56 protein-coding genes and 1 other RNA gene (1 of these 57 running past the window's edge) are annotated in these 57,671 nt (G+C 63.8%); 11 read left to right on the top strand and 46 right to left on the bottom strand.

Annotated elements, in window-relative coordinates; genetic code table 11:
* The 29 genes from pnp to ORS3428_RS29445 all read right to left on the bottom strand — a co-directional run.
* A protein-coding gene (gene pnp, locus ORS3428_RS29585; protein ID WP_071101804.1) for a polyribonucleotide nucleotidyltransferase crosses the window boundary here: on the bottom strand, positions 1-903 show its 5' end (the start). The gene continues 1,248 nt to the left of window position 1, outside the view; 903 of the gene's 2,151 nt are visible here — the first part of the coding sequence; it begins with the start codon at positions 901-903; the stop codon falls past the left edge of the window.
* A gap of 363 nt (positions 904-1,266) precedes the next feature.
* Positions 1,267-1,536, bottom strand: a complete 270-nt coding sequence (gene rpsO / locus ORS3428_RS29580) for a 30S ribosomal protein S15 (protein WP_040973454.1) — start codon at positions 1,534-1,536, stop codon at positions 1,267-1,269.
* A 192-nt stretch (positions 1,537-1,728) separates the two neighbouring features.
* Positions 1,729-2,823, bottom strand: coding sequence for a magnesium/cobalt transporter CorA (corA, locus tag ORS3428_RS29575; protein WP_071101803.1), 1,095 nt, complete (start codon positions 2,821-2,823; stop codon positions 1,729-1,731).
* Positions 2,824-2,962: 139 nt separating this feature from the next.
* Positions 2,963-3,919: a tRNA pseudouridine(55) synthase TruB gene (gene truB, locus ORS3428_RS29570; protein WP_071101802.1), complete on the bottom strand. Its 957-nt coding sequence runs from the start codon at positions 3,917-3,919 to the stop codon at positions 2,963-2,965.
* Complete coding sequence (rbfA, locus tag ORS3428_RS29565) at positions 3,920-4,357, bottom strand: 30S ribosome-binding factor RbfA (RefSeq protein ID WP_071101951.1); 438 nt, start codon at positions 4,355-4,357, stop codon at positions 3,920-3,922.
* 122 nt (positions 4,358-4,479) lie between these two features.
* Positions 4,480-7,044 (bottom strand): translation initiation factor IF-2, encoded by a 2,565-nt coding sequence (gene infB, locus ORS3428_RS29560; protein ID WP_071101801.1) that lies wholly within the window; start codon positions 7,042-7,044, stop codon positions 4,480-4,482.
* Positions 7,041-7,691, bottom strand: a complete 651-nt coding sequence (locus ORS3428_RS29555; protein WP_108723213.1) for an RNA-binding protein — start codon at positions 7,689-7,691, stop codon at positions 7,041-7,043. The genes infB and ORS3428_RS29555 overlap by 4 nt, the downstream gene beginning before the upstream one ends.
* A 32-nt stretch (positions 7,692-7,723) precedes the next feature.
* Positions 7,724-9,304, bottom strand: a complete 1,581-nt coding sequence (gene nusA, locus ORS3428_RS29550) for a transcription termination factor NusA (protein WP_071101799.1) — start codon at positions 9,302-9,304, stop codon at positions 7,724-7,726.
* 46 nt (positions 9,305-9,350) lie between these two features.
* The gene (gene rimP, locus ORS3428_RS29545) at positions 9,351-9,977 is read right to left on the bottom strand and encodes a ribosome maturation factor RimP (protein ID WP_071101798.1); all 627 of its coding nucleotides are present in this window, start codon (positions 9,975-9,977) and stop codon (positions 9,351-9,353) included.
* 212 nt (positions 9,978-10,189) lie between these two features.
* The gene (locus tag ORS3428_RS29540; RefSeq protein WP_443136888.1) at positions 10,190-10,669 is read right to left on the bottom strand and encodes a GNAT family N-acetyltransferase; all 480 of its coding nucleotides are present in this window, start codon (positions 10,667-10,669) and stop codon (positions 10,190-10,192) included.
* A 33-nt stretch (positions 10,670-10,702) separates the two neighbouring features.
* Positions 10,703-11,002 carry a type II toxin-antitoxin system TacA family antitoxin gene (locus tag ORS3428_RS29535; RefSeq protein WP_071101796.1) on the bottom strand — a complete coding sequence of 100 codons (300 nt, stop codon included), beginning with the start codon at positions 11,000-11,002 and terminating at the stop codon, positions 10,703-10,705.
* 111 nt (positions 11,003-11,113) lie between these two features.
* Positions 11,114-11,815: a tRNA (guanine(46)-N(7))-methyltransferase TrmB gene (trmB, locus tag ORS3428_RS29530; protein ID WP_071101795.1), complete on the bottom strand. Its 702-nt coding sequence runs from the start codon at positions 11,813-11,815 to the stop codon at positions 11,114-11,116.
* A 20-nt stretch (positions 11,816-11,835) separates the two neighbouring features.
* Entirely contained in the window at positions 11,836-13,113 is a 1,278-nt protein-coding gene (gene metK, locus ORS3428_RS29525; RefSeq protein WP_071101794.1) for a methionine adenosyltransferase, read from the bottom strand.
* A gap of 166 nt (positions 13,114-13,279) precedes the next feature.
* Positions 13,280-13,702 (bottom strand): helix-turn-helix domain-containing protein, encoded by a 423-nt coding sequence (locus ORS3428_RS29520; RefSeq protein WP_071101793.1) that lies wholly within the window; start codon positions 13,700-13,702, stop codon positions 13,280-13,282.
* 140 nt (positions 13,703-13,842) lie between these two features.
* Positions 13,843-15,432 carry an apolipoprotein N-acyltransferase gene (lnt, locus tag ORS3428_RS29515; RefSeq protein WP_071101792.1) on the bottom strand — a complete coding sequence of 530 codons (1,590 nt, stop codon included), beginning with the start codon at positions 15,430-15,432 and terminating at the stop codon, positions 13,843-13,845.
* 194 nt (positions 15,433-15,626) lie between these two features.
* Entirely contained in the window at positions 15,627-16,097 is a 471-nt protein-coding gene (locus ORS3428_RS29510) for a VOC family protein (RefSeq protein ID WP_071101791.1), read from the bottom strand.
* Between the two features lie 10 nt (positions 16,098-16,107).
* Positions 16,108-17,184 carry a hemolysin family protein gene (locus tag ORS3428_RS29505; protein WP_071101950.1) on the bottom strand — a complete coding sequence of 359 codons (1,077 nt, stop codon included), beginning with the start codon at positions 17,182-17,184 and terminating at the stop codon, positions 16,108-16,110.
* Positions 17,185-17,211: 27 nt separating this feature from the next.
* Positions 17,212-17,709, bottom strand: a complete 498-nt coding sequence (gene ybeY, locus ORS3428_RS29500) for an rRNA maturation RNase YbeY (protein WP_071101790.1) — start codon at positions 17,707-17,709, stop codon at positions 17,212-17,214.
* 107 nt (positions 17,710-17,816) lie between these two features.
* The gene (locus ORS3428_RS29495) at positions 17,817-18,809 is read right to left on the bottom strand and encodes a PhoH family protein (RefSeq protein WP_244508149.1); all 993 of its coding nucleotides are present in this window, start codon (positions 18,807-18,809) and stop codon (positions 17,817-17,819) included.
* Positions 18,810-18,892: 83 nt separating this feature from the next.
* The gene (miaB, locus tag ORS3428_RS29490; protein ID WP_071101788.1) at positions 18,893-20,302 is read right to left on the bottom strand and encodes a tRNA (N6-isopentenyl adenosine(37)-C2)-methylthiotransferase MiaB; all 1,410 of its coding nucleotides are present in this window, start codon (positions 20,300-20,302) and stop codon (positions 18,893-18,895) included.
* A gap of 73 nt (positions 20,303-20,375) precedes the next feature.
* Entirely contained in the window at positions 20,376-21,188 is an 813-nt protein-coding gene (locus ORS3428_RS29485; RefSeq protein ID WP_071101787.1) for a lysophospholipid acyltransferase family protein, read from the bottom strand.
* A gap of 30 nt (positions 21,189-21,218) precedes the next feature.
* Positions 21,219-21,713 carry a ribosomal protein S18-alanine N-acetyltransferase gene (gene rimI / locus ORS3428_RS29480; protein ID WP_071101786.1) on the bottom strand — a complete coding sequence of 165 codons (495 nt, stop codon included), beginning with the start codon at positions 21,711-21,713 and terminating at the stop codon, positions 21,219-21,221.
* Positions 21,713-22,426: a tRNA (adenosine(37)-N6)-threonylcarbamoyltransferase complex dimerization subunit type 1 TsaB gene (gene tsaB / locus ORS3428_RS29475; RefSeq protein ID WP_071101785.1), complete on the bottom strand. Its 714-nt coding sequence runs from the start codon at positions 22,424-22,426 to the stop codon at positions 21,713-21,715. The genes rimI and tsaB overlap by 1 nt, the downstream gene beginning before the upstream one ends.
* A 132-nt stretch (positions 22,427-22,558) precedes the next feature.
* Positions 22,559-23,665 (bottom strand): DUF1513 domain-containing protein, encoded by a 1,107-nt coding sequence (locus ORS3428_RS29470; RefSeq protein ID WP_071101784.1) that lies wholly within the window; start codon positions 23,663-23,665, stop codon positions 22,559-22,561.
* Between the two features lie 4 nt (positions 23,666-23,669).
* Positions 23,670-24,752, bottom strand: coding sequence for an imelysin family protein (locus ORS3428_RS29465; protein WP_071101783.1), 1,083 nt, complete (start codon positions 24,750-24,752; stop codon positions 23,670-23,672).
* Positions 24,752-26,359, bottom strand: a complete 1,608-nt coding sequence (locus ORS3428_RS29460; RefSeq protein ID WP_071101782.1) for a di-heme oxidoreductase family protein — start codon at positions 26,357-26,359, stop codon at positions 24,752-24,754. Before ORS3428_RS29460 ends, ORS3428_RS29465 begins: the two co-directional genes overlap by 1 nt.
* A 12-nt stretch (positions 26,360-26,371) precedes the next feature.
* Positions 26,372-26,857: a bacterioferritin gene (gene bfr, locus ORS3428_RS29455; protein WP_071101781.1), complete on the bottom strand. Its 486-nt coding sequence runs from the start codon at positions 26,855-26,857 to the stop codon at positions 26,372-26,374.
* A complete protein-coding gene (locus tag ORS3428_RS32000; protein WP_083355353.1) occupies positions 26,823-27,134 on the bottom strand; it encodes a (2Fe-2S)-binding protein in 312 nt (103 codons plus the stop codon). Before ORS3428_RS32000 ends, bfr begins: the two co-directional genes overlap by 35 nt.
* A 118-nt stretch (positions 27,135-27,252) precedes the next feature.
* Entirely contained in the window at positions 27,253-28,569 is a 1,317-nt protein-coding gene (locus ORS3428_RS29445; protein WP_083355357.1) for an imelysin family protein, read from the bottom strand.
* A 431-nt stretch (positions 28,570-29,000) separates the two neighbouring features.
* Between ORS3428_RS29445 and ORS3428_RS29440 the strand changes: the two genes are divergently transcribed.
* Positions 29,001-30,254, top strand: a complete 1,254-nt coding sequence (locus ORS3428_RS29440) for an NAD(P)/FAD-dependent oxidoreductase (protein ID WP_071101779.1) — start codon at positions 29,001-29,003, stop codon at positions 30,252-30,254.
* A gap of 320 nt (positions 30,255-30,574) precedes the next feature.
* On the opposite strand, the gene ORS3428_RS29435 is transcribed toward ORS3428_RS29440, so the two are convergent.
* The 12 genes from ORS3428_RS29435 to ffs form a co-directional block, all read right to left on the bottom strand.
* Entirely contained in the window at positions 30,575-31,852 is a 1,278-nt protein-coding gene (locus tag ORS3428_RS29435; RefSeq protein ID WP_071101948.1) for a 4-aminobutyrate--2-oxoglutarate transaminase, read from the bottom strand.
* Between the two features lie 172 nt (positions 31,853-32,024).
* Positions 32,025-32,771: an ABC transporter ATP-binding protein gene (locus ORS3428_RS29430; protein WP_071101947.1), complete on the bottom strand. Its 747-nt coding sequence runs from the start codon at positions 32,769-32,771 to the stop codon at positions 32,025-32,027.
* Positions 32,768-33,628, bottom strand: a complete 861-nt coding sequence (locus ORS3428_RS29425) for an ABC transporter ATP-binding protein (RefSeq protein WP_071101778.1) — start codon at positions 33,626-33,628, stop codon at positions 32,768-32,770. The genes ORS3428_RS29430 and ORS3428_RS29425 overlap by 4 nt, the downstream gene beginning before the upstream one ends.
* A gap of 24 nt (positions 33,629-33,652) precedes the next feature.
* Positions 33,653-34,573: a nickel transporter permease gene (gene nikC / locus ORS3428_RS29420; protein ID WP_071101777.1), complete on the bottom strand. Its 921-nt coding sequence runs from the start codon at positions 34,571-34,573 to the stop codon at positions 33,653-33,655.
* Positions 34,570-35,637: an ABC transporter permease gene (locus ORS3428_RS29415; protein WP_071101776.1), complete on the bottom strand. Its 1,068-nt coding sequence runs from the start codon at positions 35,635-35,637 to the stop codon at positions 34,570-34,572. Before ORS3428_RS29415 ends, nikC begins: the two co-directional genes overlap by 4 nt.
* 18 nt (positions 35,638-35,655) lie before the next feature.
* Positions 35,656-37,293: an ABC transporter substrate-binding protein gene (locus tag ORS3428_RS29410; RefSeq protein ID WP_071101946.1), complete on the bottom strand. Its 1,638-nt coding sequence runs from the start codon at positions 37,291-37,293 to the stop codon at positions 35,656-35,658.
* 266 nt (positions 37,294-37,559) lie between these two features.
* On the bottom strand, positions 37,560-38,834 hold the full coding sequence (locus ORS3428_RS29405) for a lytic murein transglycosylase (RefSeq protein ID WP_071101775.1): 1,275 nt from the start codon (positions 38,832-38,834) through the stop codon (positions 37,560-37,562).
* A gap of 185 nt (positions 38,835-39,019) precedes the next feature.
* On the bottom strand, positions 39,020-39,625 hold the full coding sequence (recR, locus tag ORS3428_RS29400; RefSeq protein WP_071101774.1) for a recombination mediator RecR: 606 nt from the start codon (positions 39,623-39,625) through the stop codon (positions 39,020-39,022).
* A gap of 102 nt (positions 39,626-39,727) precedes the next feature.
* Positions 39,728-40,705: a cell wall hydrolase gene (locus ORS3428_RS29395; protein WP_071101773.1), complete on the bottom strand. Its 978-nt coding sequence runs from the start codon at positions 40,703-40,705 to the stop codon at positions 39,728-39,730.
* Positions 40,706-40,922: 217 nt separating this feature from the next.
* Positions 40,923-41,246, bottom strand: coding sequence for a YbaB/EbfC family nucleoid-associated protein (locus ORS3428_RS29390; protein WP_071101772.1), 324 nt, complete (start codon positions 41,244-41,246; stop codon positions 40,923-40,925).
* Positions 41,247-41,314: 68 nt separating this feature from the next.
* Complete coding sequence (locus tag ORS3428_RS29385; protein ID WP_071101771.1) at positions 41,315-43,126, bottom strand: DNA polymerase III subunit gamma/tau; 1,812 nt, start codon at positions 43,124-43,126, stop codon at positions 41,315-41,317.
* Between the two features lie 106 nt (positions 43,127-43,232).
* Positions 43,233-43,329, bottom strand: an RNA gene (gene ffs, locus ORS3428_RS29380) — signal recognition particle sRNA small type.
* Positions 43,330-43,509: 180 nt separating this feature from the next.
* Here ffs and ORS3428_RS29375 point away from each other — a divergent pair.
* The 3 genes from ORS3428_RS29375 to ORS3428_RS29365 are packed head-to-tail and all read left to right on the top strand — an operon-like array spanning position 43,510 to position 45,236.
* Entirely contained in the window at positions 43,510-43,929 is a 420-nt protein-coding gene (locus ORS3428_RS29375; protein WP_071101770.1) for an HIT domain-containing protein, read from the top strand.
* A gap of 52 nt (positions 43,930-43,981) precedes the next feature.
* The gene (nudC, locus tag ORS3428_RS29370; protein ID WP_071101769.1) at positions 43,982-44,923 is read left to right on the top strand and encodes an NAD(+) diphosphatase; all 942 of its coding nucleotides are present in this window, start codon (positions 43,982-43,984) and stop codon (positions 44,921-44,923) included.
* A 10-nt stretch (positions 44,924-44,933) separates the two neighbouring features.
* Complete coding sequence (locus tag ORS3428_RS29365) at positions 44,934-45,236, top strand: Dabb family protein (RefSeq protein ID WP_071101768.1); 303 nt, start codon at positions 44,934-44,936, stop codon at positions 45,234-45,236.
* Positions 45,237-45,331: 95 nt separating this feature from the next.
* Here ORS3428_RS29365 and ORS3428_RS29360 read toward each other — a convergent pair whose 3' ends face one another.
* The gene (locus ORS3428_RS29360; protein WP_071101767.1) at positions 45,332-46,195 is read right to left on the bottom strand and encodes a prephenate dehydratase; all 864 of its coding nucleotides are present in this window, start codon (positions 46,193-46,195) and stop codon (positions 45,332-45,334) included.
* A gap of 26 nt (positions 46,196-46,221) precedes the next feature.
* The gene (locus tag ORS3428_RS29355; protein WP_071101766.1) at positions 46,222-46,950 is read right to left on the bottom strand and encodes a 3-deoxy-manno-octulosonate cytidylyltransferase; all 729 of its coding nucleotides are present in this window, start codon (positions 46,948-46,950) and stop codon (positions 46,222-46,224) included.
* Between the two features lie 191 nt (positions 46,951-47,141).
* On the opposite strand from ORS3428_RS29355, the gene ORS3428_RS29350 reads away from it, so the two are divergent.
* Positions 47,142-47,780, top strand: a complete 639-nt coding sequence (locus tag ORS3428_RS29350) for a c-type cytochrome (protein ID WP_071101765.1) — start codon at positions 47,142-47,144, stop codon at positions 47,778-47,780.
* Between the two features lie 53 nt (positions 47,781-47,833).
* On the opposite strand, the gene ORS3428_RS34160 is transcribed toward ORS3428_RS29350, so the two are convergent.
* Entirely contained in the window at positions 47,834-48,283 is a 450-nt protein-coding gene (locus ORS3428_RS34160; protein WP_244508139.1) for a hypothetical protein, read from the bottom strand.
* On the opposite strand from ORS3428_RS34160, the gene ORS3428_RS29345 reads away from it, so the two are divergent.
* The 6 genes from ORS3428_RS29345 (at position 48,248) to ORS3428_RS29320 (ending at position 56,636) form a co-directional block, all read left to right on the top strand.
* On the top strand, positions 48,248-49,837 hold the full coding sequence (locus ORS3428_RS29345; RefSeq protein WP_244508138.1) for an extracellular solute-binding protein: 1,590 nt from the start codon (positions 48,248-48,250) through the stop codon (positions 49,835-49,837). The genes ORS3428_RS34160 and ORS3428_RS29345 overlap by 36 nt on opposite strands.
* The gene (locus ORS3428_RS29340) at positions 49,837-51,714 is read left to right on the top strand and encodes an extracellular solute-binding protein (protein WP_071101763.1); all 1,878 of its coding nucleotides are present in this window, start codon (positions 49,837-49,839) and stop codon (positions 51,712-51,714) included. The genes ORS3428_RS29345 and ORS3428_RS29340 overlap by 1 nt, the downstream gene beginning before the upstream one ends.
* A gap of 30 nt (positions 51,715-51,744) precedes the next feature.
* On the top strand, positions 51,745-52,839 hold the full coding sequence (locus ORS3428_RS29335; RefSeq protein ID WP_071101762.1) for a microcin C ABC transporter permease YejB: 1,095 nt from the start codon (positions 51,745-51,747) through the stop codon (positions 52,837-52,839).
* Positions 52,839-53,975 (top strand): ABC transporter permease, encoded by a 1,137-nt coding sequence (locus ORS3428_RS29330; protein WP_071101761.1) that lies wholly within the window; start codon positions 52,839-52,841, stop codon positions 53,973-53,975. The genes ORS3428_RS29335 and ORS3428_RS29330 overlap by 1 nt, the downstream gene beginning before the upstream one ends.
* Positions 53,972-55,600, top strand: a complete 1,629-nt coding sequence (locus ORS3428_RS29325; RefSeq protein WP_071101760.1) for an ABC transporter ATP-binding protein — start codon at positions 53,972-53,974, stop codon at positions 55,598-55,600. Before ORS3428_RS29330 ends, ORS3428_RS29325 begins: the two co-directional genes overlap by 4 nt.
* Before the next feature lie 94 nt (positions 55,601-55,694).
* Positions 55,695-56,636, top strand: coding sequence for a 2-hydroxyacid dehydrogenase (locus tag ORS3428_RS29320; RefSeq protein ID WP_071101759.1), 942 nt, complete (start codon positions 55,695-55,697; stop codon positions 56,634-56,636).
* Here ORS3428_RS29320 and ORS3428_RS29315 read toward each other — a convergent pair.
* Together ORS3428_RS29315 and ORS3428_RS29310 are read right to left on the bottom strand one after the other, a co-directional pair.
* Positions 56,630-57,010 (bottom strand): hypothetical protein, encoded by a 381-nt coding sequence (locus ORS3428_RS29315; protein WP_071101758.1) that lies wholly within the window; start codon positions 57,008-57,010, stop codon positions 56,630-56,632. The two genes, ORS3428_RS29320 and ORS3428_RS29315, sit on opposite strands and share 7 nt — an antisense overlap.
* A gap of 304 nt (positions 57,011-57,314) precedes the next feature.
* A partial coding sequence (locus ORS3428_RS29310) for a class I SAM-dependent DNA methyltransferase (RefSeq protein ID WP_443136887.1) occupies positions 57,315-57,671 on the bottom strand: 357 nt, incomplete at its 5' end.

The following is a 57,671-nucleotide window of genomic DNA, read 5'->3' as shown; positions in this document are numbered from 1 at the left end:
CTCCTTGAAGACGGTTGCGATCTGCTCGGAGGAATATTTCGGCTCTTCGCCCTCGGCAGGGGTGAACGCGGCCTTGACCTTCGCCTTGACGGCGTCGACCGCGGCATAGCGGGCCTGCTTTTCGGTGATCTTGTAGGCGTCGCGAAGCTCGTCGCCGACGACCTTCAGCATCTCGCCTTCGAGCTCGGAATAGTCCGGCGCGGTGAAGTCGCGCGGATCCTTGGCGGCGACCTCGGCCAGCTTGATGATGGCGTCGATCACCGGCTGGAAGCTCTTGTGGCCGAACATGACGGCGCCGAGCATCAGGTCCTCGCTGAGCTCCTTGGCCTCGGATTCAACCATCAGAACGGCGTCGGCAGTGCCGGCGACGACGAGATCGAGCTTGGATTCTTCCATCTCGTCGATATGCGGGTTGAGCACATATTCGCCGTTGATGTAGCCGACGCGGGCGCCGCCGATCGGGCCCATGAAGGGCACGCCCGAGAGCGTGAGTGCGGCCGAAGTGGCGACGATCGACAGGATATCCGGATCGTTTTCAAGGTCGTGCTGGACGACGGTGACGACGATCTGGGTGTCGTTCTTGTAGCCTTCGGCGAACAGCGGGCGGATCGGGCGGTCGATCAGGCGCGAAACCAGCGTTTCCTTCTCGCTCGGACGGCCCTCGCGCTTGAAATAGCCGCCCGGGATCTTGCCGGCGGCATAGGTCTTTTCCTGGTAGTTGACGGTGAGCGGGAAGAAATCGAGGCCGGGCTTCGGCTCCTTCATCGAAACGACGGTGGCGAGAACCACGGTCTCGCCATAGGTGGCAAGCACAGCGCCGTCAGCCTGGCGGGCGATCTTGCCGGTTTCCAGGATGAGCGGACGGCCGCCCCATTCGATTTCCACTTTGTGTTGATTGAACATATCTTGTCCTTCATATGCGGAAAGGGCCGCGCCGTCTCAGCGGTCGSGGATCACCCTTTCCTGGGCTTCCTTCGGGCARCCACGGGCAAGACAACGGGAAGCTCGGCAGGTCCGGCTTACAAGCCGATCGAGCATCCTGCAATCCTGCCCCATGACCGTCCACGGGCGGTTCCRAATGGCCCTCTGCACTTTCGGAACCGGATCTGGCCGACCGGTCGGCTGGCCTTGCGCATGACGCCGAAAACTTCCCGTTTCCGGAATGCRCCACGCGCGAATTTCCTGTTCAGCACCGCGGCACCGGACCATCCGATGCGCCAATGCGCAACCGGCGGACCCTCCGGAGAGAGCCCGCCGGTCAATTCGTCAGCGACGCAGACCGAGCTTGTCGATCAGCGTCTGGTAGCGCGCGTCGTCCTTGCGCTTGAGGTAATCAAGCAGGCTGCGGCGCTGGGAGACGAGAGCAAGCAGGCCACGACGGGAATGGTTGTCCTTCTTGTGGTCCTTGAAGTGCTCCGTCAGGTTCTTGATGCGCTCGGAAAGGATGGCAACCTGGACTTCCGGGGAGCCGGTATCGCCCTTGGCGGTCGCGAATTCAGCCATCAGTTCCTTCTTGCGCTCGGCAGTAATCGACATCGTGTTTTTCCTTATCTGTTCGAGGAAACGGGACGCCCACGGCCGGGATGTCGTCCAGCGGGGGCCGGTGCAAAGCGACGCGACAGGGCGCGAAGCTGCGGCGCATATAGTGCAATTCCCGACAAAACACCAGCCCAAATGTCAAGCCGGCTTGTCGCAGGTCCTGCCGGCAAAACAAAGGTTTGCGGGTGGCTACAACCACTTCTTCCACTTGAAGAAAGCAATCAGCGCGACGGCGACAACTGCCATGAACAACAGGGCCGTCGGATAGCCGTAATAGGCTTTCAGCTCGGGCATGTTCCAGGGCGAGCTTTGCGGATCGAAGTTCATGCCCCAGACGCCGACAAGGAAAGTGAGCGGCATGAAGATCACCGAGACGATCGTCAGATAGGAGATGACGTCGTTGGTGCGCGCCTGGGTGAGGGACAGATGCATCTCGATCAGGCCGGTCAGCATGTCGCGCTGGTTCTCGACCAGCTCGATCAGCCGCAGCGAATGATCGAGCGTGTYGTTGAAGAAGATCTTGGTCTCGGCCTTCACGAAGGGCACATCGTTGCGGATGAGCGTCGCCAGCGCATCGCGCATCGGCCACAGCACGCCCTTCAGCACATTGGCGTCGCGCCGCAGCTCATGCAGCTGCCGCATCTGATGCTTGTGCGGCGTGTTGAGCATCTGGTCCTCGATGCCGTCGACCAATTCGCTCGCCGTTTCGATCGGCGGGAAATAGCTATCGACGATGGCATCGATCAGCGCATAGGCGAGATAGTCGGCGCCGCGCGAGCGCAGGCGGTTGGGCATGGCTGCCGCGATGCGCTTGCGCACGGGGTCGAACGGGTCGCCCTCGCGCTCCTGGAAGGTGACGACGAAGTTCTTGCCGAAGAACACCGCGATCTGCTCGTAGCGATGGGCGGTGACATCGTCGATCATGCGCATGACGACGAAGGCGTGATCCTCGAAGAAGTCCACCTTCGGCCGTTGGCCGGTGTTGACGACATCCTCCAGCGCCAGCGGATGCAGGTTGAAAATGCGCCCGATCTCCTCGATCAGCTGGATGTTGGCAAGCCCGGTACAATCCAGCCAGACGACCGGCCACCGGTCGCAATGCGTATTGAGCTCGTCGATGCTCGCATTGTCGATGGTCTTGAATTTCTCCGGCGAGATCAGCGTCAGCCTGAGCTCGCTGCGCCGCGCCGCCGGATCGGCGATCAGCGTGCCGGGCGAAGCGCCGACCGGCGGCCGGCGGATTTTCTGCGGCGCGCGTTTCGTGGCAGTGTCAGCGTTTGCCATGGGCTCCTCGGGCGCAAAACCTTAGAGCGGTTCGGTAGTTGCTGAACCGCTCCAACCATCTGTTTTCACGCAATTCGGGGATGGAAAACCGCTACTCGCTTTCCTCGAATTGCTCCGAGCGAAAACTAGCTGAGCACCGCTATCCGGCAAAGACCCGCTTGGGCTTGAACATGCCCTGCTCGATGGCGCCGATGGCGACGAGCCTGCCGCGCGCGGTGGCGCAGGCCTCCTCCGCCTCGACCGGCGCGTCGCGGCCGCGAATGATGACCGGATTGCCGAGGCGGATCTTCGTCGCAGCGTCGTCGCTGACGGCGACCTGCGGCAGGCACTCGAGCGCGACAGCGGTATCGACCAGCAGCGCATCGATGGCGTCGAAATCGATCGGGGCCTCGGCCCCAGCCGAATTCTCGCCGGCRCCGCCGAAGCGGGCTGCTTCAAGTTCGGCGACGGTGACAAAATCGTCCGACGTGAACGGCTCGACCTCTACTCGGCGCAGCTCGGCGACATGACCGAAGCAGCCCAGATCRCGGCCCATATCGCGCGCCAGCGAGCGCACATAGGTGCCCTTGCCGCATTCGACCTCGAAGACGCTGCGGTCGCCACTGTGCTCGACGAGATCGAGACGTCCGATCTCGATCTCGCGGGCGGGAATGTCGACCGTCTCGCCGTCGCGGGCGAGGTCGTAGGCGCGCTCGCCGGCGATCTTGATGGCCGAGAATTGCGGCGGCRTCTGCATGATGATGCCGGTGTATTTCGGCAGCAGCGCCCTCACCTCGGCTTCGGCCGGGCGGCGGTCCGAGCTGTTCGTCACCGGGCCCTCGAGGTCGTCGGTCGAGCGCTCCTCGCCCCAGGCAACGGCGAAGCGGTAGACCTTGGCGCCGTCCTGCACGTAAGGCACGGTCTTGGTGGCCTCGCCCAGCGCGATGGGCAGCATRCCGGAGGCCAGCGGATCGAGCGTCCCGGCGTGGCCGGCCTTCTCCGCCTGGAACAGCCATTTGATCTTCGAGACAGCCTCGGTCGAGCCCATGCCGACCGGCTTGTCCAGCACCACCCAGCCGGAAACCGGCCGCCCCTTCTTCTTGCCGCGACGCGCCACTTATTCCTCGTCCTTGCCGTCTTTGTTCTCGTCGCCGGTATTCTGATCATCGGGGCCGAGATCGCGCGCGACTTCGGGCGATTTCAGCAATTCGTTGATCCTGGCGAAATTGTCGAAGGAAGTATCGAGCCGGAAGCGGATTTCCGGCATGTACTTCATCTGCCTGAGCGCACCGGTGATCCGGCCGCGAATGAATTTCGTATGCTTGTTCAGCGCCCCGACCACAGCGTCGGCATCGCCCGCGCCGAGCGGCGACACGAAGGCAGTGGCGATCTTGAGGTCGGGCGACATGCGCACCTCGGAAATGGAGACGACCGAGTTCTCGATCACCGGATCGATGATCTCGCCGCGCTGCAAGGTCTCGGACAGCGCATGACGCACCTGCTCGCCGACGCGCAGCATGCGCTGGGAAGGTCCTGATGTTGTCGAACGGGACATTTTCTTCAGTCCTGAAATCGTGAAGCGCGGGATGGGACCGCGCCACATGTCTCAAATACGCGTAAGGTCTGGGCRGCAGCCTTTCAGCCGCCGCCCGGCCATTTCGGAAAGTATATCCGAACTTAGAGCGTCCTGCTCACCATCTCGACGCGGAAGCACTCGATGGTGTCGCCGACGCGCATGTCCTCGTAGTTCTGGAAGGCCATGCCGCATTCCTGGCCGGYAGGCACTTCCGAAACCTCGTCCTTGAAGCGCTTCAACGTCTTCAGCGTGCCTTCGTGGACGACGACATTGTCGCGGATCAGGCGGACACCCGCGCCACGCTCGACCTTGCCTTCGGTGACGCGGCAGCCGGCGATCTTGCCGACCTTGCTGATGTCGAAGATCTCGAGGATCTCGGCATTGCCGATGAAGGTCTCGCGCCGTTCCGGCGAAAGCAGGCCGGAGAGCGCCGCCTTCACGTCATCGACGAGGTTGTAAATGATCGAGTAGTAGCGGATCTCGATGCCAGCGGCGGCCGCAGCCGTGCGCGCCTGCGCATTGGCGCGGACGTTGAAGCCGATGATCGCCGCACCCGAGGTCTCGGCGAGCGAGACGTCGGTTTCGGTGATGYCGCCGGCGCCCGAATGCACGATCCGCACCCTGACCTCGTCGTTGCCGAGCTTTTCGAGCGCGGCATTGATCGCCTCGATCGAGCCCTGCACGTCGCCCTTGATGACCAGCGGGAATTCCTTCAGCCCGCTCGTCTGCATCTGCGACATCATCTGCTCGAGCGAGCCGCGCTGGCCGGCATGCTTGGCCACCGCCTTCTCGCGCGCCAGGCGCTGACGGTACTCGGTGATCTCACGCGCACGCGCCTCGTTGTTGACGACGGCGAAGCGGTCGCCCGCCTGCGGCGTGCCCTGGAGGCCGAGCACCTCGACCGGCATTGCCGGCGGCGCTTCAGGCACATGCTCGCCGCGATCGTTGACGAGCGCGCGGACACGGCCCCATTCGTTGCCGGCAACGAGGATGTCGCCGGGCATCAGCGTGCCAGTCTGCACCAGAACGGTGGCCACCGGACCGCGGCCCCTGTCGAGCTTGGCCTCGATGACCGCGCCTTCGGCGGTGCGGTCGGGATTGGCCTTGAGGTCAAGGATTTCGGCCTGCAGCAGGATCGCCTCGAGCAGCTTGTCGATGTTGGTGCCCTTGGTCGCCGACACTTCGACGTCGAGAACCTCGCCGCCCATCGATTCGACGAACACTTCATGGCGCAGAAGCTCCGCGCGCACCTTCTGCGGGTCGGCGTCGCGCTTGTCGATCTTGTTGATCGCCACAATGATCGGCACGTTGGCCGCCTTGGCGTGATTGATCGATTCGATCGTCTGCGGCATCACGCTGTCGTCGGCCGCCACCACCAGCACGGCGATGTCGGTGACCTGGGCGCCGCGGGCGCGCATGGCCGTGAAGGCCGCGTGGCCGGGCGTGTCGATGAAGGTGATCTTCTGACCGTTCTTCTCGACCTGGTAGGCGCCGATGTGCTGGGTGATGCCGCCGGCTTCGCCGGAGACGACGTTGGCGTTGCGGATGGCGTCCAGCAGCGAGGTCTTGCCGTGGTCGACATGGCCCATGATGGTCACCACAGGCGGACGCGAAACCAGGTCCTCCGGACGGTCGGCGATGTTGAACAGGCCTTCCTCGATGTCGGACTCGGCGACGCGGCGGACCGTGTGGCCGAATTCGGAAGCGACCAGCTCGGCCGTATCGGCGTCGATGACGTCGCCCGGCTTCATCATCTGGCCCTGCTTCATGAAGAACTTGACCACGTCCACGGCGCGCTCGGACATGCGCTGCGCCAGTTCCTGGATGGTGATGGTTTCGGGCAGGATCACTTCGCGCATCACTTTCTCGCGCGGCTCGTTGTGCAGCGCGCGCTTGAACTTCTCCTGGCGGCGCCGCATCGACGACAGCGACCGGCCACGCGAATCTTCGTCCGACAGCGCCGAGTTCAGCGTCAGCTTGCCGCGGCGACGGTCGTCCTCGCCCCTGGCGGGCTTTGCCGGACGCGCCACTTCTGGCGTGGCAAGGCGACGAGCCGGCGCACCGGCACCGCCACTGCCTATACGGCGCGGCTTGACCTCCTCCTCGTCGTCGGCCGTAGCGACCTCCGCGGCCTGCGGCGCGCGGCGGCGAGCCTCTTCCTCGGCACGGCGGCGGGACTCGGCCTCGGCCTGCAGGCGGGCCTCTTCCTCGGCCTGACGGCGCGCGGATTCCTCACGCTCGCGCTTGCGGCGTTCTTCTTCCTCGGCGCGGCGCTTGGCCTCTTCCTGGGCGCGCAGGCGATCCTCGATCTCGCGAGCCTTCGAGCCCTCGAGCGCCCTGCGGCGCGCCTCCATCTCGCCACGCGACAATTCGTTGAGCACCATGCCGGAGCGTTCCGGCTGCGGGGGCGGCGCCTTCGGCGCTTCCTGCACGGCGGGCGCGGCCGGAGCGGCCGGCTTCGGCGTGAAGACCGACGGCGCCGGCTCCGGCTTGTCGCCGGGCAGCGAGAACTTGCGCTTCTTGGTCTCGACCACGACCGACTTGGTGCGGCCGTGCRAGAAATTCTGGCGCACGGTGCCCTGCTCGAGGCCGGGGCGCTTCAGCGTCAAGGTCTTCTTCGGCGTAACGCTCAGCGTCTTGTCGTCGCCCGATTTCGTATCGCTCATTCCATATCCTCTGCGGCATCATCTTCGTCAGCAACGGCCGCAAGCATTGCCAAGTCGTCCGGGCTACCGCCCCGATACTGGTCGAGCGCGACGATGCGCTTCTCAACCGCCTTTCCCGCGTCCTGCGCGAGGACGGCAGCATGTATCACATTTGTACCCCCCAATGCCAAGCTCAACTCGGCTTCGGGGAAAAGTTTGTAGGCAGCGATGGCGGGGCCGCCGAGATGGACGGTCGCCCGCCGCGCCTGACTGATCTTGCGGACGCCATCGTCCGAGGCTTCGACAGCGTGCAGCACGACGAGCGCCAGCCCTTGGCGCACCGCGGCCTCCACCTTGGCGGCGCCCAGAACGACCGCTCCGGCCTTGCGAGCGAGACCCAACATGCCCAGGGCGGATCTGGAAAGCAGCCCGTCGACCATGTCGCCGAGATCGGCGGGAACGGTGACCTGCGCCTTGAAGGCGCGAGCAAACAGATTCTTCGCCGCTGCCTTGTCGATATGTAGGCGATCAGCGGTCACCCAGCAACCGCGGCCGGGCAGATTTCTCTTGATGTCCGGAACGACGGCCGAATCCGGGCCGACGACGAAGCGGATCAGCTCATCCGCTTCGGCCTGCCTGCGCGTGACGATGCRGGTGCGATCGTTCATCTCGTCCACGGGCTTTGCGATGCGCGTTCACCTCACGCACCGACGGCTTCGCCGGCAGCCAGCTCTTCCTCGGAGATCCAGCCGGCCCTCTTGCGGGCGGCCAGCACCATCTGCTCAGCATCGGCGCGAGAGACGCCGTGATCGGCAAGCACGCCGGGATACACCTTGGTCTCGCCGTCCTTGCGCTCCTTCCAGCCGATCAGGTCGTCGGCCGCGTAGCCGGCGAAGTCCTCGATCGTCATCACGCCGTCCTCGCCGAGCGTCACCATCATGGCCGTGGTGATGCCGGGGATTTCGCGCAGCTCGTCCTTGACGCCGAGCGCCTTGCGCTTGGCATCGTGCTCGGCCTCGATCTTTTCGAGGTATTCGCGGGCGCGCGACTGGATTTCCGAGGCGGTGTCCTCGTCAAAACCGTCGATCGAGGAGATCTCGCCGGAGTCGACATAGGCGACTTCCTCGACGCTGGTGAAGCCTTCGGAAGCGAGCACCTGGCCGACCATCTCGTCGACATCGAGGGCTTCCATGAAGAGGGCCGAACGCTCGACGAACTCCTTCTGGCGACGCTCGCTCTCTTCCTGCTCGGTCAGGATGTCGATGTCCCAGCCGGTGAGCTGCGAGGCAAGGCGCACATTCTGGCCGCGGCGGCCGATGGCCAGCGACAGCTGGTCGTCCGGCACCACCACCTCGATGCGCTCGGCATCCTCGTCGAGCACGACCTTGGCGACTTCGGCCGGCTGCAGCGCGTTGACGATGAAGGAAGCGGCCGAGGGCGACCACGGAATGATGTCGATCTTCTCGCCCTGCAGCTCGCCGACCACCGCCTGGACGCGGCTGCCGCGCATGCCGACGCAGGCGCCGACCGGATCGATGGAACTATCGCGCGAAATGACGGCGATCTTGGCGCGCGAACCYGGATCGCGGGCCACCGACTTGATCTCGATGATGCCGTCGTAGATTTCCGGCACTTCCATGGTGAACAGCTTGGCCATGAACTGCGGATGCGTGCGCGACAGGAAGATCTGCGGGCCGCGCTGCTCGCGGCGCACGTCATAGACATAGGCGCGGACGCGGTCGCCGTATTTGTAGTTCTCGCGCGGGATCAGCTCGTCGCGGCGGATGATCGCCTCGCCGCGACCAAGGTCGACGATGACGTTGCCGTATTCGACGCGCTTGACGGTGCCGTTGACGATCTCGCCGATGCGATCCTTGTACTCGTCATACTGGCGATCGCGCTCGGCCTCGCGCACCTTCTGGACGATGACCTGCTTGGCCGACTGGGCGGCGATGCGGCCGAAATCCATGGGCGGCAGCTGCTCGGCGATGAAGTCGCCGATCTGGGCATCGGGGTTGCGCTCGCGCGCGGTGGAAAGAGCGATCTGCGTCGCGTAATCCTCGACGTTCTCGACCACCTCCATCAGGCGCTGCAGCTTCATCTCGCCCGTGTTGGGGTTGATGTCGGCGCGAATGTTGGTTTCCTGACCGTAACGCGAACGCGCCGCCTTCTGGATCGCATCGGCCATGGCGGCGATGACGATCTGCTTGTCGATCGACTTTTCGCGCGCGACCGCGTCGGCGATCTGCAGCAGTTCGAGCCTGTTGGCGCTTACAACCATTGTCTTTCTCCCGACTTCGCTCCGGGCACGCGGCCCGAAAGCGCAATCAACTTTCCTGTTCTGTTTCGTTTCCTTCGCCGGCAGCTTCCGCTTCGCCCCGGCRCTTCTTTGCTTCCTTGCGGGCCCTGTTGTCCTTCGACAGGGCCTCGCGGATGAGATCGTCGGTCAGCACGAGCCGCGCCTCGGCAATCGCATCATAAGGCACGCGCACGGCCGGCTCTTCGCCATAGGCCGCCTTGTCGCGCTCCAGCAATATGCCATCGGCGTCCGCCTCGGCGATCTTGCCCTTGAAGCGCTTGCGGTCGCCGATGAGAACCGAAGTCTCGAGCTTGACCAGATGACCGGTCCAGGTGGCGAAATCCGATTTGCGCACCAGGGGCCGGTCGATCCCCGGCGACGACACTTCGAGATGATACGCCTTTTCGATCGGATCTTCGACATCGAGCGCAGGCGACACCGCGCGGCTGACCTCTTCGCAATCCTCGACGGTCATGGTGCCGTCCTCGCGCTCGGCCATGATCTGCAGCGTCAGCCCGTTCTGGCCGGTCAGTTGCACCCGCACAAGACGGAAGCCGATGGCCCTGAGCACAGGCTGCACGATCAGCGCAATGCGTGCATCGATGCCGCTTTCGCGGATGATACGGTCGTCGGCTTCGCTTGCCGCTGCGGTCATCGGATCCCTGTCGCTTTGTCGCTCCGGCCGGCGGGTAATAAAAAAGAGCGGGACCGCGAGGACCCACTCTTCGTCATACCGACCAAGAATTTGACCCTGATATAGACGATCCGGGCCGGTGTTTCAAGCCTGCAGGCAAAGGGCTTTGGYGGTGTGACCCGGGTGCGGGATTCCCGACCGTTGCGACTTCGCCGAGCGCTAGTCCCTCGACCTTACTTCCGGGCTTCTACGAGCGACGCGGCAATTGCCGCGATCGAACGGAACAAGACAAGTGGATCGTCCTTTGTCGGGAGAAATCCGCGCCGCAGCCAGAATTGCGCCGCGTCTTCATCGATTGCATTGACCATGAGCGCGCGCCCGCCAATCAGTTCAGCGGCCTGAACGCAGCGCTGAAGGGCATGTTTCACCAAGCCCGTACCGATGCCGCGCTCAGCCCACCCAGTATCGATCGCAAGCTGGCCGAGGAGGAGACAGGGCACCGGATCGGGCGGCTGCCCTGTGCGGATCGATCGAGGCAAGATCGACGGCACCACAGCCGTAGGCGCCAGACCGTAGTATCCGACCACGCGATTTGCTTCATGAACAACGAGAACGGCGGTAAAGCCCTTCTCCTGATTGGAGAGCGCACGCGTTTTCAGCCAGTGATCAAGCGCYGCTTTCCCACAGGAAAATTCGGAAACGGCATGCGCCACCGTAAGTGGCTCGGGAGCCGATAATACCACGGCTTAGCGCTTCGTTGGGTAACCAGCTTCCCAAGGCGCGGGCCGCTTTGCCAATTCCACCATCTCGGGAACCGGAGCGGCCGGGGCCGCCAGAATCTCCATAAACGCAGCAAATCCTTCCGGGCTCAGGCGGACAAGACGGCTCTCCATCAACACGTCCTCGGCCGCGCGCACGGCCGCATCGCGCACGAAGTCCGTGCGAGATCGACCACGGAGCGTGGCGGCACGATCAATCATCGCCACGTCCGCTTCCGGCAAGCGCATCGATATCGGGTATTCCTTACGTTCGGCGGTAGCGGCCACGATTGTCTCCTTACCAGCAGGTAGCGGGGTTGTAGCGCTAAATACAATACAACGCGGCGCGACATGCTTCAAGGTATGCGGGGCTTTAGCTAGCCCCGCAACGTCGTCAAGCTACTTCCGGATAAAGGTCAGATAGGCGGGCCGCCGTCCTTCGCGGATGGCTTTTGCCTCGTAGCGGGTGCCGGGCCAGCCTTCATAGGGCCGGTGCCAGTCGGTTGCCCCGCTCGCCTTCCAGGCGAAGGCGCTGTGAGCGAGGCAGGCTAGCAGCGTCCAGTTCACATAGCTGTCGATATCGGAGGCAAAGCGGAACCTGCCGCCCGCCTTCAGCACCCGCGCAAACCGGTCCAGATTGGCTGGGCTGACGAATCGCCGCTTCCAGTGCTTTTTCTTCGGCCAGGGATCGGGATAAAGCAGGTCGATGCCGTCAAGCGAGGCCGGCGGCAGCCAGTCGAGCAGGCGCGTGGYGTCGTCGTCATAGACCCTGAGATTGGCGAGCGGGCGCTTGTCGAGCGCCGTCATCATCTTGGCCATGCCGTTGACGAAGGGCTCGACCCCGATGAAGCCGCTCGCCGGCTCCTGCGTTGCGCGATGCAAGAGATGCTCGCCGCCGCCGAAGCCGATCTCCAATTGGATGGCCGAGACATCCGCCTCGAATAGGCTGCGCAGATCAGCCGGCGGCTCGGTCGCCAGGTCGAGCTTGTATTTCCTCAACCCGCTTTCCAGCGCCGCCGCCTGCTGCGGGCGGATGGCCTTGCCGCGCCGGCGGCCGAAAAAACCTTCGGTCGCGCGCGTTGGCCTGTCGTTCGGCTCCATGGATAGGCTTGGCGACGCCGTCAGGCGGCAATCGCATCGGCGACCGCGTCCCTGAGCGCCTTGGCGAGGTCGGTCTTCTCCCAGGAGAAGGAACCGTCGCGGCCGGCCTTGCGGCCAAAATGGCCATAGGACGAGGTCTTGGCATAGATCGGCCTGTTGAGGTCGAGATGGCGGCGGATGCCGGAAGGCGACAGGTCCATCACCTGGCGCAGCGCCTCTTCGAGCCTGCCCTCGTCGACCTTGCCGGTGCCATGCAGGTCGACATAGACCGACAGCGGCTGGGCGACGCCGATGGCGTAGGAGAGCTGGATGGTGCAGCGGTCAGCGAGCTTGGCCGCCACCACGTTCTTGGCGAGATAGCGCGCCGCATAGGCAGCCGAACGGTCGACCTTGGTGGTGTCCTTGCCGGAGAAGGCGCCGCCGCCATGGGGCGCCGCGCCGCCATAGGTGTCGACGATGATCTTGCGGCCGGTGAGGCCGGCATCGCCGTCGGGCCCGCCGATCACGAACTTGCCGGTGGGGTTGATGTACCAGTTGCAGTCGTCGGCGATCTTGAGATCGCCAAGCGCCTCGCGGATGTAAGGCTCGACGACCTTGCGGACCTTCTTGGAATCCCAGCTCGAGTCGAGATGCTGGGTGGAAAGCACGATCTGCGTCACTTCCGCCGCCTTGYCGTCGGCATAACGCACGGTGACCTGGCTCTTGGCGTCCGGGCCGAGCTTGCCGGCTTCGCCGTTGTTCTGATGGCGCGCTGCGGCCAAAAGTTCGAGGATCTTGTGGCTGTAGTAGATCGGCGCCGGCATCAGGTCCGGCGTCTCGCGGCAGGCATAGCCGAACATGATGCCCTGGTCGCCCGCACCTTCCTCGCCCTGGCGGTCGGCGGCATTGTCCACGCCCTGGCCGATATCGGGCGACTGGCCGTGCAACAGCACCTCGATCTTGGCCGTCTTCCAGTGGAAGCCAGCCTGCTCGTAGCCGATCTCGCGGATCGCCTTGYGGGCGACCGACTTGAACTTGGTGGGATTAACGATCGGGTGGCCCGCCGCATCCATGAGGATGTTGCCGGCCTTGTCCTTCTTCAGCAGCGTCTCGGGGACCCTGACCTCGCCGGCGATGACGACGCGGTTGGTGGTGGCAAGCGTCTCGCAGGCAACACGCACCTTCCACGGGTCCATGCCCGTCTTCTTGGCTTCGCGATAGACGAGATCGACGATCTCGTCGGAGATACGGTCACAAACTTTGTCGGGATGGYCCTCGGAGACGGATTCCRAAGTGAAGAGATAATTCTGCCGCGTCACGGGTGTCCCCTCTTGAAAAGATCGGCCGTCTGCCGATTTTGGCGCGCCACGTGTTAGCGGTGCCGGGCGCTGCTCGTCAAGCGGCGCGACGGATCTGGCATGAATGTCGGAACAAGCGGCTTGTGCCACCGGCGGCGGGGACACCGCCGGGGGCATGGGCCTGTGACTACTCGGCATCGTCCGGAGACAGCGATTTCACGAGGTCAATGATCCTGCGCCGCACCTTGACGTCGGGAATCTTGACGAAGGCGCGATTGAGCTGAAGCCCCTCGGGGCTGCCGCAAAATTCGATGGCGAACGCCATCGAGGCATCTTCGGCGAATCCGCGATTGCTGGCCCCGGCCTCCTGACCTGGGRCATCTTCGAAGAAGAAGGCGACGGGAACGCTCAGGATCGAGGCGATCGCCTGCAGGCGGCTGGCGCCGACCCTGTTCGTCCCCTTTTCGTACTTCTGGATCTGTTGAAACGTGATGCCGAGATTTTCACCCAGCTTTTCCTGGCTCATTCCAAGCATATTTCGGCGCAGCCGGATACGACTGCCGACATGAATGTCGATCGGATTCGGCTTCTTCTTGTTCTCTTCTGTCATTTTTTCCTCGCCGAATTTTTCCGGCTTTTTCTATTTTTTCTTGCCCAAACGAAGCCGGAGCCACCTGCCCCAACAGTCCCCTCCAGCCGACTTCGAGAAAATTTTAGGCGTTACAGTATGAGTTTCTAATGTGCCGACTGTCAATTCGCCCGTAGCCGCTGCCTTACATTCAATGTTAAGGCCATCAGGGCGAACAGCAACATGATCAGCAATCCGTTAATGCGCCGCTGATGGGCGGACAGCAGAGCGTGCCCGGAAACCGGCACATGCGCATCTATGGCGCCGCGCGCGTCGACCGCCAAAGCATCGACAATGCGCCCGCGTGAATCGACAACGGCGGAGATACCGTTGTTGGCCGCACGCAACACAGGCAATCCGTTCTCCACTGCGCGAATCTGCGCTTGCCTGAAATGCTGGTACGGACCTGGCGTGTCGCCAAACCACGCATCGYTCGTAACATTGACAATAAGCTCGGATGACGCAACGTCAACCGCCACAAGGTCAGGAAAGATGACCTCGTAGCAGATGAAAGGCACCGCACTGAGGCCGTTCGGCACCGCGATCRGGTGCCGATCGTTGCCGGCGGCGAAGTTCATCGGCCCGGCGACCAGTTGGCCTATGCCGAAGCGCTCGAACAGACCGGCAAAAGGCAGATACTCGCCGAACGGCACCAGATGCACCTTGTCGACGGCATCGACGATCTCGCCCTTGTCGTTGATCGCCACGACGGAATTGTAATAGCGGCTGCCGGCATTGGCCGCGCCGCCCTCCTCGCGCAYGACGCCGGCGATCAACATCTGGCCGTCGCTCAGCATGTCGCCCAGCGCCGTGAGCGCGTCCGGACGCTCCGTGAACAGGAACGGCACGGAGGTTTCCGGCCACAGGATCAGCTGCGGCTTGGCATGGCCCTCGTCCGGCGCCTTTCCCGATATTCCCATCAGCGTGGCGAAGATGCGGTCGCGGACCGAGGCATCCCATTTCTCGCTGAGATCGACGGCAGGCTGGACGATGCGAACGTCGATCGAGCGGGTGGCGGGCTCAGCCGGCCTTGCGAGCCTGAAATAGCCGAAGCCGACATGGGCGGCGGCAAGGATAACAAACAGGGCAAGGCCAAGCCTCAGATGCCGGCGGGCGGCAATAAGCGCGGGGAGCGAAAAGACAAAGACGGCGAGCGCGTTCATGCCGATCATGCCGGTCACCGACACGCTCTGCATCAGGATCGGCACCGGCATCGCGGCATAGCCGACGGCATTCCACGGAAAGCCAGTGAAGAGAAAGTCACGCAGCCATTCGGCGAGGCCGAAGCCGAAGGCGAGTGCCGCGATGCGGCCGATATCGCTGGTCCAGAAAAGCCGCGCCACAACCGTCGCGAAGCCGTAGAAGAAGGCGAGCGCGAAGGGGATGCCGACCACGGCGAACGGCAAGGCCCAGGCGAAGCTGTCGGCCTCGACCAGAAGCGCCTGCCCGATCCACCACAGGCCGGCAAGGAAATAACCGAAGCCGAACCACCAGCCGATGGAAAAGGCCGGCCGCAGGCGGCGTAGCCAGCCGTCCGAGGCTTYCCCCGTGGCGCCGTCGAGCAGCCWGACAAGCACCGGAAAGGAGACGAAGCAGACGGCAAAAAAATCGTAGGGCGCCTGGGCAAGCACCGCGAGCGCTCCAGCGACAAACGCCACCAGCGCCCGCCGCCATCCCCACAGCAGAATAATCCGGCCGRCAAAGCGCTTCATATAGCTTCCCAAGTCGCGCGAATCAGGCAGCCAGAGATTTAACAGGCTGCGCCGCGTGTTCCAAATGACGGTGATTTGAGGGACGCCTTTCTAAAGCGAGTCGCGCTGAAACGTATTCAGACGACGCGCTTTAAGTCTTTGTTTTGATGCATGTCGCTCTCCCAAAACCGCTGCGCACTTTTGGGCGACATGCATCAGCGGTGCCACCCTTCGATGCTGAGGCCGCTCAGCCGCTCGGCCTCCTCGCGCGGCACTACACGCAAGGTCTGGGTGAAGGTCCATATATGGCCTTCGGGATCGCGTGCCCGGTATTGCCGTTCGCCGTAGAAATGATCGGCAGGTTCCTCGATGATTTCAGCCCCTGCGGCGCGCGCCTTTTCGCAATGCGCGTCGATGTCGTCCTTCAGGCGGATATAGATCGACTGGGTGTTCTTCCCGCCGACCGAGGCCGGACTGGCAATGTGCCCGGCCCATTCGGAATCGACGATGATGTAGCCTTCGCCGAACCGCATTTCGRCATGGACGAGACGGCCGTCCGCATCGCTCACCACCATGCTCGGCTCGAAGCCGAAGGCCGCCTGCAGCCAGGCCAAAGCCGCTCGCGGATCGCGATAGAAGACGCCGGACCCGATGACGGCGTGCTTGAACGGATCGTCGACCGGCATGCGAGACGTATCAGGCCTGCTCGGTGCGCGCAGCGCGGCGGCGCTGCCGTTCGCCCTTCGGGCTCTGCACGATGCGCACGCGCTTGACGCGGCGCGGGTCGGCATCGAGGACGTGGAATTCGAAGCCAGGAATGGCCTGGACGACTTCGCCGCGAGCCGGGACGCGGCCAAGCGTGTTGAAGATCATGCCGCCGATTGTGTCGACATATTCGCCATGCTCGCCGGCGGCGAAATCCTCGCCGATCATCTTGGYGACCTCGTCGATCTCGGCCTTGCCGTCGACCACGAACACGCCGTCGCCGGCCTGGGTGATCATCGGCTCGTCGTCATCGTGCTCATCCTCGATGTCGCCGACCACCATCTCGACGATGTCCTCCAGCGAGGCGAGGCCGTCGGTGCCGCCATATTCGTCGATGACGAGCGCCATCTGGGTGCGCGTCGTCTGCATGCGCCCCATCAGGTCCGAAGCAAGCATGGAAGGCGGCACGAACAGCACCGGGCGGATCAGGTCGAGATCGCCGATCGTGCGCGCGAGATCGACCTGGGCGAGATCGAGAGCGGGCGGCGTCTGCGCCTTCCTGCTCGTGCGTCCCCGCTTGACGCGGGCGACCTTGGTAATGTGGGCAAGAACGTCGCGGATGTGGACCATGYCGCGCGGGTCGTCGAGCGTCTCGGAATAAACCGGCATACGGGAATGGCCGGATTGCTCGAAGAGGCCCAGCAGATCGCCGAGCTTGGTGGTGATCTCGACCGCTTCTATGTCGGCACGCGGCACCATGACGTCCTCGACACGCACCTCGCGCAGCCGCAGGATGTTGTTGAGCATGGCGCRTTCGCCGGGCGAGAAGGATTCGACGTCGCTGGTCGTCTCGGCCAGCGCGTCGGCGATCTCCTCGCGCAGGTTGGTGCCGTTGCGGTGCCTAAACAGGCCGAGCACGCGATCGAAGAGCGAAGGACCGGCATGCGAGGGCTCGGTGCCCGTGCTGCCGGTCGGAATACTCGGACTGGAGCCCTCTTCCGTTTTTTCGGAAGGCTTGGCCACACCGCCGGCGTCCGGACGGGCGGCAGGTTCTGGTTTGTCGTTCATCGCCATCAGGTCAATTGGTCTTTTTTGTTACGCGTAGGGATCGGGAATGGCAAGCCTCGCAAGCGCGGCGCGCTCGATCGCCTCCATCTCCTCGGCCTCGGCGTCGGTCTCGTGATCATGGCCCAGAAGATGCAGCAGGCCATGAATGACGAGATGGGTGATATGGTTCTCCAGCGGCTTGTCTTCCAGAGCGGCCTCGCGCGCGACCGTCTCGGAGGCCAGCACGATGTCGCCGAGCATCGGCGGCAGCTTGCCGCCCTTCGGGACGGAAAAAGCCGGGAAAGACAAGACGTTGGTCGGCTTGTCCTTGCCGCGCCATTCGGCATTGAGGGCGCGGATATGGGCATCGTCGGAAAAAACGATGCTGAGTTCCGAGGCGCCCTTCGACCCGGTCTCGGCAAAGGCGACCGCGACCGCCCGATCGACGAGACGTGTCAGCTCGGCTTCCGCCGGCCAATCGCCGGCCTCGACGAAAATATCGACGTCGATCGGCGTCTCGTCGCTGGATCGCGGATTTTCAGCCATGGGGTCTATCTTTTTGTTTGAGCACGATTTTCCCGAACCGGAGGTCAGCGAAGCAGAAGCCGCCGCACGCTTTTCGCTAGCGCGGTCCTTCGGTTCGGGATCATGCTCTAGCTCTCGGCGCCGAGACCCCTGGCGAGCTTCCCGTCGCGGTCATAGGCCTTGACGATCTCGGCGACCAGCGGATGCCGCACCACGTYGCCTTCGTTGAAGCGGACCGTGACGATGCCCGGCACGCCGTCGAGGATGCGCAGCGCTTCGACCAGGCCCGACTTGGTGTTGGGCGGCAGGTCGATCTGGCTCGGATCGCCGGTCACGATCATGCGCGAATTCTCGCCGAGACGGGTGAGGAAYATCTTCATCTGCATCGGCGTGGTGTTCTGCGCCTCATCGAGGATCACCGCCGCATGCGCCAGCGTGCGGCCGCGCATGAAGGCGAGCGGCGCGATCTCGATCACCTCGGCGGCGATCGCCCGCTCGACCTTGTCGGCCGGCATCATGTCGTAGAGCGCGTCGTAGAGGGGCCGCAGATACGGATCGACCTTCTCCTTCATGTCGCCGGGCAGGAAGCCCAGGCGCTCACCGGCCTCAACGGCCGGACGCGACAGCACGATGCGCTCGACCATGCCGCGCTCCAAGAGCATCGCCGCGTGCGCCACCGCCAGATAGGTCTTGCCGGTGCCGGCCGGGCCGATGCCGAAGACCATTTCGGAGCGCTCCAGCGCGCGCATATAGGCGTCCTGGTTGAGCGAGCGGGCATAAATGGTGCGCTTGCGCGTCGCGATCTGCGCGGCCGAGACCTTGCCCTTTCGCTCCATCGTCGGCAGCGTCAGCTGGTCGTCGGCGGCGATCGCCATGCGCACGGCGCCGTCGACGTCGGACTGGCCGATCTCGGCGCCCTTCTGGAGAATGCCGTAGAGAGTGTCGAGCGCACGACGCGCCTGCTCGGCCGCCGAGGCCGAGCCTTTGATCGCGAGTTGGTTGCCGCGCGAGCGGATGTCGACGCCGAGCTTCTGCTCGAGCCGGGCCAGGTTCTCGTCGAACTGGCCGTAAAGGGCGCTGGCAAGCTTGTTGTTGTCGAAGGTCAGTACGATGTGCGCCATGTCGGAGGCCCCGGAAGCCTGGTTCTGGGGCGGGTTCTTCAGTTCAGCAGCGCTCAACCGTCTCTCCTCATCTGCCGAGATCGTCAGGCCAGTTCGGCGAACAGGCTGTTGGGGCCTGTATTCGTGATTCGTACCTCGATAATGTCACCGATTCCACCGGCCTTGTCGTCAACAATAACCGGCTGCAGCCAAGGCGAACGGCCAACGATCTGGCCGGCATGGCGGCCGGGCTTCTCGATCAGTGTGCTGACCGTGCAGCCGACCAGGCTGGTGATGAAATCCTTCTGCTGCTCGTTGATCAGCGCCTGCAATCGCTGCAGCCGCTCGTCCTTCACCGCCTCGGATACATGGCCGTCCATGTCGGCGCCCGGCGTGCCGGGGCGAGGCGAGTATTTGAACGAGAAGGCCGAGGCGTAGTTCACGTCGCGCACCAGCTTCAGCGTCGCCTCGAAATCCTCTTCCGTCTCGCCGGGGAAGGCGACGATAAAATCGCCGGACATGGCGATATCGCTCCGCGCGGCGCGCATGCGATCGATGAGGTTCAGATAGTCGCGTGCCGTGTGCCTGYGGTTCATTGCCTTCAGTACCCGGTCGGAGCCAGACTGCACAGGCAAATGCAGATAGGGCATCAGTGCCGGCAGGTCACGGTGCGCGGCAATCAATTCGTCATCCATGTCGCGCGGATGGCTGGTCGTGTAGCGCAGCCGCGCCAGTCCGGGGATCTCCGCCAGGCGGAAGAGCAGGCGGCCGAGACCCCATTCCTTACCGCTCTCGCCCTCGCCGTGCCAGGCGTTGACGTTCTGGCCGAGCAGCGTCACCTCGCGAACGCCGGCGTCCGCCAGGCGTTCGGCCTCGGCGACGATCTGCGCCACCGGCCGCGAGACTTCCGAACCGCGCGTATAGGGCACGACGCAGAAGGTGCAGAACTTGTCGCAGCCTTCCTGCACCGTGAGGAAAGCGGTGACGCCGCGCTTTGCGACTTCGGCGCGCTTCGGCTGCGGCAGGTGCTCGAACTTGTCCTCGATGGCATAGTCGGTCTCGACGATCTTCTCGCCGCCGCGGACCTTCGCCAGCACGTCGGGCAGACGATGATAGGTCTGGGGGCCGATTACGAGATCGACGGCAGGCGCGCGGCGGATGATCTCGGCGCCCTCGGCCTGTGCCACGCAACCGGCGACGCCGATCAGCAGCTCGCGCCCGCTTTGCGCGCGCTCGGCCTTCATGTCGCGGATGCGGCCGAGCTCGGAATAGACCTTTTCGGCAGCCTTCTCACGGATATGGCAGGTGTTGAGCAGCACCAGATCGGCGTCTTCGACCGCGTCGGTAGCGACATAGCCGTCGGCGGCCAGCGCATCGGTCATGCGCTGGGAATCGTAAACATTCATCTGGCAGCCGTAAGTCTTGACGAAGACCTTCTTCGCCGCTGCCGCAGGCACCGGCTCGCGCTCGGGCGCCGCGCCGACGTCGTGACTTTCAATCGTGTTCAATTCCATCGGGCGGCTTCTAACGCCTTTCCGTGACAAAAAACAGACGATTCTGGCGGCCTGCAGCGCCGCGCGTGCGGTTTCAGGCTATGCGCTGACGACTGGGACGCGGATCGGCGAGCGTGGCCTGCATCATCTCGCGGACCTTGGCTTCCATCAATCTTGCCGTCTCCTTGCGGCTCGAGCCTTTGGAAAACGGCACCGGATCGCCGAAATGCACCTCGGCGTCGACCGCGCCTTCGGCAAGCAGGACCTTCAGATGCGGCATCAGATCCTGGTCGCCGATCCAGGCGGYGATCGGCCGATGGCGGCGGCCCATCGGCACGCCATGCACCCGCGTGTAGGCGATCGCCACCGGCTGGATGAACACCTGTTCTGCCGCCCCTTCCGCTATCGCCATGGTGGCCGCGCCAAAAAGCGTGCTCTTGAACGGCAGCACCAGGTTGCCGTCGCCTGTCGAGCCCTCGGCAAACAGCACCATCGCGTCGCCCTTGGCCATGCGCCTGGCGATCTCGCTCGCCTGGTCGCCGGAGGTGCGCTTGCGCTCACGCTCGATGAAGACGGTGCGCTGCAGCTTTGACAGCATGCCGATCAGCGGCCAGCCTTCCATGTCGGCCCTGGCAATGAACTTCACATCGACCACCGAGCCGAGCACCATGATGTCGGTCCAGGAAATGTGGTTGGCCGCGACCAGCAATGGGCGCTCCCTGACGAGCGCGCCCTTGACGTGCACGCGCATGCCGAGCGCCTTCAGGACCATGCTGTGCCAGATCCTGAGGACGACCGTCTCCGGCCAAAGCCCGGTCTTCATCGAGAGTATCTGCAGCGGCACCAGCACAACCGAGCCTAGGACGACAAGGCCGAGCGCCAGGAAAACCCTCAGTTTTTTGATCATCAGCGCGCAGGCCCTGTCCCGGCCGACTGGCTAGCGAAGATCGCGACGCATGACAAGCGCGCCGGTCGGGCCGTGCTCGGTCGATCTGTAATAGTTCGGGCGCTGGCCGACCTGGCGGAAGCCGAGCCTGCGGTAGAGCGCGATCGCCGGCGCGTTGGTCTCGTCGACCTCGAGGAAGAGTGCCTCGGCGCGCTGCGCATGCAATTCGCGCAGCACCGCGTCCATCAATTGCCAGCCGAGACCTTGGCGGCGATGCGCGCGGGCAACCGCAACCGTGAGGATCTCGCCCTCGCCGGCCGCCAGCCGCGCCAGCACGAATCCGACAGGTGGTTTTGCTCCCTGCCCGGTCTCGCGCGCCGCGTAGCCGAATACGGTGTCCTGTTCGAGAAGCGTCGCGAACTCGCCATCGGTCCAGGGGCGGACGAAATCCTCGCGATGCAGCATCGACACGGCGGCGCTGTCGGCGACGGTCAGCGGCTCCAGCGCATAGTCCCTGCGGCGCGGCCGAAAGAAAGGTATGCGCATCAGGATTCTTTTCTCCCTGCGTCCCCCACCGGGCGATCGTGTTCTTGTCTTGGYAAAATGAACCCGGCCTGCGGCTTGGCGTCGGCGGCGCGCAGATAAAGCGGCTTCGGCCTTTCGCCCGGCCCCTTGACGGCGGCCAGCCTTGCATAGGTGGCGATATCGGCTGTCGCGGCGATCGGGCCGACATCGAAGCTATCTCCGGCCGCCGCGGCAATCTGCGGCGCGGCGGTGCCCGCAAGAACCGCGGACGCCTTGACCGCCATTTCGGTCGCCTCGGAAGGCGTGACGACCGCCGGTCCGTAAGTCAATCCTAACGCTTCGTCGAAAAAGGCCGCATGGAGCTCGTCGCGGCCGGCATCCAGCGCGGCAAGCACGGAGCGGCCGGGAAAGGCATTTGCGGCCTCCGCCGCCAGCGCCTCCAGGGTCGTCACGCCTATGCCCGGAATCTTCAGGGCCAGCGCCAGGCCGCGTGCTGTCGAGACGCCGACGCGCAGGCCGGTGAAGGAACCAGGCCCGATCGAGACGGCGACGGCATCGAGATCGCGATATTCGATCCCGCCCGCCTTCAAGGCTGCCTCGATGACGGCCATCAGGTGCTCGGCATGGCCCTTGCCGAGGTCGAGCACCTGGCGGCCAAGCTCGATGCCTGCGCCCGCGTCATAGACGCAGGCGGCACAGAGATTGGCGGCGCAGTCGATGGCGAGCAGCTTCATACGGGCAGCTTCATGCAGTCGGTTAACGAACGCATTTTCTGTGCCCGGCATGGCTGGCCACCGCAAGGGCCACATCGCATAAATGTTATGCGGCTTTGCTTTGCCGCAAGGCCAATGGCAAAGCCCTGGCGATCATGCCGAAGCCGCGATGCGCAGCATGTGGTTGTCCCAGACATAGTCAGGCTCGGAACGCGCGGTGCCGGCACCGCCGACAATCTCGCCGGCGCCGGTCGTCGCCATGAAGCCGCCGGCATCCGGCGCCAGGCCGCAAACTTCGACAAGCGACCGGCTCGCGACAACGCGCCGGCTGGCAGTGTCGATGACCGCCAGCGAGTTTCCCTCGGGCGAAGTTACGGCGACCGTGCCGGCTGCGGGATTGGCGGCGACCGAGCCGATATAGTTGCGGAAACCGGAGAGCACGTCCTGCGGCATCTCCAGCAGCTCAAGGTCCTTGCCGCGCGCGGCGCGACCGACCAGCGCCGGGCGGTCGGTTGCCGGCCCGCGATACTGACAGCCGAACCAGACCGTGCCTGCCTGGTCACGGTCCATGTGGCGGATCGACAGCTGGTGCAGCGCCGGTGCCAATTCGTGCTTTTCGATCAGATCGCCGGTGATGCGGTCGACCAGCGTATAGGACGGCCTCATCGTCGCGATGTTCAATTCGGCGCGGCCGAAATCGGGATGCGTCTCGATGCCGCCATTGGCAATGGCGAGCGTCCTGCCGTCGCCGAGCAGCAGCAGTTCGTGCGGACCCATGCCGTAGGTCGAGAACTCGCCGATGCGGTTGAAACTGGCGCGGGCGTCATAGACGCCGACGACGCCCGCGGCTTTGTCGAAATCGTTCTCGGTGGCATAGAGCAGCGCGCCGTCCGGCGAAAAAACGCCATGGCCGAAGAAATGCCGTCCGGCGGCGCTGGCGATGGTCAATGGCGGCATGCGGCCGCCATGGTCGAAGACAACCGCGAACGTGCCGGGTTGCCGGGCAAAGACGACCGAGCGCTTCGACACCGGATCGAAGGTGACGTCATGACCTCGGTCGGGCAGATCGACAGTGTGCAGGATCTTACCGGCCTCGGAGAGCACGGCGGCGCCGAAGCTGCCGTCCCGCTTGACGAAGGCGGTGGCAAAGACAGCGTCCGCGGCAAGCGCGTCGGCCCAGGCGCGCGGCGCGATCGCGGCGGCGAAGCTCGCGCCGGCGGCCCTCAGGAAATCGCGGCGATCGATGAGCGCGGTCCTCACGGCATCAATCCCCGTCCAGCGACGAAAAGCCGGCGGTGAGGCCGAACTCGGTGGTCATCCTGGTGCCGACCAGATTCGAAAGACTCGAGGTTAACAGCGCAAAGTGATCGAGCTTTTCGCGCAGCGCCGGATCGCCGAGCGCCTTGTCGATCGGGCCTTTGACGGACTTCGCCGTCGCCACGCCGTTGGAGAGTTGGATGTGAATGGAGTCGGCCATCCACCGGGCATCGCGAGGCAGYGCATCGCCAAGCTTCGAGGCCTGGAACAGCTGGTCGATGCCCGACAGGTTCCCGGCCAGCGACGTCGTCGTATTCTGCGAGCGCCAGTAGATCGCCTGGTTCGGCTTGTCCGCGTCCGGCTTCGCGCCGAGGAAGCCCTTGAGCCGCACATCGCGGACCATTTCCAGCTCGTTGATGAGAGCGCCAACCAGTTCCGTCACCGCTTCGGTGCCGTTGCGATAGAGCGGGTTCTTCGGCCCYGGATTGGCCCAGAGCRCCGCAAAGCTGCCCGGCTTGTCGCTCCAGGCGTCGCGGACMTCGCCGGCGATCGTCTGAATGTTGCCGGCCACCGCCGCGCCATAGGCGCAGCGATAGGATTCGTCCTTGCCGGCAAGCGTTTCGGCGTGTTCGCCGAACAGCACATATTCGAGCGCGCCCAGCCCCTGCATGGCGACGCTCTTGCCTGCCAGCTGCGCAGGATCGGCGGCAGACGGGTCCTTCGCCGCGAGCGTCGCCTGCACCTGCCTCAAACCGATGCTCTTGCGGTCCGGCCAGTAGAGCATGCGCTCCAGCCGATTGTTCTCCTTAATCGGACCGAAGGCGATGACCTCGGCCACCGACCAGGCCTCGACCGTGGCGGAAAAGCCCRCACGCGCCGCATCCAGATTCTGCTGGGATGGGGCATCGCAAAGCTGGCGCATCGCCTTGGTCAGGCTCGCGGCGCGATCGCTAAGGCTGGCATAGGCCGGGCGGACGAAATCGTCGATCGCGTGTTCGATGACATAGGAGGCTTTGACCACGGCCGATGCAGGCGAAACGGCGGCCAGAAACAATGGGAGAGCAAGCGCRGCTGCCATTCGGTTAAACATCAGAGCGACTCCAGGAATTTGATGAGCGCATCACGATCGGCCGCGGCGGCGTCGGCAAAGCGGTCGCGCGCCTTCTGGCCCTCGCCGCCATGCCAGAGGATTGCTTCGGCAAGCGTTCGCGCGCGCCCATCATGCAGATAAAACATGTTGCCGTTGACGGTGCCGGTGAGGCCTATGCCCCAGAGCGGCGGCGTGCGCCATTCGCTGCCGCTGGCCTCGCCCACACGCTGCCCGTCGGCAAGTCCCTCGCCCATGTCGTGCAGCAGGAAATCGGAATAGGGCCAGATCAGTTGGAAGGCCCGCGCCTTGTTGGGGGTGCCGCGCATGGTGACGAATTTCGGCGAGTGACAGGAAATGCAGCCCATCTCGTAGAACTGTTTCTTGCCGGCAAGCACTTGCGGCGTGTCGAGATCGCGCCGAGCCGGAACCGCCAGGTTCTGCGAATAGAAGGTGACCAGGTCCATGACCGGGGGCGGCGCTTCCGCGGTGCCGAGGCGCTCCTGCACGCCGTTCGGCAGGGCAAGGCAATCCTTCTGCGCCTCGGTGCAGTCCCCCCAATGCTTCGGCGCTTCCGGCGTCGAGATGCCGATGTCGCCTGCAAAGGCATCGGCGGCCTGCTGGCGGATCGATGCGGCCTGCGCCTTCCAGCCGAAACGACCGAGCCTCAGTTCGCCGGTCAGCGGATCACTAACAAGATTGGGCCTGCCGGAAATGCCGTCGCCATCGCGATCGTCCGGATCGGCATGGGCGAGGATATCGGCAGGGGCAATCTGCTCGATCAGGCCAAGGCCGATCATCGGCGGCGTCAGGCGCGGCGAGAGCGTGGTGCGCGGATCGAGCGGGCCGTAGGCGAGATCCTCGACCGAATAGCTCGGCTTGCCCAGCGAAACGACGGTACCGTCGCCGAGCGTCACGGTCACTTGCGAATAGTCGACGCGCATCCGGCCTTCGCCCCTGAGGCCCGGAACCGCAAGATCCTGCAATTGCGAGCCATAGACCGGATCGGGGAAATTCAGCGCTTTATGCTCCGCGAGCGCGGCCTCTTCCTCCGCGTTGCTTGCGTCGCGCGCCAGCCGCAGGAACATGGAGGTCGAGCCGGCGCCGCCTTCCGGCGGCCTGCCGCGACCGTCCTTCAGGTGGCAGTTCTGGCAGGCGCGTTCGTTGAACAGCGGTCCGAGCCCGTCGGACGCCTGCGTCGAAGACGGCGACGACACCCAGTTCTTGCGGAAAAGCGCATTGCCGAGCTTGAAGGTCGCCTCTTCCTCGAAAGTGATGTTGGCGGAGGATTGCGAGAAGGCATCGCGGTTGATGTCCTTCCTGGACGTGCCGGCGCCGCCCTGCATCAGCTCAAACTTCTCTGGCCTGGAAAAATCCGTGGTCGGCCGGGTGACGGCAAGGACCCGCACCTGGTCCTTCGGCGACAGATCGGTGCGATTGCCGGCGAGGCCCRCAAGATGCGACTCGCCGGCCATAGCCGAAGTTGAAAGCGTGATTGCCAGCAAAAGCGAAGCCCCGCGACAATTCCGGTATCGCAGGCTCTTCGGAAGCGGCAGGCCACCATCGCTGGCCCGCCGCGCGCGGCGCAAGACGTCTACGGGGCGCCGCATTCCCGCATGTCCTTACTCCGCCTCGTTGGCCGAGTCGGCGTTGAGCTGGCCGTATTTTTCCTCGCCGATCGAGGCGAGCAGGTCGAGCTGCGTCTCGAGGAAGTCGATGTGGCCTTCCTCGTCGGCCAGCAGGTCCTCGAACAGTTTCATCGACACGTAGTCGCCCGCCTCATGGCAGATCTCGCGCGAGCGCTTGTAGGATGTGCGCGCGTCGTATTCGCCGGCGAGATCGGATTCGAGCACTTCCTTCACGTTCTGGCCGATGCGCAGGGGCGCGACGGATTGCAGATTCGGATGCCCTTCGAGGAAAATAATGCGCGCCACCAGCCGGTCGGCATGATGCATTTCCTCGATCGATTCCGCCCGCTCCTTCTTGGCCAGCCTGGTGTAGCCCCAGTCCTCGAGCACACGATAGTGGACCCAGTACTGATTGACGGCTCCGAGTTCCAGAAACAGGGCCTCATTAAGCCGCTCGATGATCTGCGGTTCGCCTTTCATGGAATCTGCTCCCATATTGGACCCGCAAGCCTCTTACGCGGTCCAGGTGTGAAACAATGTCCGCGCCGTTTCCCTCTGAACGGGCGTGGTAGTTCTCGGTGACCCGAATGATCGTTTCCACCACATTTGGAAAGCAGCCGCAACAGCGGCCTCGCTTGTGCATGGCGTGATAGACCTTGGCCGGCACAATAAGCTGCCAGGGATCTTCATCCAGCAGACCGATGATCGTCTGCTCGATCTCCTTTTCCGTGATGATGTTGCAATGGCAGATCAGCATCTACTTGCTCTGGCTGACGGCGCCGCTCCGGCGCCGTTTGGCTGGTTCTCAATCGTGCACGATCTTGTCGAAAAATCGGCACCCACTTTTGGGATCAGGCTTGCTTGAAAACCTTGGCCTACTTGAAGACTTTGTCCGGCGCGTCGAGGCTGTCGGAACCCTCGAAGGCGATGGCGTTGAGCTTGAGCGAGCCAACGGCGCGTTCGATCGACTTTGTCTGATCGATCAGCGCATCGATCGCCGCCTGCACCGTGGCGTTGCCTTCCGCGTTGCCCTCGGCGATCTGCTGGTCATAGGCCTCGCCTGCAAGCGCGCGCGCCTTGATCGCTTCCATCTTGGCGACCGTCACGTCGAGCTTGTCGGACAGTTCCTTGTCGATCGCCGGATCGGCAGCCTTCACCATGTCGGAGACCGACGGGCCGGAAACCACCGAGCCGTCGAGACGCGTATAGCTGGCGTGGTAGGCAGCGCGGATGCCGACCGCGTCATAGAGATGCGAGTTGTAGGTGTTGTCGGAGAAGCAATCATGCTCCTCCTCCGGGTCGTGCAGCAACAGGCCGAGCTTCATGCGCTCGCCGGCCAACTCRCCATAGGAGAGCGAGCCCATGCCGGTGAGGATGGTGGAGATGCCGGCATTCGGCTCGCCATCGACGAGGTTCTTGCGTGCCGCGCCGTCCTCCTTCCAGTTGTTGACCATCTCCTGGAGGTCGGAGACCAGCAGGTCGCTTGCCGACTTCAGATATTCGGCGCGGCGGTCGCAATTGCCGCCGGTGCAGTTTTTGAGATCGTAGTCGGTGTAGGGCCGCTCGCCGGCGCCGGGGCCGGTGCCGTGCAGATCCTGGCCCCAGAGCAGGAATTCGATGGCATGATAGCCGGTCGCCACATTGGCCTCGACGCCACCGGCTTCCTGCAGCGTGCCGGAGAGGAATTCGGGCGTCAGCTTCGAGGCGTCAACCTTCTTGCCGTTAATCTCGATCTGCTTGTTGGCGATGACATTCGCCGTATAAAGCGAATTCTCGTCCGACTCCGTGCCATAGCTCTTGGCGACATAGTCGATCAGACCCTCATCCAGCGGCCAGGAATTCAACCGGCCTTCCCAGTCGTCGACGATCTTGTTGCCGAAGCGGTAGACCTCGGTCTGCTGGTAAGGGACGCGCGCCGCCTTCCAGGCCTCGCGCGCGRCATTCAGGGTCTCAACCGAAGGCTTGGCGATGAGCGCGTCGACGGCCTGGTCCAGCGCCTGCGCGGTGGTCAGCGAATCCTCATATTTGGCCAGCGCGATGTCGGCATAGGTCTTGATCACCGCCTTCGCGTCGGTTTCGGCCTTCGCCGGCAGCACGAATACGGCGGCCGTCAGCGCTGCGGTGGCACCGATCGCGGCAAGCCGGCCGCCCCAACGTGGCGCAATAATTCGTGGCGTGATTATCGCTTTCATCAAATCCATCTCCTCAGAAATTCAATGACATAGGCGTGCGGCCGCCGGTGCGCGGCGCCAGCGCAAGCACAGATGATCGGAAAGGCAAGGTGCCGCGCCATGGCGCGGCCAATCAAAAAAAGACACCGGCAATGCCTCCAATCGAAAGGGTTCAAGGCCCAGACATCAAAGGAAACGCGCTAGAAGCGCAGCCCTCCATAAAGCGGCGAAGAGGCTGGAAGTCAACTGGCTCGACAGAGAAAATTCAATTGAAACAACAGTTTAGAATTATTCTAAACTACAATTGTCAACTTTATGCCGATGACCGGCCGAACGTCCCGGTTGACAGGCAGCCATTCTGGGTGCGACCCGGACACAGGCTCTTGCGGCGGCGGCAGACAATCGCCACCTGCCGGAAGATCCTAGATTTCAAAGGAAAAAATAGGACTGCGATGAAGAACGGGGTGGTGATTGTCGGTGCTGGCCATGCCGGCGTGCAGGCGGCCGCGAGCCTGCGCGAGGAAGGCTATGAYGGACCCGTCATCCTGATCGGCGACGAGAACGAACTGCCCTATCACAAGCCGCCGCTGTCCAAGACCTTCATCAAGGATGYCGGGGCCAAGCCGCAGCCCTTGCGCGGCGAGGCCTTCTATTCCGGCAGCGCCATCGACTACCGGCYGGGCGTTCGCGTCGACAGCATCGTTCCCGGCGCCCGCAGGCTCGACCTCGCGGGCGGCGGTACGCTCGCTTTCGACCGGCTGGTGCTCGCGACCGRCTCGCGGCCGCGTCTTCCCAAGCTCGACGGCTCGGAACTCGCCGGCGTGGTGTCGCTGCGCTCGCTGGCCGACGCGCGGCTGATCCGCGAACTCAGCGCCAAGAGCGAGGATGTCGTCATCCTCGGCGGCGGCTTCATCGGCCTGGAGATCGCGGCGACGCTCAGGGTCGCAGGCCGCAACGTCACGGTCGTCGAGGCTCTCGACCGGCTACTCGGCCGCGCCGTGGCGCCCGTGATCGCAGCCCATGTGCGCCAGCGCCTGGAGGCGATGGGCGTGCGCGTGCTCACCGGCACCACCATCGTCAGGCTCGACGGCGAAGGCGGCCGCGTCACGGCCGCGATCACCTCGAGCGGCGAACGCCTGCCGGCGCAGATGTTCATCATCGGCATAGGCGTGGTGCCCAATGTCGAGTTGGCGGAAGCCGCCGGCCTAGCGATCGGCAACRGCATCCGGGTCGACCAGCAGATGCAGAGTTCGATCCGCGAGATCCTCGCCATTGGCGATGCCGCCTCCTACCGGCACTGGTTCACCGGCGCCGACGTGCGGCTGGAGTCGGTGCAGAACGCAACCGACCAGGCGCGGCTCGCCGCGCGTACCATCCTCGGCCACACGGAATCCTATTCCGCGGTGCCGTGGTTCTGGTCGGATATCGGCGACATGAAGCTGCAGATGGTCGGCCTGACACAAGGCGGCGACAGCCATGTCGTGCTCGGTGAGCCGGCGGACAGCAAATTCTCGATCTATCACTATGCCGGGAACCGGCTGCTCGGCATCGAATCGGTCAACCGCCCGGCCGACCACATGCTCGGCCGCAAGATGCTCGGCGCCGGCTTCTCACCCGCGCCTCACACCGTGGCAGCCGGGCCGGACGCGTTGAAGGCAGCGCTTGCCGCTTTCCAGGATGTGGAGCCTGCGAGGGCGGCTGGTTAAAAGGCGCGCATGGTGTCAGGCACCGCGATGTTTTGGCGACAGCTTTAATCTGAAACGCCGCGCCGCCCCTCATCCGCCTGCCGGCACCTTCTCCCCGTATAGTGACGGGGAGAAGGGAACTAGTGGCGATCTCGGCGTTCAATCCTGCGGCGTTGGYGATTGGCGAAACCATTTGCGGCAGCGTCTTTCTCCCCGTCACCATACGGGGAGAAATGCCCGGCAGGCAATGAGGGGCGGCGCCAACCGAGGCCGTTGAGACCCAACGCTTTGCCTTGGCTTCCATCGCGGCGCACGCCAATTTGTTTTAATTCCAAACAAAATCAGGCGGCCCGCGCCTCGCGGATCGAGCTCTCCAGGATATCCAGCGCCTCGGTCATCACACCGTCCTGGATGGTGATCGGCGACAGGAAGCGGACAACGTTGCCGTAGACGCCGCAGGTGAGCAGGATGAGGCCCTTGTCCAGCGCCTTCAGCCTTACCGCGTTCGCAAATTCCGCCGACGGCAGGCCCTTCTTCACATCGTTGAACTCGACGGCGTTCATGAAACCCGGGCCGCGGATGTCGACGATCTCCGGCACGTCCTCACGGATCGACACCAGCCGCTGCTTCAGCCTGGCGCCCAGCGCATTGGCGCGGTCGCAGAGCTTTTCCTCATCGATGACGTCGAGCACGGCATGGGCCGCAGCGACACCGATCGGGCTGCCGCCATAGGTGCCGCCTAGCCCGCCGGGACCGGGCGCGTCCATGATTTCGGCGCGGCCGGTGACGGCCGAGAGCGGGAAGCCGCCTGCGAGGCTCTTGGCCATGGTGGTGATGTCGGGCGCCACGTCATGATRCTCCATGGCGAACATCTTGCCGGTGCGGGCAAAGCCGGTCTGCACTTCATCGGCGACGAGCAGTATGCCGTGCTGGTCGCAGATCTTACGAAGTGCTGCCATGAAATCGCGCGGCGCCTCGTAGAAGCCGCCCTCGCCCTRCACCGGCTCGACGATGATGGCGGCAACACGGGCCGGATCGACATCGGCCTTGAACAGCTTGTCGAGCGCGGCAAGCGAATCCTCGACGGACACACCGTGCAGCGCGACCGGGAACGGCGCATGGAAGACGTCGGCCGGCATGGCGCCGAAGCCGACCTTGTAAGGCACGACCTTGCCGGTCAGCGCCATGCCCATGAAGGTGCGGCCGTGGAAGCCGCCGGAGAAGGCGATGACTGCCTGGCGGCCCGTGGCGTTGCGCGCGATCTTGATGGCGTTCTCGACAGCCTCGGCGCCGGTGGTGACGAAGATCGTCTTCTTGTCGAACTTGCCCGGCAGCATGCCGTTCAGCCGCTCGGCCAGCCGCACATAGCTCTCATAGGGCACGACCTGATGGCAGGTGTGGGTGAAGCGGTCGAGCTGCGCCTTGACCGCCTCGATCACCTTCGGATGGCGGTGGCCGGTGTTGACCACGGCGATGCCGGACGAGAAGTCGATGTAGCGACGGCCCTCGACGTCCCAGATTTCCGAATTCTCAGCGCGATCGGCGTAGATCTGCGTGGTCATGCCGACGCCGCGCGAGATCGACTGGTTCTTGCGTTCGGAAATGGCTGAATTCTTCATCTCATCCCTCATCGGGCCATCGCTCATGGAGACTGGGCCCGTTCCGTTTGATGGAACCCTTCTCGCCTTATTTCACGTTTTCCTCAAGTTGGCACCATGGCCCAGTCGATTGGGCCTGCCGATCGACGAAGTCCTTCTCTGCCGGTGTGCGCTGCGCGTTTCGGACRTCGTACTAAACCCTCACAAACCCCTCGCTCGCCCTGAGCAGGTTGCGGGTATAATCCTCGCTGACGCGATGGCCGATCAGCTGGCTCGCGGTCAGCGTCTCTACCGCCTCGCCGTTCTGCATCACCATCAGGCGCTCGCACATATGGGTGATGATAGCGAGGTCGTGGCTGACCATCAGGAAGGTGAGCTTGCGCCGCCGCCTCACCTCTTCGAGAAGGTTCAGTACCTCCGCCTGCACCGAGGCGTCGAGCGCCGAGGTCGGCTCATCGAGCAGCAGAATCGACGGTTCGAGGATCAGCGCGCGAGCTATCGCCACGCGCTGGCGCTGACCGCCGGACAGCTGGTGCGCGTAGCGGAAGCGGAAGCCCTTGCCGAGGCCGACCTCGTCCAGCGCGCGCTCGATGCGCTTCTCGCCGTCGGCAATGTCGTGGATGGCGAGCGGCTCCTGCAGCAGCCGGTCGACGGTCTGGCGTGGATGCAGCGAGCCGTAAGGGTCCTGAAAGACCATCTGCACGTCGCGGTAAAAGGCTTTGTCGCGGGTTTTGCCAAGCGTCTTGCCGTTGACGGTGATGGTGCCGCCGGCGGCGGGCGCCAGGCCGGTGATTGCCCTGAGCAGCGTCGACTTGCCGGATCCGCTTTCGCCGACCAACCCGTAGGATTCGCCTTCCCTGACTTCGAGGTTCACGCCCTTCAATGCGCGAAAACGGTCGAAGACCACTTCCAGCCCTTCAACGGATAGCGCCGCCGTCATGCCGCCCACTCCGGCTTGCGGTCGAGAACCGGTAGCGGATGGCGCTCGAAACCGATCCTCGGCATGCAGTTGAGCAGGCCGCGCGTGTAGGGATGCTGGGCATCGCGCAGTTCGGACGCCTTAAGCTGCTCGAYCACCTTGCCGGCATACATGACGACGACGCGGTCGCAGAAGGACGACACCAGGCGCAGATCGTGCGAAATGAAGATCAGGCCCATGCCGCGCTCGGCGACCAGCTTGTCGAGGATGTTGAGCACATCGAGCTGCACGGTGACGTCGAGCGCCGAGGTCGGTTCGTCGGCGATCATCAGTTCGGGCCCGGCGATCAGCWTCATGGCGATCATGGCGCGCTGGCCCATGCCGCCGGAGACCTCGTGCGGGTGAAGGTCGAAGACGCGGGCCGGGTCGCGGATCTGCACCGCGCGGAGCATCTCCAGCGCGCGCTCGCGGGCTTCCGCCTTTCCGACCTTCTCATGCGTGCGCAGCGTCTCGACGATCTGGCGGCCGATGGTCATCACCGGATCGAGCGAATATTTCGGATCCTGCAGGATCATGGCGATGCGATTTCCACGCAGCGCGCGACGCTGGCCAGGCGGTATGGACAGCAGGTCGATGCCGTCGAAGCTCAGCTTTTTCGCCGACACCTCGGCTTGCGGCGGGGTCAGGCCCATGATGGCGCGGCCGGTCTGGGACTTGCCGGAACCGCTCTCGCCGACAATGCCCAGCCGTTCGCGGCCAAGAGAAAACGACACGCCGCGCAYCGCCTGCACGACCCCGGTGCGGGTCGGGAAGGTGACGCGCAGGTCGTCGACTTCGAGCAGCGCGCCCTGTCGCTGCGTATCTCGATTGYCGGTCATTGGTCGCCACTCATTGATCGCTGCTCATTGATCGCCACTCCGAGGATCGAGCGCGTCGCGCAATCCGTCGCCGAGCAGGTTGAAGCCGAGGCTGACGATGAGTATGGCAGCACCTGGTGCGGCGGCCACCCACCACTGGTCGAGGATGAAGCGGCGGCCGGACGCGATCATCGCACCCCATTCGGGCAGCGGCGGCTGCGCGCCGAGGCCGAGGAAGCCGAGGCCTGCGGCGGTCAAGATGATGCCGGCCATGTCGAGCGTCACGCGAATGATCAGCGAGGAAATGCAGAGCGGCATGATGTGGCGCAGCACGATGCGGAAAGGCGAAGCGCCCATCAACTGCACCGCCTTGATGTAATCGGAATTGCGCACCGTCAGCGTCTCGGCGCGGGCGATGCGCGCGTAAGGCGGCCAGGAGGTGATGGCTATCGCCAATACCGCGTTCTCGATGCCGGGCCCGAGTGCCGCAACGAAGGCCAGCGCCAGCACCAGCTTCGGGAAGGCAAGGAAGATGTCGGTGATGCGCATCAGGATCGCATCCGTCCACCCGCCGGCATAGCCGGCCACCGTACCAACCAGAAGGCCGATCGGAGCGGCAATGACCGCAACGAGGATCACCACATAGAGCGTCCAGCGCGAGCCGTAGATGATGCGCGAATAGATGTCGCGGCCAAGGTCGTCGGTGCCGAACCAATGCGCGGCGCCGGGGGCAAGCAGGCGGRCATTMTTGAGGTCGCCGACCGTCGGCGAGTAWGGCGCCAGCACATCGGCAAGGGCGGCGACGACGAGCAGCGCGATGATAATCAGCAGGCCGAYGAAAGCCAGCCGGTTGGCTGAAAAGCGCCGCCAAGCGACATAGGCGCGGCCGAGCCTTGCCTGCAGGCGCGAGGCCGGCCGCTCGCTGAGCAGCCATTCGCGGCGGGATTGGATCGTTTCCGCGCTCATCGTGCCTTGGTCCTTGGATCGAGCAGCCGGTAGAGCAGGTCGGACAGAAGGTTGATGGCGATGAACACCGAGCCGATGATGATGGTGCCGCCGAGCACGGCGTTCATATCGGCATTCTGGAGCGAATTGGTGATGTAGAGACCGATGCCCGGCCAGGAGAAGACGGTCTCGGTCAGGACGGAACCTTCCAGCAGGCTGGCATAGGAAAGCGCGATCACCGTCACCATCGGCACTGCGGCGTTGCGCAGCGCATGACCCCAGATGATGCGCCTTTCCGACAGGCCCTTGGCGCGGGCGGCAACGATATACTCCTGCGCCAGCTCGTTCAGCATGAAGGACCGCGTCATGCGGCTGATATAGGCGAGCGAGAAATAGCCGAGCAGCGAGGCCGGCAGGATGATGTGGCGCCAGGCGTCGTAGAAGACGTCCCACTGGCCCTGCATCGCCGCATCGAGCAGAAAGAAGCCGGTGATCGGCGTGAAGGTGTATTCATAGACGACATCGAGCCGCGCCGGAAAAGCGACCCATTGCAGCTTGGCATAGAACAGGACGAGGCCGAGAAGTCCCAGCCAGAAGATCGGTACGGAATAGCCGATCAGGCCGATGATGCGGACAATCTGGTCGATGAAGCTGCCGCGGCGGACCGCAGCCAGAACGCCGAGCGGAACGCCGATGACGGCGCCGATCAGCGTGCCCAGCGTCGCCAGTTCGATGGTCGCCGGGAAGACGCGGCGGATGTCGGACATCACCGGATTGGTGGTCAGCACCGAGGTGCCGAAGTCGCCGTTCAGCGCACTTTTCACATAGATGTAGAACTGCTGGATCAGCGGCAGATCGAGGCCCATTTCGCGGCGTGTGCGCTCGACCACCGCTACCGGAGCCCGGTCGCCGAGCACCGCCAGCACCGGATCGATCGGGATGACGCGGCCGATGAAGAAGGTCACCGCGAGAAGACCGAGATAGGTCGTCACCGCGATGACCAGGAAACGGCCGATCGACGATAAAATCGCGACGGCACGGGCGCTGCCGCGCCCTGCCGCCGCCTGGTTTTCAGCTATGCTCACGCGCGATGTCCGAGGAGGCTATTCCTTGGAAACCGCCGAGACGAAGTTGGTGTCGAAGCTCGGGCCGAGCGCGAAGCCCTTGAGGTTCTTGCGCAGGCCGGCCACTTCCAGCTGCTGGTGGATGATGACGAAGGGGCTGGTGTCGAGGATCTTCTGCTGCAGGTCCTTGTACATGTCGGCACGCTTGGCCGAATCCTTCTCCAGCAGCGCCGCCTCGGTTTCCTTGGTCAGGTCCGGAATATCCCAGGCGTTGCGCCAGGCCAGCGTCTTGGTCTTGCCGGCGTCCGAATTGTCGGGGTTGCTGGCGAAAGTCTGGGCATTGGAATTCGGATCGAAATAGTCCTGGCCCCACTGGCCGATATAGATGTCGTGGTTGCGGGCGCGGTATTTGGTCAGCGTCTGCTTGCCGTCGCCCGGGATGATCTCCAGCTTGATGCCGGCCTGGCCCAGCGTCTGCTGGATCGATTCCGCCATGCCGGTGGTCGGCTGGCCGCTGCGCACGTCCATGGTCACCTTGAAGCCATCCGGAAGGCCGGCCTTGGCGAGCAATTCCTTGGCCTTGGCGACGTCGAGCTTGAACGGATTTTCATCGACCGCACCGAGATCGCCCTTCGGCAAGAAGGACTGATGAATCTCGCCGATGCCCTTGAGGATGGTCGAGGCCATCGCGTCATAGTCGATCAAATATTTGAAAGCCTGCCGCACTTCCGGCTTGGCGAGGTTCGCGTTCTTCTGGTTGAGGCTGATGTAGTAGACCGTGCCCTTCGGCGCGCTGGTGGTGGTGAGATCGGCCTTCTTGGCGATGGCGTCGAGGTCGTTCGGCTCGAGGTTGCGGGCGACGTCGATGTCGCCGGCCTCGAGCGCAAGGCGCTGCGCCGAGCTTTCCTTCATGTTTCGGTAGATGACGCGGGCAAGCTTGGCCTTCTCGCCATTGTAGTTGTCGTTGCGCTCCAGGACGACGGCTTCGTTGGCGCGCCATTCACGCAGCTTGTAGGGGCCGGAGCCGGCGTAGCCGGTCTTCAGCCAGCCATTGCCGAAGTCGTTGTCCCATTTGTAGTCCGCGCTCGGCTTGACGGCCGCGACATGTTCCTTGACCAGCTTGCTGTCGACGACCGAAGCGACGGTTGCCGACAGGCAGTTCAGCACGAAGCTCGGCGCATAGGGCTTGTCGACGACGAACTGGAAGGTGGTGTCGTCGACCGCCTTGGCCTTTTCGGTGACGTTGTCGCCGCTGATGCCCAGCTGCTCGATGATGAAGGCCGGGCTCTTGTCGAGCTTGACGGCGCGCTCGAAGGAGTAGGCAACGTCGGCCGCGGTGATCGGATTGCCCGACGCGAATTTCATGCCGGGCTTGAGCTTGAAGGTGTAGGTCAGGCCATCGTCGGAAACGGTCCAGCTCTCGGCGAGATCGCCCTTCACCTTGGAGGTGTCGCTGAGGTCGAGGCGAACCAGGAGATCATAGGTGTTGCCGGTGACCTCGGCGGTCGACAGCTCGAACGCCTCGCCCGGATCCATCGATATGATATCGTCGATCGCGAATCCTTCGACCAGCGTGTCTGGAGGCGAGACCGCAAAAGCGGGCGTCGCGAGCAGCGCGGACATCGCCACACCCGCGAGCAAGCCGCGAGAGCGAAGAGCAAACCTTTCGAGCATCATGGTGATCGTTCCCTGTTTTGTTGACCTGAGTTCCCGGCTCAGGGCTGCATTGTTCTTCTCGAAGCCTACAGCGGCCTGGACCACTTACCGTCGTGGTTTTTGTCCATTTGGTCAACACCTTATTAGCAGCGCCGGAGCCGGCAGCGCGCATTTTCCAAGACAGTGTATTGGACCAGCGGGAGCCGCGATGAGTCGACCCATGCGCCGGCTAAACGAAGCCACCGATCGGGAAAAATCTGCCGGAGTTCGTGACCTTCAAATGCCGTCTATTTCAGCTGCGCGACCAGCCCTGAATCGGGAAAGCAGGTCGCGGTCTTGCCGTTCTTCGCCTGCCAGACCCCAATGGAGCGGCGTGTCTTGAACCCGGGCAGACCGTCGGCGCTGCCGACATCGTAGCCCTTTGCCTCCAGCGCCCGCTGAAGTGCGGCGATATCGGACCGGTGGAGATCGCCCACCGGGCCCCAGGCGCCGGCAAAGGTTGCATCGCCCCTGGCGATGCGGTCGGCGGCATGGCCGATGAACAGCGCATAGAGGTCGCTGGTGTTGTATTCCTTCAGCACGTAGAAGTTCGGCGTGACGATGAAGGCCGGGCCGCTGCGTCCGGCCGGCATCAGCAGGAAGCTCTCGGCCTTCAATTCGCTTGCCGGGAACGCCTTACCGTCGACGCGCCTGATGCCCATCGCCGCCCAGTCAGCGATTTTCTTGCCCTGGTCTGGACCCTCGAGGGAGCAGGAGACGCTTGCCGGTACCCTCACTTCAAAGCCCCAGCCTCGCCCCCTCACCCAGCCGTAGTGGACGAGATAGTTGGCGATGGAGGCCAGCACATCCGGTGTCGAATTCCAGATGTCGGGCCGCCCGTCGCCGTCGAAATCCACGGCGTGCTTGAGGAAGGATGTCGGCATGAATTGCGRCTGGCCGAGCGCACCGGCCCAGGACGACTTCATGGCGTTGACCGGCGCCAGTCCGCGCTCGACGATCTCGAGCGCCGCCAGCACCTCGGTGCGGAAGAAATCCTTCTTGGTCGACATGAACGCCTTGGTGCCCAGCACCTCGAAGGCATCGTAGGGCATCTTGGCCGCGCCGAAGCCGGTCTCGCGGCCCCAGATCGCCAGGACCACCTCGCCCGGCACGCCGTAGCGCTTCTCGATCAGCCCCAGCACACGGGCGTTGGCGCTCTCGCGTGTCCGCCCTCCGGCGGTGACAGGGCGGACGGTCTTTTCGGCGAAATAGGCGCCGGGCGGGCCGAACTCCGCCTGAAGCTGCTTCTCGGGCGTCGTCGGCTTCGCGCCGGGCATGACAAGGTCCGGCAATTTCAGGTTCGGCTTCACGCCGATGAAGGCGGCGTCGAAGGTCTTCCTGGAGATGCCCTTGGCCTTGGCCTCGGGCCAGAGATCGTTTTGCAGCCAGGCCTGGAACTGGTCGTCGATCGGCGCGGCGGAGGCGGGGATGGTGAACGAGACGACCAGAGCGGCGAGGAAGAAAACAATCGCGAATACGCGAAGGTAGCGCTCCTTCGCACCCCCCTCTGTCCTGCCGGACATCTCCCCCGTAAGGGGGGAGATCAGATGTCGCCTTGGCTTTCGCCAATCGCCAACGTTGGAGTGCTGTCGATGAAGCTGCCAATCTCCCCCCTTGCGGGGGAGATGTCYGGYAGGACAGAGGGGGGTGGGACGGAGTGCAATGCTTCCAGGAAATCCGCCTGTCACCGATCCCCTCCCCAATCCCCTCAAAACACCGTCCTCGACCGCAGCGCGGCGGCCAGCGTGCCTTCGTCGAGATAGTCGAGTTCGCCACCGACCGGCACGCCATGCGCCAGCCTTGTCACCTTGACGTCGAAACCAGACAACTGGTCGGTCAGGTAATGCGCCGTGGTCTGGCCCTCGACGGTGGCGTTGACGGCGAGGATGACCTCCTTCACCTCGCCGGAGGCAATACGGTCGACCAGCGAGCGGATATTGAGCTGGTCGGGGCCGATGCCGTCGAGCGGCGACAGTGTGCCGCCGAGCACGTGATAGCGCACGTTCATGGCGGCGGCGCGCTCCAGCGCCCAGAGATCGGAGACGTCCTCGACGACGATCAGCGTGCTGGCATCGCGGCGCGGGTCGGTGCAGATCATGCAGGGATCGGAGGTGTCGACATTGCCGCAGGTCGAGCAGATGCGCACCTTGTCGACCGCCTCGCCCATGGCGGCGGCGAGCGGCTGAAGCAGTTGCTCTTTCTTCTTGATGAGATGGAGGGCCGCGCGCCTTGCCGAACGCGGTCCGAGCCCTGGCACCTTGGYCAGGAGCTGGATCAGGCGTTCGATCTCTGGACCGGCGATTCGCTTCGACATCGCTCTGATCTAGGATTTTTCAGAGCGGTTTGGAACATGCGGCGTCCGCGCATGATCCGCCGTGCCGCAGTGGATCATGATCGAGGGTCGACCGAGGCTGGTTTAAAGCGGCCGGTCCTGGCTGATGATCAGCGCGCCGATGGCGTCGGTGTTCTCAGGCGTCGACTGGAAGCCCATCGTCGCTTCCTGCGACGCGCTCGGAACCGAGGTGACGTACCGGCCCTTCAAGACGCCGCCGAAGCGGGAGGCGTCCGGCTCTTCCATCGGCTCCTGCATCGCCACCACCGTCTGCTTGGCCGTGACGCGGCCGGACTTCTGCGCCGGCCCGGCGGAGGCCGTCATAGAAACCTGCTGGGCGGGGATGATCGTCGTCTTGTCCGGGAGCGCCGGCGCAGTCTCCGTCATGGCGGCCTGCTTAGCCGGATTCGGATGGACAATGGTCTTGACCAGCGGTTCGGCGGACGCCACGAGCACCGGCGCGGCAGGTGCGGCTTTCTGCGGTTCGGCCGAAGCCACGGCGACAGTCGGCTCATCCGGCAGCGGCTGCCAGTTGCGGCCGCGCTTCTCATAGAAGGCGTTGCCGCCGGCAACCATCGTGTAATGCATGTTCTTGTAGGGGAAACGCAGGCCGGCGGTGTGGAAATACATCGTGTTCTTGAGCTTGGCCTTCCGCTCGCCCCTGAGCACCGCCTCAGCGGCTTCCTCGACGTCCGGCAGCGCCCTCGAATTCATCGACCGCGTCAGCACGCCGGGAGCGAACTGGCCTCTCTCGCCGACGACCTCGCAAATGGTGCTGCCATGTTCACCCGAGCGCAGCCGGTTCATGACGACCGTGCCGACTGCTATCATGCCGTCGCGGCTCGACCTATTCGACTCGAAGAACATCGCCCTTTTCAGGCATTCCTTGTCCYTCATCGTGTACTTGTGGGAGCGCGAGCTGAGGAAGCTCGGGGTGACAGCGTCGGTCAGACTCGCCAYCGACATGCCGTGTGAAGTGGTCTGGCTGCAGCCAGCCAGAAGCAAGGGGGAAGTGACGATGCCTACGAGCAGCAGCGGCGTCTTCCATTGCGTCGCGATCAACAATAAAGCCTCATGTCCTGATGCCAGCCCGTCCCAGGGATGTGGCAAGAATGAGACTCTTTCCGGCAAAAAAATGGCTAGACGGTTAGCAACTTCTGGACATAGGTAAAACTTTATGAATGTCGCGAAATAGCCGCGTGAGCAAAGCCGGCAAATGGTTAATATTGCGGCTCGGGCTCAATTCTCGTTCATAATCAATTAACTGGCYGCAGCCGCCTCAGAATGGCAATTTCATTCCGGGTGGAATCGGCAGGCCAGCCGTCAAGGCCTTGGTCTTTTCCTGCATGACCTGCTCGACCTTATTCTTGGCATCATTGTGAGCGGCGAGCAGCAGGTCTTCCAGGATCTCGACCTCGTCGTCCTTGAGGAGCGAGGGATCGATCTTCAGCGCCTTCATCTCGAACTTGCCGGTCAGCGTCACGCTGACCAAGCCGCCGCCCGCCTGGCCGGTGGCCTCGAGCGTCGCGATCTCATCCTGCATGGCCTGGAACTTGGCCTGCATTTCCTTCGCCTTGCCCATCAGGCCGAGAAGATCCTTCATCGCAAATATCCTCTTGGTTGGAGCATGATCTTGTCCGAAAACCGGTTCCCGCTTTTTGGGATCATGCTCTAGATTTCTTCGTCGTCAGCCGCCGGCTCGACCGGAAGGTCGGCTTCGGCGCCCTCCACTTCCGGCACTTCCGGAATACGCACGTCGATGATCTTGGCGCCTGGAAAGCGGGCGAGGATGGCGGCGACCGTCGGATCGCTCCTGGCGTCCGAGAACGCGTTCTCGCGCTTCGTCGTCTCCATCTCGGCCAGCGTCTGGCCGCCCTCTTCCTTCGACAGCGAGACCAGCCAGTTGCGGCCTGTCCAGGCGCGCAGCTTGGATGTCAGGTCGTTGAGCAGCATCTTCGGGGCATCGTCGGTCAGGCTGACATCGATGCGGCCGGGCTCGATGCGCACCAGCCGCACGCACCGCTTCAACAGCACCTTGAAGGCGATGTCGCGATTGGCATCGGCAAGGGCCGCGATGTCGGCCAGTGACTTCACCGGGACAGCGGGCGTTTCGACGACTGGCTCGGGTGCCGGTACGAAGGCGGCGGGCACGGGCTGCGCCTCGACCAGCCGCATCGTCTGCGCGCCGCCGTTGGAGGCCGGCATGCGCGCCTGCGCCACCACGCCGGCGCCGCCGCCGTTGCCGGYCGGCGCTCCGTTGGTGCGCGGCGCGCCGTTCGGCACAGGGACAGCGCCTTCCAATAATTTCAGCGCCTCGTCCAGCGTCGGCAGGTCGGCGGCGTGCGCAAGCCTGATCAGCACCATCTCGCCGGCGCTGACAGGACGGTTGGAGGACTGCACCTCGGGAATGCCCTTGAGCAGCATCTGCCAGGTCCGGGCAAGCACGCGCACCGACAGGGTGCCCGCGAATTCGGCGCCGCGCCGGCGCTCGTCCTCGGAGAGCGAGGCATCATCGGCCGCGGCCGGCACGAAACGCAGGCGGGTGACGAGGTGGTTGAATTCGGCGAGATCGGTGAGCACGGCGGCCGGGTCGGCGCCGGTGTCGTACTGCGCCCGGAACTCGGCCAAGGCCGCAGCGACATCGCCCTTCATGACATGCTCGAAGAGGTCGATGATGCGGGCGCGGTCGGCCAAGCCCAGCATGGCGCGCACCGCCTCGGCGCTGACCTTGCCGCTGCCGTGGGCGATCGCCTGGTCGAGGATGGAGAGCGAATCGCGCGCCGAGCCCTCGGCGGCGCGGGCGATCATCGCCAGGGCCTCGTCGTCGACGGAAATGCCTTCCTTAGCGGCGATCGCCGAAAGATGCGCGACCAGCGCGCCGGCGTCGATGCGGCGAAGATCGAAGCGCTGGCAGCGCGACAGAACCGTGATCGGCACCTTGCGGATCTCGGTGGTGGCGAAGATGAATTTGACGTGYGGCGGCGGCTCCTCCAGCGTCTTCAACAGGCCGTTGAAGGCTTGGGTGGAGAGCATGTGCACTTCGTCGATGATGTAGACCTTGTAGCGGGCCGAGACCGGCGCGTACCGCACGCGGTCGATGATGTCCCTGATGTCGTCGATGCCGGTGTGAGAGGCGGCGTCCATCTCGATGACGTCGACATGGCGACCTTCCATGATCGCCTGGCAATGCTCGCCGGGAATCGAAAGGTCGACCGAGGGCTGGTCGACGGTTGCGGTCTTGTAGTTGAGAGCACGCGCCAGGATGCGCGCCGTCGTCGTCTTGCCGACACCGCGCACGCCGGTCAGCATCCAGGCCTGGGCGATGCGGCCGGTGGCGAAGGCGTTGGTCAGGGTGCGCACCATCGGCTCCTGGCCGATCAGCTCGGAGAAATTCGAGGGGCGATATTTGCGCGCCAGCACGCGATAGGCGCCGGTCTTGCCTGTCTCCAGGCTTTCAGCCCCCAAATTTCCGGCTTCGCTCATTCGCCGTCAAAAGCTCCAAGGACCGCGACGGAAGGCGGCCGATTCCTGCGCATAGTCTCACCCGCACGGCTCGGCGCCGTCAATGTCGCGGGAGAAAGGCGAAGAGGTGGGAGGCTGGAACAATGACCCGTTCCGGGCTCGTTAGGGCTGCTTCCTTCCGGACCTGACCCGGTTGGCGAGTGGATCGTCCACCACCAACCTCCCACGCCCCATATCGGCAATTCAGCGGCGAAATGCAAGGGTAGAGGTGAATGGCCGGCGGGGCCAAGCAGGCGACAAAGCCTTCAAATCCACAATGGCGGCCAATGATTCGCTTGCAGCCACCTTGCCGCCGCTCTAGCGTTCCGAGTTTGGAAAATACTGCAAAAGCGAAGGAAACACCCATGCTGCCTGGCCTCAAGGCCGGATTTGCGCTGGACGCCCGACTGGAGGCGGACAGTGAGCAGCTTATGTGGCTCGGCCTGTGCGAGCTCAGGCTGATGAACGACCGCCGCTGGCCATGGCTGGTTCTGGTGCCGCAGCGTCCGGGGGTCGAGGAACTGCACGACATGACGCCGCTCGACCAGGCAATGCTGACCTTCGAGACCAACATGGTGGCRCAGGCGCTGAAGCAGGTGACGGGCTGCACCAAGATCAACACCGGCGCGCTCGGCAACATCGTTCGCCAGCTGCATGTCCACGTCATTGCCCGCAGCGAAGGCGATCCCGGCTGGCCGGGGCCGGTGTGGGGACACGGCATGCGCGTGCCCTATCAACGCCCCGAACTCTACCGGTTTGCCGAAACAATCAAGGCGGCGCTATAAGCCGATCAGTGTCCACCCTGCGCTTTCCCGAGTTCCCCAACCCTGAGTCCCCATGAGCTTCCGCCTGTTTGACGCRCCACAGCGCGAGCCGAGCCAGTTCGTCGGCTTCGCCGGCAACCGGATCGACCGGCAATCGGAAAACCGCGCCGACGACGCCGTCGAGAAAGCGCTTGYAGATCAAACCGCGCGGCTGATGCTGATGCATGGCGGCCGGCTTTACCYGAAACTGGAGGACGGCAGGTTCGACCCCTGGTTCAAGGCGGCCGAAAGCCAGGCCTTCGACGCTTCGCTCGACCGCGGCGTGCTGCTCGGCTTTTCGGAGAACGGACCGGTGCTTGCAGTGCCCGCAGGCATCGAGCCGGAAAATCTGCCGGAAACGATCAAGGCGATCGACTACCGCTCCGTCTACATGCAGGGCTTGATCGACGAGGCGGCGGCCGGCGCGCTGGCGCAGGGTGCGGCGCTGCTTGCCTGGCACGCCAGCCACGGCTTCTGCAGCAAATGCGGCAGTCCGTCGGAAATGCGCGCCGGCGGCTACCGGCGGCACTGCCCGGCATGCGGCACCGAGCATTTTCCGCGCACGGACCCAGTGGCGATCATGCTGACGGTGACGCGCGAGAAATGCCTGCTCGGGCGCGGCCGGCATTTCGCGCCGGGCATGTATTCGGCCCTGGCCGGCTTCATCGAGCCGGGCGAGACGATCGAGGCGGCGGTCCGCCGCGAGACCCTGGAAGAGGCCGGCATACGGCTCGGCCGCGTCGTCTACCACGCCAGCCAACCCTGGCCGTTCCCCTATTCGCTGATGATCGGCTGCTTCGGCGAGCCGCTCAACGAGGACATCCAGGCCGACCTCAACGAGCTGGAAGACTGCCGCTGGTTCCCGCGAGACGAGGTGCGCTCGATGCTGGAGAGAGACCATGCCGGCGGCTTGATCACGCCGCCCAAGGGGGCGATCGCCTACCACCTCATCCGCGCCTGGGTCGACAGCGAATAGGAGCCGAAAAATGATCCGTCATACCGTCGTCTTCACRCTCAAGCATCCGCCGCATTCGCTGGAGGCGAAGCGGTTCCTGCACGATGCGAAAAAGATCCTCGCCGCGATCAAGGGCGTCACGCATTTCGAGCAGCTGCGCCAGGTGAGCCCCAAGAACGACTACCAGTTCGGCTTCTCGATAGAGTTCGCCGACCAGGCCGCCTACACCAGGTACAATGAGCATCCCGACCACGTCGCCTTCGTCCGCGACCGCTGGGTGCCGGAGGTCGAGGCGTTTATCGAGTTCGACTATGTGCCGTTGGGATGGGGGTGATATCGGGTTGAGTRCAAACGTCGGAGACTAGCGAAGGCCTTCGCCAATCTCGAAGGTCGTGARCTCCGAACCGCCGGTTGACGGCCACCAACCGTTCAGTCCGCGACTTTCCACTGCTCGCGCGACGCACTCGCCGGATAGACGCCGAGGATGCGCATTTCGCGCGAGAAGAAGCGCAATTCGTCGAGCGCCARCTTGACCAGCGGATCGTCGGGGTGGCCTTCGATATCGGCATAAAACAGCGTCGCGGTGAAGGCACCGAGCTGGTAGCTCTCGAGCTTCGTCATATTGATGCCGTTGGTGGCGAAGCCGCCCATGGCCTTGTAGAGCGCGGCCGGCACGTTGCGGACGCGGAAGATGAAGGTGGTCATCATCTTGGCGTCCAGCGATGGGCGCTCAGCCCACTGCTTGTTCTTGGTCAGCACGACAAAGCGGGTGACGTTGCTGTCGGTGTCCTCGACATTCTCCTCGATGATGTCGAGGCCGTAGAGCTCCGCGGCGAGGGCCGGGGCAAGCGCCGCCATGGTGCGGTCCTTGACCTCGGACACCATCTTCGCCGACCCAGCCGTATCGCCGGCGACCACCGGCTTCCAGCCGTTCTTGCGGATGTATTTGCGGCACTGGCCGAGCGCATGGATATGGCTGTGCACGGTCTTGATCTCTTCGCGCTTCACGCCCGGCAGCACCATCAGCTGGAAGTGGATCGGCAGGAAATACTCGCCGACGATGTGCAGCTTGGATTCCGGCAGCAGATGATGGATGTCGGCGACGCGCCCGGCGATCGTGTTCTCGATCGGGATCATGGCGAGCTCGGCCTTGCCGGTCTCGACCGCGTTGAAGGCGTCCTCGAAAGTCGGACAGGGCAACGGCTCCATCGACGGGAACATGTTGCGGCAGGCGGTATCGGAGTTGGCGCCGGGCTCGCCCTGGAAGGAGATTTTGTTGGTCTTTTCAGGCATGCGCCAATGTCTCGCTTACGGATGTCTCAGTTCGAAAGGATCTGCCTGGCGCGCTCGAGGTCGTCGGGCGTGTCGACGCCGAGCGGCAGCGACCGCACGATCTCGGCATCGATGCGCATGCCGGCTTCCAGCGCCCGCAGCTGCTCCAGCCGCTCACGGCGCTCGAGCGGCGACGGCTTCAGCGCCACGAAGCGCTCCAGCGCCGCGCGCCGATAGGCGTAAAGGCCGACATGATGATAGAGCGGGCCGTCTCCCCAGGGCGCCGTCGCGCGGGTGAAATAGAGCGCTTTCAGCCTCGTCGCGGAGAGCGGCGAGCCGACGATCTTGACGACGTTCGGATTGGTCTTCTCCTCGTCGCGGACGATCTCGACGCCGAGCGTTGCGATGTCGACCGACGCCTCGGCGAAGGGCCTGAGCGACGCRCCGATGATTTCGGGGTCGATGGTCGGCAGATCGCCCTGGACATTGACGATGGTCTCGACCTTTTTTCCCGGGTCAAGCGCGGTGAGGGCCTCGAAGATGCGGTCGGACCCGGATTCGTGGTCCATGCGGGTCATCACCGCCTCGAAACCATGCGACCGCACCGCCTCCGCGACGGCCTGCGTGTCGGTCGCAACCACGACGCGGCCGAGCCCGGCCTCGGTGGCGCGGCGGGCGACGTGGACGATCATCGGAGCGCCGGYAATGTCGGCCAGCGGCTTGCCCGGCAGGCGCGTCGAGGCCATGCGGGCGGGGATCAGGATCAAGGTCGACATGGGACTTTCGGGGCGGCGAGAAAGCGGATGGAAAAGTGGCAAAACGTCTCACTGGAAGCGCCCTTATAGGTGTTGCAACGCCGAAGCAAAAGACCTAGTTTCCGCGCGATTTGACTGGCCCGTTCGGGCCATTCGCTATACCGACGGACGGAGTGGACGGGACGGTCCGCCGGAAAAGGAGCAAGGGGCGCATGGATTCCAACGAAGTCAACAAGCTGCTCGCCGGATTCCTCGGAACCTGCTTCATCGTCTTTTCCGTGGGCATCGTGTCAAACGGGCTGTTTGCTTCGCCCCCGCCCGAGAAGCCCGRCTTCGCCATCCAGGCTCAGGAGCCGACCGAAGGCGGCGGCGCAGCCGCTCCGGCCGCTGAGGCCAAGCCGATCGCCGATCTCCTGCCCAAGGCCAACGTCGAGGCAGGCGCCGCCATCTTCAAGAAGTGCCAGGCCTGTCATTCCGGCGAGAAGGGCGGCCCGAACAAGGTCGGTCCGGACCTCTGGGATGTCATTGAGCGCCCCGTCGCCGAGCACGAAGGCTTCGCCTATTCGGCGGGCATGAAGGACTTCTCCAAGGGCGGACAGGAGAAGTGGACCTACGACAATCTGTACCATTTCATAGCCTCGCCGAAGAAATTCGTGAAGGGCACGGCGATGGGCTTTGCCGGCCTGCCGAAGGACGAGGACCGCGCCGACGTGATTGCCTATCTGCGCACGCTGTCGGACAATCCGAAGCCGCTACCGCAGCCGGGCGCTTCCGCAGAAGCCAAGCCCGCCGAAGGCGCAAAGCCGGCGGAAGGCGCTGCACCCGCAAAGCCGGCTGCACCCGCGAAATAAACAATTTGTCATGAAGACTCCTTGGAAAAGCCGGGTTCGTCCCGGCTTTTCTGTTAGGAAGCCGCATATGCTGCGACAAAAGCCGCGGCTGCGGTTTTCACCGGCGTCAAATGATCTAGATTGCCGCTGAATACTATTCGCGACGTGGAGAACGCATGACGGCTGGCCGCTCCCCGACACTTTTCGCATCGATGGCGCTTTTCGCATCGATACTGGCGGTCGCCGTCTTCGTCAGCCAGCAGGCCAGTTCCGCCGATGAATGGCACACAACCTCCTCGCTGATCGGCGGCTCCAAATACGGCGACAATTTCCAGCACTATGACTACGTTAACCCGAACGCGCCGAAGGGCGGGACGGTGAACCGCATAGTTGTCGGCACTTTCGACAGCTTCAATCCCTATATCGTGCAAGGTTCCGCCGCCGCCGGCTTCTCGCAGTTCGGCGGCGGACTGCTCTACGACACGCTGATGGAGCAGGCGACCGATGAAGGCAGCGTCAGCCATCCGCTGGTCGCGGAGGCCTACAAATACCCGCCGGACTATTCGTCCGCGACCTACCGGCTCAACCCTCAAGCCAAATGGCATGACGGCCAGCCGATCACCGTCGACGACGTGATCTGGTCGTTCCAGGTGCTCAAAGCCAACAGCCCGATGTACAACCGCTATTTCGAGAATGTGACCGAGGCGGTCGCCGTCTCGAACCGCGAGGTCKAGTTCCATTTCAACCAGAAGGGCAACCGGGAACTGCCAAAGATTTTGGGCGACCTCGTCGTGCTGCCGAAGCATTGGTGGGAAGGCACCGACGCCAGCGRCAAGAAGCGCGACATCACCAGGCCGACGCTCGAGCCACCGCTTGGCTCCRGCGCCTACAAGATCGCCAGCTTCAAGCCGGGATCAGAGATCGTCTGGCAGCGCGTGBCCGACTATTGGGGCGCCAGGCTGCCGGTGAAGATCGGCCGCGAGAATTTCGATACCCAGCGCTTCAGCTACTTCCTCGATGACAATGCATCTTGGCAGGCTTTCACCAAGGGCGGCTTTGAGGACTTTCGCGTGGAGGCGCGCGCCCAACGCTGGGCGGTCGAATACACATTCCCCGCCATCAAATCAGGGGATGTTGTCAAGAAGGAGTACCCCGTCACCTCCCCACAGCCGATGCAGGCTTATGTCATGAATACGCGCCGGCCGCTTTTTCAAGACGTACGGGTGCGTCAAGCTTTGACCTACGCGTATGATTTCGAGAGCATGAACCGGACTATCTTTTTTGGTGCATATACGCGCACCGATAGCTATTTCGAAGGTGGCGAACTGGCCTCGAACGGGTTGCCGCAAGGCAAGGAGTTGGAGATTCTGCAGCAATACCGGGACAAACTGCCACCGCAGTTGTTCACGACGGAGTTCAAGCTGCCGGTCTACGACACGCCGCAATCAGCGCGTGAGAATTTGCGGAAAGCCTATGATCTCCTGAAGCAGGCAGGGTGGGTCAACAAAGGTGGCAAGTTGGTCAATGCGCAGTCGGGGAACCAATTCAAGATCGAGTTTCTTGGTAACGATCCTATCGACGAGCGCGTAGCCGCTCCCTTCATGGACAATCTGCGGCGTTTGGGCATCGTCGCCACCCTGCGGATCGTCGACGACAGCCAGWACACAAACCGCACCCGTGCCTTCGACTTCGACGTGCTGGCGTTGGCAAGCTTCCAGCAGTCGAACTCGCCTGGCAATGAGCAACGAGACTTTTGGAGTTCGAAAGCCGCTGATACACCAGGTTCGCGCAACCTTGCCGGCATCAGGAACCCGGTGGTCGACGCGTTGGTCGACCGCGTCATCTTCGCCACCGACCGCGACGACCTTGTCGCCGCCACGCATGCCCTCGACCGCGTGCTGCTCTGGAACTACTATATGGTGYCGCAGTGGCATTTGGGGAAAGTGCGCGCCGCATACTGGAACAAGTTCGACTTCCCTGAAAAACAACCTAGCTATATCGGCGTTGATCTCGATTCCTGGTGGGTCGATCCCGCGAAGGAAAAGGCGCTGGCCGCCAAGTACAAGGGCGTCAATTGATGAGGCGGCAAACTTTGCTTCCCCGTCRCGACTTCCTGGCGCTCGGCGCTGCGGCGGTGGCCGCGGCGCTGCTTCCYGGCAAGGGCTTTGCCGCCATTCCGACAGGCGTGAAAATGCATGGCCTGTCGGCTTTCGGCGATCTCAAATACAAGCCCGACTTTGCCCATTTCGACTATGTCAATGTCGACGCCCCGCAAGGCGGCACCTTCAACTTCTCGCCGCCCAACTGGGGCACCAACCAGAGCCCTTTGACATTCAACACGCTGAACTCCTTCGTGCCCAAGGGCGACGCGCCGCAGCGCATGGATATGTGCTTCGACTCGCTGATGGTGCGGGCGCTCGACGAGCCCGATGCCGTCTATGGGCTGATCGCCGACGGCGTCACGATTTCCGAGGACCGCAACGGCTTCACCTTCTCGCTGCGCCCGCAGGCGCGTTTCCATGACGGCACGCCGCTGACGGCAGAAGATGCGGCCTTCACGTTCAAGCTGCTCAAGGAGAAAGGACATCCGGAGTACTCGCTGTCGCTGACGCATCTCGAGGATGCGGTGGCGAAGGATGTCCACACGGTCGAGCTCAAATTCTCCGGCAAGCAATCGGCCCGCACCATCCTCAACGTCGTCGGTTTTCCGATCCTGTCCAAAGCCTTCTATACGGCCAACCCCTTCGATTCCTCGCAGCTCAACCCGCCGCTCGGATCGGGTGCCTACAGGGTCGGGCGGTGGTCGGCGGGCGCCTGGATCGAATATGAGCGGGTGGCGGACTATTGGGGCAACGACCTGCCGGTCAATCGGGGCCAATACAATTTCCAGCGCATCCGCATCGRATTCTACCAGGACCGCACAGCCGGATTCGAAGCCTTCAAGAAGGGCGAGATCCTCTATCGCGAGGAGTTCACCTCGCGCGTCTGGGCGACGGCTTACGACTTCCCCGCCTTCACAGCCGGCAAGGTGGTCAAGCATGAATTCCCGGCGGAAACGGTGCCGTCGATGCAGGCCACGGCCGTTAACCAGCGGCGTGCGCAGTTCCAGGACCCGCGCGTGCGGCAGGCGATCGCGCTCTGTTTCGACTTCGAATGGACCCGGCGCAATTTCTTCTACGGCTCCTATCAGCGCTCGCAATCCTGCTTCGAGAAATCCGACTTCCGCACCGAAGGCATGCCGTCGCCGCAAGAGCTGGCGCTGCTGGAGCCGCTGCGCGACAAGCTGCCGCCGGAGACCTTCGGCGAGGCGGTGTCACAGCCGGCCTCGGACGGTTCGGGACGCGACCGAAAGCTGCTCGGCAAGGCGGCGAAGCTGCTTGCCGAGGCGGGCTGGAAACGCTCCGGYGATTTCGTCGTCAACGACAAGGGCGCGCGGCTGCCTGCCGAATTCCTCGTCGAAGATGAGACCTTCGTGCAGGTCTATTCGCCCTGGGTCGCCAACATGAAGGCGATCGGCATCGATGCCTCGATCCGGCTGGTCGACTCCGCCCAATACCAGCTCAGGCAATCGACATTCGATTTCGACCTGATCTCGGCCGCTTTCTCCTTCAGCGCCACGCCGACCCGCGACGACCTCGAGATATTCTTCCATTCGCGAAGCGCCGCCGTAGCGGGCTCGCGCAACCTGCCGGGCGTAGCGAGCCCGGCGATCGACGCCCTGGTCGATGCCGTCGGCGCCGCGAAGGATCGCGAAAGCCTCACCGTTGCGATGCGGGCGCTCGATCGGGCCTTGCGTGCGCGACGCGATTGGATTCCAAGTTGGTACCTGGCGAATCACCGAAGCGCCTTTTGGGACATGTTCGGCTTTCCCGAGCACAAACCCGATTTCGGCTTTCCGGTCGAAGCGCTGTGGTGGGTCGACAAGGGCAAGGCGGCAAGAATTGGCAAAGCCTGACACTCCCTTTAGCGCAGGGGCGGCAGCCTGATGGGCGCCTATATCCTGCGGCGCATCCTTCTGATGATCCCGACGCTGTTGGGCATCATGGCGATCTCATTCGCCGTCATCCAGTTCGCTCCCGGCGGGCCGGTGGAACAGGTCGTCGCCAAGCTCACCAACCAGGGTGGCGCCGATCGCCTCGGCGGCGGTGGTGGCGATGCCGGCGCCACCAATTTGGACGTCGCCGGCGATGTCGGCTCGAAATACCGCGGCGCGCAGGGGCTCGATCCCGAATTCATCAAGAAGCTGGAAAAGCAATTCGGCTTCGACAAGCCGCCGCTCGAGCGCTTCGGCATGATGCTGTGGAACTATCTCCGCTTCGATTTCGGCGACAGCTATTTCCGCGACATCTCGGTGCTCGACCTGATCCTGGAAAAGATGCCGGTGTCGATCTCGATCGGGCTGTGGATCACGCTTTTGTCCTACCTGATCTCGATCCCGCTCGGCATCCGCAAGGCGGTGCAGGACGGCTCGACCTTCGACGTCTGGACGAGCGGCGTGGTGATTGTCGGCTACGCCATTCCCGGCTTCCTGTTCGGCATCCTGCTGATGGTGCTGTTTGYCGGCGGCTCCTTCTGGGACTGGTTCCCGCTGCGCGGCATCGTTWCCGACAATTGGGACCAGTTGTCCTGGCCGGACAAGATCATCGACTATTTCTGGCACATGACGCTGCCRCTCACCGCGCTGGTGCTGTCGGCCTTCGCCACGACGACGCTTTTGACCAAGAACTCCTTCCTGGAGGAGATCCGCAAGCAGTATGTGGTGACGGCGCGCGCCAAGGGCCTCTCGGAGCGCAAGGTGCTCTACGGCCACGTCTTCCGCAACGCCATGCTGATCGTCATCGCCGGCTTTCCCGGCGCCTTCATTTCAGCCTTCTTCACCGGCTCGCTGCTGATCGAGAACATCTTCTCGCTCGACGGGCTCGRCCTGCTCGGCTTCAAGTCGGTGATCGACCGCGACTATCCGGTGGTGTTTGCCAACCTCTACATCTTTTCGCTGCTCGGCCTCTTCGTCAATCTTCTGTCCGACCTGATCTACACCTGGGTCGATCCGCGCATCGACTTCGAGCGGAGGGACATCTGATGGCAGAGGCCRCCGCAACGACGCGAGAACGCGCCGCGCGCCCCCGGCTGTCGCAGCTCAACCAGCGGYGGCTGCAGAACTTCAAGGCGAACCGGCGCGGCTACTGGTCGCTGTGGATCTTCCTCTTGCTGTTCGTGCTTTCGCTGTTTTCCGAGCTGATCGCCAACGACAAGCCGATCATCGCCTCCTACAAGGGCGAGATCCTGTTTCCAGTTCTTGTCGCCTATCCGGAAGAGAAGTTCGGCGGCTTCTATGCCGTCACCGACTATCGTGACCCGGTCATCCAGGACGAGATCAATGCCAATGGCTGGATGATCTGGCCGCCGGTGCGCTACTCCTACCAGACCGTCAACAACGCCATTCCGGAGGCTGCGCCCGCCAAGCCCTCCTGGCTCTATGACAGGAAGACGCGCTGCAAACAGTATCCGCAAGGCGAGGCCGATCCCAACTGCATCATCGGCAACTGGAATTGGCTGGGCACTGACGACCAGGCGCGCGACGTGTTGGCGCGCGTGCTCTACGGCTTCCGCATCTCGGTGCTGTTCGGGCTGATCCTGACGCTCGGCTCCTCCGTGATCGGCGTCGCGGCCGGCGCGGCGCAGGGCTATTTCGGCGGCTGGACGGATCTTCTGTTCCAGCGCTTCATCGAGATCTGGTCGGCCATCCCGGTGCTCTATCTGCTGCTCATCATCTCCGCCATCCTGCCGCCCGGCTTCTTCATCCTGCTCGGCCTGATGCTCCTGTTCTCCTGGGTGGCGCTGGTCGGCGTGGTGCGGGCCGAGTTCCTGCGGGCGCGCAATTTCGAATATGTCAACGCGGCGCGCGCGCTCGGCGTGCCCAACCTCACCATCATGTTCCGCCACCTCCTGCCCAACGCGATGGTGGCGACGCTGACCTTCCTGCCGTTCCTGCTCTCAGGCTCGATCTCGACGCTGACCTCGCTCGACTATCTGGGCTTCGGCCTGCCGCCCGGCTCCGCCTCGCTCGGCGAGTTGCTGAAGCAGGCGCAGCGCAATCTCAACGCGCCCTGGCTCGGCATCTCCGGCTTCATCGTTATTTCGGTAATGCTGTCGCTGCTGGTGTTCATCGGCGAAGCGACGCGCGACGCCTTCGATCCGCGCAAGACGTTCAGATGAGTGAAGCCCTGCTTTCCGTCCGCGATTTGAGCGTCGCCTTCGCGCAAGGCGGCGRGCAGTCGATGGCCGTCGATCACATCTCCTTCGATATCGCCAAGGGCGAGACGCTGGCGCTGGTCGGCGAGTCCGGTTCGGGCAAATCGGTCTCGGCGCTGTCGGTGCTGAAGCTCCTGCCCTACCCCGCGGCCAGCCATCCCTCGGGAAAGATCCTGTTCCATGGCGCCGATCTGCTGATCGCCAACGAAAAGACCTTGCGCAGTGTGCGCGGCAACAAGATCACCATGATCTTCCAGGAGCCGATGACCTCGCTCAATCCGCTGCACACGATCGAGCAGCAGATCGTCGAGGTCCTGAAGCTGCACCAGGGTCTCGGCGACAGGCAGGCGCGGGCGCACGTGCTGGAACTGCTGACCGAGGTCGGCATCCGCGATCCGCACAAGCGGCTCGATGCCTATCCGCACCAGCTGTCGGGCGGCCAGCGCCAGCGCGCCATGATCGCCATGGCTCTGGCCAACGAACCGGAGCTGCTGATCGCCGACGAGCCGACGACGGCGCTCGACGTCACCGTACAGGCGCAGATCCTCGAGCTGCTCGCGAAACTCAAAAGCCGCAAGGGCATGTCGATGCTCTTCATCACCCACGACCTCGGCATCGTCAGAAAGATCGCCGACCGCGTCTGCGTGATGACCAAGGGCAAGATCGTCGAGACCGGRCCAACCAGGGAAATCTTCGCCAACCCCCGGCACGCCTATACCAAGCACCTGCTGGCGGCCGAGCCGAAGGGCAAGCCGCCGGCGGCGAATGCCGGCGCCCAGGCGGTGATGACCGGCAAGGAGATCAAGGTCTGGTTCCCGATCAAGCGCGGCTTCTTCCGCCGCACCGTCGACCACGTGAAGGCGGTGGACGGCATCGACGTCACCGTGCGTGCCGGCCAGACGCTCGGCGTCGTCGGCGAGTCCGGTTCCGRCAAAACGACGCTCGGCCTGGCGCTGGCCCGGATGATCTCCTCGACGGGCGCGATCAATTTCAACGGGCGGGACATCAACCAGCTGTCCTTCAGCGCCATGCGGCCGCTGAGACGCGAGCTGCAGATCGTTTTCCAGGACCCGTTCGGTTCCTTGAGCCCGCGCATGTCGGTGGCGGAGATCATCGAGGAAGGACTGAAGATCCACGAGCCGAAACTCTCGCCCGATGATCGTGACGAGAAGGTCGTTGCGGTTCTCAAGGAGGTCGGGCTCGACCCCGAAACGCGCCATCGCTATCCGCACGAATTTTCCGGCGGCCAGCGCCAGCGCGTCGCCATCGCGCGCGCCATGGTGCTCAATCCGCGCTTCGTCATGCTCGACGAGCCGACCTCGGCGCTCGACATGAGCGTGCAGGCGCAGGTGGTCGACCTCTTGCGCAACCTCCAGGCCAGGCACAACCTCGCCTATCTTTTCATCAGCCACGACCTGAAAGTCATCCGCGCCCTTGCCAATGACGTGATCGTCATGCGCAATGGCCAGATCGTCGAGGCCGGGCCRTCCGAACAGATTTTCAACAGCCCGCAGACCGACTATACCCGGGCGCTGATCTCGGCCGCATTCCGGATCGAAACGGCGCCGACCGGCGTCGTCAGCGAATAGGCTGTTTGCTTTTCACGCAATTCCGGACGAAAAACCGCGACACACTTTTCCTGGAACTGCTCCGGGACTGAATAACARGGACTGACATCCGAAAATGGAAAAAGGCAAAATCCTGCTGGCCGTCACCGCGTTTCATCCGCAGCGCTGGCACCAGCTGCTGGCGGCCGAGCGCGAGGTGGTGCTGGAGCCGGACGGAGCCAGCGATCCCTCGATCGCCTATGCGGTGGTGTGGAAGCACAAGCCGAACCTGCTCTCCCGGCTGCCCAACCTGCGCGCCATCTTCTCCGTCGGCGCCGGCGTCGACCACATCTTCGCCGATCCCGGCCTGCCCGACGTGCCCATCGTCAGGGTCGTCGCCGACAATCTCACGCAATACATGACCGAATATGTCGTCTGGCGGGTGCTCGATCACCATCGGCATGGCATGCTCTACCGGGCGCAGCAGCCGAAGAAGATCTGGCACGAGCCGCTACAGCGGCCGGCCGGGGACATCTCCGTCGGCATCATGGGGCTAGGCCATCTCGGGCGTGCCGCCRCATCGGTGCTGCTTTCGCTCGGCTTCGCCGTGAACGGCTGGTCGCGCACCGAGCACCCGATGCAGGGCGTCTCGACCTATTCCGGAGAAGCAGGGTTCATCCCGTTCCTCAACGCCACCGACATACTGGTGGTGCTTTTGCCGCTCACGCCGCGCACGCAGGGCATCATCAACTACGGATTGCTGAAGGAATTGCGCAGGCGCAACGGCCTCGGCGGCGCGGTGCTGATCAATGCCGGGCGCGGTCGGCTGCAGAAGGACGTCGACATCCTGCGCGCGCTGGATGACAACACCCTCAAAGAGGCGAGCCTCGACGTGTTCGAGGTCGAGCCGCTGCCGAAGACCAGCCCGCTTTGGAGCCATCCGAAAGTGTTCGTGACGCCGCATGCGGCGGCAACCTCGGACCCGGCCCATCTGGTGCCGATCATGCTTCGGCAGATGGACGCATTCGAGCGCGGCGAAAAGCTCGAAAACCTGGTCGACCGCGAAGCGGGCTATTGAGGCGGAGAGGCAGGCTTCGAGCCGGGCAGTTCCAATTTCTTCTTCGGCTTGCCGCATTCGCGGCGGTCGATCGAGCGGTTCATGGCGTCGATCTGGCCGCTCGCCCTGTCGCTGTCGCGCCGCGCCTTGGAGCGCAGGTCGGGCGTGAACGGGCCGAAACCCATCGCCGGATTGGAAAAGGTGGGCTTCGCGGTGATCGGCAGATTGTATTGCTGCGCCAGCGCATTGCGGTTGGCGACCAGTTGATCGCAAGGCACGCTGTCATATTGCAGCGAGGACTGCACGTCCTCGTCCTGCCGTTCAGACATCGAGGTGCCGCCGACGCAGCCGGCAACGGTCAGGCAGGATGCCAACACCACCATGTTCCAGCGCATGGTATCCCTCCGTGCGGTATCCGCCCCCAAGCTTAACCCGACATGCGATTCGGGCTTTTTCGCGAGCAGCGATTCGGGCTTTCTTCGTAGCATAGGATCAATACGGACGTCGGCGGGACAGCACCCCCCTCTGTCCTGCCGGACATCTCCCCCGCAAGGGGGGAGATTGGCAGCTTCAGCCTGCCGTTCTTCCTGCGGCGCTGGAGATTGGCGAAGCCGCCGCGACATCCGATCTCCCCCCTTGCGGGGGAGATGGCCGGCAGGCCAGAGGGGGGTGTGAAGGAACGCTGCGTTTGATGATCCTTTATACCGCATGGCCTTTCCGGGTCACGACAGCCAAGCCTCCTACCGGCTCGCCGCGGTCATGGCGAATGGTGGTGCTCTCCAGCGAGAGGACGGAAAAACCACTGGCGCCAAGGACGCGCCGCACATAGGCCTCCGAATGCGCATAACGCCGTGACGGCAGCAGGGTAAAATCATCGCCGCTGGCAAGCGTCTCGACCGAGAACGCGAACACACCTTCATCGGCCAGTGCCTCGGCGACGGCCCCGGCAATGCGTTCGAGCGCGCCGACATAGATGAACACGTCGGCCGCGACCACGAGGTCGGCCTTCGCGCCGGTGTGAGAGAAGTGCTGAAGGTCGGCCTCGGCGAGCAGGTC

Source organism: Mesorhizobium sp. ORS 3428 (assembly GCF_001854785.1).
Taxonomy (GTDB): Bacteria; Pseudomonadota; Alphaproteobacteria; order Rhizobiales; family Rhizobiaceae; genus Mesorhizobium.
This window is presented reverse-complemented; position numbering and strand designations above follow the sequence as displayed.

Coding starts and splice junctions, on each gene's coding strand:
- rpsO (WP_040973454.1), bottom strand. CDS start 1,536: ATGTCGATTACTGCCGAGCGCAAGAAGGAACTGATGGCTGAATTCGCG.
- rbfA (WP_071101951.1), bottom strand. CDS start 4,357: ATGTCCCGTTCGACAACATCAGGACCTTCCCAGCGCATGCTGCGCGTC.
- ybeY (WP_071101790.1), bottom strand. CDS start 17,709: ATGGCTGAAAATCCGCGATCCAGCGACGAGACGCCGATCGACGTCGAT.
- rimI (WP_071101786.1), bottom strand. CDS start 21,713: ATGCGCATACCTTTCTTTCGGCCGCGCCGCAGGGACTATGCGCTGGAG.
- bfr (WP_071101781.1), bottom strand. CDS start 26,857: ATGAAAGGCGAACCGCAGATCATCGAGCGGCTTAATGAGGCCCTGTTT.
- ORS3428_RS32000 (WP_083355353.1), bottom strand. CDS start 27,134: ATGCTGATCTGCCATTGCAACATCATCACGGAAAAGGAGATCGAGCAG.
- ORS3428_RS29430 (WP_071101947.1), bottom strand. CDS start 32,771: ATGACGGCGGCGCTATCCGTTGAAGGGCTGGAAGTGGTCTTCGACCGT.
- ORS3428_RS29410 (WP_071101946.1), bottom strand. CDS start 37,293: ATGATGCTCGAAAGGTTTGCTCTTCGCTCTCGCGGCTTGCTCGCGGGT.
- ORS3428_RS29390 (WP_071101772.1), bottom strand. CDS start 41,246: ATGAAGGATCTTCTCGGCCTGATGGGCAAGGCGAAGGAAATGCAGGCC.
- ORS3428_RS34160 (WP_244508139.1), bottom strand. CDS start 48,283: ATGGCTGACGCTGCCTTCATCGGTCGCCTGCTCCATCAGCGTGTCGTA.
- ORS3428_RS29315 (WP_071101758.1), bottom strand. CDS start 57,010: ATGCGCTGGAACATGGTGGTGTTGGCATCCTGCCTGACCGTTGCCGGC.